The 57,671-nt window shown below is 42.4% G+C and carries 44 protein-coding genes (1 of these 44 running past the window's edge); 30 read left to right on the top strand and 14 right to left on the bottom strand.

All coding sequences use genetic code 11. The annotated features are described in order from the left end of the window. Nucleotides 1-739, bottom strand: the start of a protein-coding gene (locus QOL74_RS00220) for a sensor histidine kinase (RefSeq protein WP_283407413.1). 947 nt of this gene lie to the left of the window's left edge; only the first 739 of its 1,686 coding nucleotides appear in the window; its start codon is at nt 737-739; its stop codon lies beyond the left edge, outside the window. A gap of 503 nt (nt 740-1,242) precedes the next feature. Further along, a complete protein-coding gene (locus QOL74_RS00215; protein WP_283407412.1) occupies nt 1,243-1,656 on the bottom strand; it encodes a bacteriohemerythrin in 414 nt (137 codons plus the stop codon). A 168-nt stretch (nt 1,657-1,824) separates the two neighbouring features. Between QOL74_RS00215 and QOL74_RS00210 the strand changes: the two genes are divergently transcribed. From QOL74_RS00210 to QOL74_RS00180, 7 genes are all read left to right on the top strand, one after another. Then, nucleotides 1,825-3,585 carry a 2-oxoacid:acceptor oxidoreductase subunit alpha gene (locus tag QOL74_RS00210; protein WP_283407411.1) on the top strand — a complete coding sequence of 587 codons (1,761 nt, stop codon included), beginning with the start codon at nt 1,825-1,827 and terminating at the stop codon, nt 3,583-3,585. Further along, nucleotides 3,576-4,442 carry a 2-oxoacid:ferredoxin oxidoreductase subunit beta gene (locus QOL74_RS00205; protein WP_283407410.1) on the top strand — a complete coding sequence of 289 codons (867 nt, stop codon included), beginning with the start codon at nt 3,576-3,578 and terminating at the stop codon, nt 4,440-4,442. The genes QOL74_RS00210 and QOL74_RS00205 overlap by 10 nt, the downstream gene beginning before the upstream one ends. Before the next feature lie 87 nt (nt 4,443-4,529). Beyond that, nucleotides 4,530-6,254 (top strand): glycosyl hydrolase family 18 protein, encoded by a 1,725-nt coding sequence (locus tag QOL74_RS00200; protein ID WP_283407409.1) that lies wholly within the window; start codon nt 4,530-4,532, stop codon nt 6,252-6,254. A gap of 38 nt (nt 6,255-6,292) precedes the next feature. Further along, nucleotides 6,293-6,679 carry an FMN-binding protein gene (locus tag QOL74_RS00195; RefSeq protein WP_283407408.1) on the top strand — a complete coding sequence of 129 codons (387 nt, stop codon included), beginning with the start codon at nt 6,293-6,295 and terminating at the stop codon, nt 6,677-6,679. Between the two features lie 10 nt (nt 6,680-6,689). Continuing rightward, a complete protein-coding gene (locus tag QOL74_RS00190; RefSeq protein WP_283407407.1) occupies nt 6,690-7,751 on the top strand; it encodes a sodium:calcium antiporter in 1,062 nt (353 codons plus the stop codon). A gap of 48 nt (nt 7,752-7,799) precedes the next feature. Next, nucleotides 7,800-9,383, top strand: coding sequence for an NAD(P)H-hydrate dehydratase (locus QOL74_RS00185; RefSeq protein WP_283407406.1), 1,584 nt, complete (start codon nt 7,800-7,802; stop codon nt 9,381-9,383). Continuing rightward, nucleotides 9,364-10,404: a serine hydrolase domain-containing protein gene (locus QOL74_RS00180; RefSeq protein WP_283407405.1), complete on the top strand. Its 1,041-nt coding sequence runs from the start codon at nt 9,364-9,366 to the stop codon at nt 10,402-10,404. Before QOL74_RS00185 ends, QOL74_RS00180 begins: the two co-directional genes overlap by 20 nt. Nucleotides 10,405-10,476: 72 nt before the next feature. Here the strand turns inward: QOL74_RS00180 and QOL74_RS00175 are convergent, their stop codons facing one another. The 4 genes from QOL74_RS00175 to QOL74_RS00160 are packed head-to-tail and all read right to left on the bottom strand — an operon-like array spanning nt 10,477 to nt 12,876. Continuing rightward, nucleotides 10,477-10,809 (bottom strand): 4a-hydroxytetrahydrobiopterin dehydratase, encoded by a 333-nt coding sequence (locus QOL74_RS00175; protein ID WP_283407404.1) that lies wholly within the window; start codon nt 10,807-10,809, stop codon nt 10,477-10,479. A 48-nt stretch (nt 10,810-10,857) separates the two neighbouring features. Then, nucleotides 10,858-11,364 carry a ferritin-like domain-containing protein gene (locus QOL74_RS00170; RefSeq protein WP_283407403.1) on the bottom strand — a complete coding sequence of 169 codons (507 nt, stop codon included), beginning with the start codon at nt 11,362-11,364 and terminating at the stop codon, nt 10,858-10,860. A gap of 41 nt (nt 11,365-11,405) precedes the next feature. After that, nucleotides 11,406-11,855 carry a hypothetical protein gene (locus QOL74_RS00165; RefSeq protein ID WP_283407402.1) on the bottom strand — a complete coding sequence of 150 codons (450 nt, stop codon included), beginning with the start codon at nt 11,853-11,855 and terminating at the stop codon, nt 11,406-11,408. A 25-nt stretch (nt 11,856-11,880) separates the two neighbouring features. After that, a complete protein-coding gene (locus QOL74_RS00160; protein WP_283407401.1) occupies nt 11,881-12,876 on the bottom strand; it encodes a dihydroorotate dehydrogenase-like protein in 996 nt (331 codons plus the stop codon). A gap of 186 nt (nt 12,877-13,062) precedes the next feature. Between QOL74_RS00160 and QOL74_RS00155 the strand changes: the two genes are divergently transcribed. From QOL74_RS00155 to QOL74_RS00120, 8 genes are all read left to right on the top strand, one after another. After that, nucleotides 13,063-14,037: a DnaJ C-terminal domain-containing protein gene (locus QOL74_RS00155; RefSeq protein ID WP_283407400.1), complete on the top strand. Its 975-nt coding sequence runs from the start codon at nt 13,063-13,065 to the stop codon at nt 14,035-14,037. A gap of 65 nt (nt 14,038-14,102) precedes the next feature. Then, nucleotides 14,103-16,709 carry an ATP-dependent chaperone ClpB gene (clpB, locus tag QOL74_RS00150; protein WP_283407399.1) on the top strand — a complete coding sequence of 869 codons (2,607 nt, stop codon included), beginning with the start codon at nt 14,103-14,105 and terminating at the stop codon, nt 16,707-16,709. A gap of 138 nt (nt 16,710-16,847) precedes the next feature. Further along, on the top strand, nt 16,848-17,687 hold the full coding sequence (amrS, locus tag QOL74_RS00145) for an AmmeMemoRadiSam system radical SAM enzyme (protein ID WP_283407398.1): 840 nt from the start codon (nt 16,848-16,850) through the stop codon (nt 17,685-17,687). Between the two features lie 44 nt (nt 17,688-17,731). Continuing rightward, nucleotides 17,732-19,087 (top strand): AmmeMemoRadiSam system protein A, encoded by a 1,356-nt coding sequence (amrA, locus tag QOL74_RS00140; protein WP_283407397.1) that lies wholly within the window; start codon nt 17,732-17,734, stop codon nt 19,085-19,087. Nucleotides 19,088-19,104: 17 nt separating this feature from the next. Beyond that, the gene (locus QOL74_RS00135; RefSeq protein ID WP_283407396.1) at nt 19,105-19,851 is read left to right on the top strand and encodes an undecaprenyl phosphate translocase family protein; all 747 of its coding nucleotides are present in this window, start codon (nt 19,105-19,107) and stop codon (nt 19,849-19,851) included. A gap of 16 nt (nt 19,852-19,867) precedes the next feature. Beyond that, nucleotides 19,868-21,232, top strand: coding sequence for a deoxyribodipyrimidine photo-lyase (gene phrB, locus QOL74_RS00130; protein ID WP_283407395.1), 1,365 nt, complete (start codon nt 19,868-19,870; stop codon nt 21,230-21,232). 13 nt (nt 21,233-21,245) lie between these two features. After that, nucleotides 21,246-23,186, top strand: a complete 1,941-nt coding sequence (locus QOL74_RS00125; protein WP_283407394.1) for a PAS domain S-box protein — start codon at nt 21,246-21,248, stop codon at nt 23,184-23,186. Beyond that, the gene (locus QOL74_RS00120; protein WP_283407393.1) at nt 23,183-24,448 is read left to right on the top strand and encodes a GGDEF domain-containing response regulator; all 1,266 of its coding nucleotides are present in this window, start codon (nt 23,183-23,185) and stop codon (nt 24,446-24,448) included. The genes QOL74_RS00125 and QOL74_RS00120 overlap by 4 nt, the downstream gene beginning before the upstream one ends. On the opposite strand, the gene QOL74_RS00115 is transcribed toward QOL74_RS00120, so the two are convergent. Beyond that, complete coding sequence (locus QOL74_RS00115; RefSeq protein ID WP_283407392.1) at nt 24,449-25,402, bottom strand: OmpA family protein; 954 nt, start codon at nt 25,400-25,402, stop codon at nt 24,449-24,451. A 42-nt stretch (nt 25,403-25,444) separates the two neighbouring features. Next, complete coding sequence (locus tag QOL74_RS00110; protein ID WP_283407391.1) at nt 25,445-26,395, bottom strand: MotA/TolQ/ExbB proton channel family protein; 951 nt, start codon at nt 26,393-26,395, stop codon at nt 25,445-25,447. Nucleotides 26,396-26,656: 261 nt separating this feature from the next. On the opposite strand from QOL74_RS00110, the gene QOL74_RS00105 reads away from it, so the two are divergent. From QOL74_RS00105 to QOL74_RS00090, 4 genes are all read left to right on the top strand, one after another. Next, complete coding sequence (locus QOL74_RS00105) at nt 26,657-27,391, top strand: SIR2 family NAD-dependent protein deacylase (protein WP_283407390.1); 735 nt, start codon at nt 26,657-26,659, stop codon at nt 27,389-27,391. Continuing rightward, nucleotides 27,388-29,139 (top strand): single-stranded-DNA-specific exonuclease RecJ, encoded by a 1,752-nt coding sequence (gene recJ, locus QOL74_RS00100; protein WP_283407389.1) that lies wholly within the window; start codon nt 27,388-27,390, stop codon nt 29,137-29,139. Before QOL74_RS00105 ends, recJ begins: the two co-directional genes overlap by 4 nt. A 201-nt stretch (nt 29,140-29,340) precedes the next feature. Beyond that, the gene (locus QOL74_RS00095) at nt 29,341-30,498 is read left to right on the top strand and encodes an amidohydrolase (RefSeq protein WP_283407907.1); all 1,158 of its coding nucleotides are present in this window, start codon (nt 29,341-29,343) and stop codon (nt 30,496-30,498) included. 114 nt (nt 30,499-30,612) lie between these two features. Further along, nucleotides 30,613-33,543, top strand: coding sequence for an insulinase family protein (locus QOL74_RS00090; protein WP_283407388.1), 2,931 nt, complete (start codon nt 30,613-30,615; stop codon nt 33,541-33,543). Here the strand turns inward: QOL74_RS00090 and QOL74_RS00085 are convergent. Genes QOL74_RS00085 through QOL74_RS00075 form a run of 3 tightly spaced genes read right to left on the bottom strand, consistent with a single transcriptional unit; the run spans nt 33,494 to nt 40,805 of the window. Beyond that, entirely contained in the window at nt 33,494-34,603 is a 1,110-nt protein-coding gene (locus tag QOL74_RS00085) for a flavodoxin family protein (protein WP_283407387.1), read from the bottom strand. The two genes, QOL74_RS00090 and QOL74_RS00085, sit on opposite strands and share 50 nt — an antisense overlap. Next, nucleotides 34,597-35,868, bottom strand: a complete 1,272-nt coding sequence (locus tag QOL74_RS00080) for a Rossmann-fold NAD(P)-binding domain-containing protein (RefSeq protein ID WP_283407386.1) — start codon at nt 35,866-35,868, stop codon at nt 34,597-34,599. The genes QOL74_RS00085 and QOL74_RS00080 overlap by 7 nt, the downstream gene beginning before the upstream one ends. Nucleotides 35,869-35,900: 32 nt before the next feature. After that, nucleotides 35,901-40,805 (bottom strand): nucleotidyl transferase family protein, encoded by a 4,905-nt coding sequence (locus tag QOL74_RS00075; RefSeq protein WP_283407385.1) that lies wholly within the window; start codon nt 40,803-40,805, stop codon nt 35,901-35,903. A 347-nt stretch (nt 40,806-41,152) separates the two neighbouring features. On the opposite strand from QOL74_RS00075, the gene QOL74_RS00070 reads away from it, so the two are divergent. The 7 genes from QOL74_RS00070 to argS all read left to right on the top strand — a co-directional run bounded on the left by QOL74_RS00070 (nt 41,153) and on the right by argS (nt 51,441). Next, nucleotides 41,153-42,823 carry a sigma-54 interaction domain-containing protein gene (locus QOL74_RS00070; RefSeq protein WP_283407384.1) on the top strand — a complete coding sequence of 557 codons (1,671 nt, stop codon included), beginning with the start codon at nt 41,153-41,155 and terminating at the stop codon, nt 42,821-42,823. A 360-nt stretch (nt 42,824-43,183) separates the two neighbouring features. Then, nucleotides 43,184-44,578, top strand: coding sequence for an aldehyde dehydrogenase family protein (locus tag QOL74_RS00065; protein WP_283407383.1), 1,395 nt, complete (start codon nt 43,184-43,186; stop codon nt 44,576-44,578). Nucleotides 44,579-44,592: 14 nt separating this feature from the next. After that, on the top strand, nt 44,593-45,918 hold the full coding sequence (locus QOL74_RS00060) for an aminotransferase class III-fold pyridoxal phosphate-dependent enzyme (RefSeq protein WP_283407382.1): 1,326 nt from the start codon (nt 44,593-44,595) through the stop codon (nt 45,916-45,918). A gap of 181 nt (nt 45,919-46,099) precedes the next feature. Beyond that, nucleotides 46,100-48,490: an endonuclease MutS2 gene (locus tag QOL74_RS00055; protein WP_283407381.1), complete on the top strand. Its 2,391-nt coding sequence runs from the start codon at nt 46,100-46,102 to the stop codon at nt 48,488-48,490. 164 nt (nt 48,491-48,654) lie between these two features. Continuing rightward, complete coding sequence (locus QOL74_RS00050; protein ID WP_346771700.1) at nt 48,655-48,990, top strand: 2-thiouracil desulfurase family protein; 336 nt, start codon at nt 48,655-48,657, stop codon at nt 48,988-48,990. Nucleotides 48,991-49,044: 54 nt separating this feature from the next. Continuing rightward, nucleotides 49,045-49,662: a GerMN domain-containing protein gene (locus QOL74_RS00045; RefSeq protein WP_283407380.1), complete on the top strand. Its 618-nt coding sequence runs from the start codon at nt 49,045-49,047 to the stop codon at nt 49,660-49,662. 69 nt (nt 49,663-49,731) lie between these two features. Next, nucleotides 49,732-51,441 carry an arginine--tRNA ligase gene (gene argS / locus QOL74_RS00040; protein WP_283407379.1) on the top strand — a complete coding sequence of 570 codons (1,710 nt, stop codon included), beginning with the start codon at nt 49,732-49,734 and terminating at the stop codon, nt 51,439-51,441. Nucleotides 51,442-51,524: 83 nt separating this feature from the next. Here argS and QOL74_RS00035 read toward each other — a convergent pair whose 3' ends face one another. Both QOL74_RS00035 and QOL74_RS00030 read right to left on the bottom strand, forming a co-directional pair. Next, the gene (locus QOL74_RS00035; RefSeq protein ID WP_283407378.1) at nt 51,525-51,719 is read right to left on the bottom strand and encodes a hypothetical protein; all 195 of its coding nucleotides are present in this window, start codon (nt 51,717-51,719) and stop codon (nt 51,525-51,527) included. Nucleotides 51,720-51,885: 166 nt separating this feature from the next. Further along, entirely contained in the window at nt 51,886-52,479 is a 594-nt protein-coding gene (locus QOL74_RS00030) for a zinc dependent phospholipase C family protein (protein WP_283407377.1), read from the bottom strand. A 247-nt stretch (nt 52,480-52,726) separates the two neighbouring features. Between QOL74_RS00030 and QOL74_RS00025 the strand changes: the two genes are divergently transcribed. From QOL74_RS00025 to QOL74_RS00010, 4 genes are all read left to right on the top strand, one after another. Beyond that, a complete protein-coding gene (locus tag QOL74_RS00025; RefSeq protein WP_283407376.1) occupies nt 52,727-54,538 on the top strand; it encodes a B12-binding domain-containing radical SAM protein in 1,812 nt (603 codons plus the stop codon). Continuing rightward, entirely contained in the window at nt 54,535-55,020 is a 486-nt protein-coding gene (locus QOL74_RS00020; protein ID WP_283407375.1) for a GNAT family N-acetyltransferase, read from the top strand. The genes QOL74_RS00025 and QOL74_RS00020 overlap by 4 nt, the downstream gene beginning before the upstream one ends. Before the next feature lie 96 nt (nt 55,021-55,116). Next, nucleotides 55,117-56,235, top strand: coding sequence for a tetratricopeptide repeat protein (locus QOL74_RS00015; protein WP_283407374.1), 1,119 nt, complete (start codon nt 55,117-55,119; stop codon nt 56,233-56,235). Nucleotides 56,236-56,339: 104 nt separating this feature from the next. Beyond that, nucleotides 56,340-57,251 carry a bifunctional enoyl-CoA hydratase/phosphate acetyltransferase gene (locus tag QOL74_RS00010; protein WP_283407373.1) on the top strand — a complete coding sequence of 304 codons (912 nt, stop codon included), beginning with the start codon at nt 56,340-56,342 and terminating at the stop codon, nt 57,249-57,251. A 104-nt stretch (nt 57,252-57,355) separates the two neighbouring features. Here the strand turns inward: QOL74_RS00010 and QOL74_RS00005 are convergent. Beyond that, nucleotides 57,356-57,671 (bottom strand): hypothetical protein (locus tag QOL74_RS00005; protein ID WP_283407372.1); only part of this gene is annotated, 316 nt, incomplete at its 5' end.

The raw sequence follows: 57,671 nt of genomic DNA, 5'->3' as shown, positions 1-57,671 counted from the left end.
TCACAGGGCGCGTGATGCGCCGAGTGGCCTTTAATGAGACAAAGGTTACCAAAATCAAAATAGCCGTAAGAAACAAGACCGAATGCATGACATCATTCATAAGTTCCTTTTGAAAGAGATCTCTTTTTTCGGCAATTAGATATTCGATGTCGTCAACATAGGCTCCGGTACCAATGACCCAGTTGAAAGGCTCGAAGTAACCGGCATAACTTCGCTTGGGGAGAGGTTCCTCTCCGCCAAGACGGGGAAAATAGTATTCTTCATAGCCATTGCCATGTATTGCAGTTTCAATCATATCCCGCACGATAAACCGGCCGCTTTGGTCTTGAAAATCCAATCGGTAGCGGCCTTCGGAGGGACTTCCATAAAGCACCACATTAACACCTTCTGTGGTATCAACCCAAAAATAGCCATCATATTGGTTAGAGGCATCCGCATAGCGCATTTCGCGGATTAAATCTGCGGCCAGTTGTTGCCCCTCAGGGCTGGTCAGTTCGCCACTGATTATTTTGCGGTTAATCTCTTCAAGCATGGTAATCACAGTTGTGACTTGTGCTTTCGTTTGCTTATCAACTTCCTGGTACAGAGACTTTTCAAGTTCAATTAAAGCTCTTTCATTAAGATCAATACTGCGATAAATAGAGGCGCCACTGATAAGCAATAAAGAAAAAAATGAAATTGTGAGGGTGACAACCAGCAATTGCTTAGAAAAGCTGTTTAATCGGAGGTAACTTGACATGACCATCACTCCTTGACTGTTGCTTCCGATGCACTTATTATAGCTGATATAATCGAGTGATGCCATTCTGTTCAGTATATTAGAACGATTGAGTGGTTTTGGAAAGGACTGGTTAATAGTGAAAATAGTACTTACTGACAAACTGATTAAGTTCCTTAAGAAGCGCAGGGTTAATGTGCTGACCGTTCAACTTCCAAAAGCAAGTGGTTGTTGAGGTGTTCCCAATACATCATCGGTGATGATGTCAGAACCAAATGAAAAAGCAAATTATGTCATAATGGATACAGAAAGCGGCGTTCAAGTGTACCTTCACCAGGGGCTGGTGGGAAAGAAACCGGAGATGGTTCTTACGGTCAGTCATTTTCTGTTTTTCCATTCCATATACGAACTGCAGTCACGTTGATGACAGCCGCAGGAAAATGATGCAGAAATCTGAAATTCGCTGTTGAATAAGTGGTATCTCGGAAGCGTATTAAAGAAGCTCTCATTGCAATTTATGAAACTTAGTAGATACCCTTGTCATTTAGATATGCGCCATACTGGCTATCGACTTCCATTATGTGCTTTTGAATCCAGTCGGCCAAAAATGTAAGCAACTCCATGGATACTTCAGCCTGGTTTTGGTCTACGTCTTGATCAAGCATTTCCTGTACTTTGGCAAGAAATCGTTTATGTTGCATTCGATGTGACATCAGTTTCGGATAGCCGTATTGTTCCATGAGTGATTCTTCAGCATGAAAGTGGTGAACTGTGTAATCCTTTAACGCATTCAGAGCTGCAACAATCTCATCGTAATGATCGGCATTCTGATCACTTTTTATGATGTCAAGAAGCGTGTTGGCCAATAAGAATAACTGGCGGTGCTGTTCATCAAACCTTGCAATTTTACAGCTGAAAACTTCGTCCCATCGAAACATATAAATACCTCCTAAGATTGTCTGGTCTGCATGATCTGCAAACACTGCTTGATGATTGATATACTTATCTACTTATTGTACGCTTTCTCTGTAAAAAAACAAGCCTGTAATGATTAAGATAGAGATAATCCGTTTGAGTTGCTGCCCATTGGCTATGAATAATACGTGATGAAAATGGAAGGAGGAAATGGATTGAGTTGGAGAAGAACCATCCTAATTGGCGGTGTTCAAGGTGAGGGGGTTGCCAGTACAGGCATTAACCTTATGAGAGCACTTGCAGGTCTCGGGTATCACGTTTATGGAGAGCGTAAGTTCTCTTCACGCATTAAAGGTGGTAATACCCATATGATCATTACCATTGGCGATGATCATGTGACATGTGTGGAGTCTGTCATCGATATAATACTTGCTTTTGATGAAGAGTCGATCAGCTTTAATCAAATCAAACTGAGGGATAATGGCATTATTCTGATGGATGAAACATTGACTCCAGAAGCATCTTTAACGCAGAATATTAACACTGTTGCACTTCCGCTGACACTGATGGCCAAAAAACATGGATCGTTACTGATGAAAAATACAAGCGCCATCGGATATCTGGGAAAATTGTTGGGTATTCAGCGTCAAGTACTGGAGTCATCAATTGCAAAAACATATCTTTCCAAAGGCGATGAAGTCATACAACAAAACCTCCAGGTACTGTTAGCTGCTTATGATGATCCATGCCCGGAACTGGAAAAAATAGATCCGTTGCCAGATGCGCCACACAGGCAGGAAAGTATGATGATTCTCATGGGGAATGATGCGATCGCCTTGGGTGCACTGATGGCAGGTTGTCGTTTTATGGCAGCCTATCCCATCACACCGGCCTCAGATGTAATGGAGACGATGAGCAGGGTGTTTCCAGATGAAGGGGGATTAATGGTTCAGACGGAGGATGAAGTAGCTGCAATCACCATGTGTATTGGTGCGGGCTATGCTGGTGTGCGAAGCATGACGGCCACTTCAGGGCCCGGTCTGACGTTGATGATGGAAGGACTTGGTCTGGCCGGCATGACTGAAACACCAATTGTTGTGGTTGATGCTCAAAGAGGAGGACCAAGCACTGGTCTTCCCACGCGAACAGAGCAAAGTGATTTCAGTGCACTCTATCATGCTGGTCATGGAGAATTCCCCTTGATTCTTTTAACACCTTCCACAATCGAAGAGTGTTACGAACTTACCAAAGAAGCATTTAATCTGGCAGACATTTTTCAATGCCCGGTAGTCGTCATGACTGATTTGAATTTAAGCTTATCTCCCCAAACGATTCCGGCTTTCGATTACGTCCCGGCGGCCATTAACCGCGGTGTACTTATGTCGTTAGAAGATGAGCTGTCAGCTGCCAAGATAACCGAACCATTTGCCAGATATGCCTTGACTGAAAATGGCCTTTCTCCCCGAAGTTTTCCTGGAATGCCTGGTGGTATTCATCAGGTTACCGGTCTTGAACATAACAAGTGGGGAAGACCTTCCGACCAGCCTGCTAATCGTCAGAAAATGATGGATAAACGCCTGCGGAAACTGGAACCTCTTAAAGATCAGTCTGCAGTTCATTTGGAACAACGTGATGGAAAGATGTTATGCCTGACCTGCGGATCTTCATGGGGTGTGTTGCAGCAAGCGGTAAAAGACACCTACTTATCTGTTGATATTGGCCGAATCTCTCGTATACGTCCGTTACCGAAACGGCAGCTCCAACAATTATTGGCAAATTACGAAAAGATCATTGTGATGGAGCAAAACCAGCAAGGACAATTGGCTTTGATTTTGCGTCAGGAGCTGAATCATCAGAATAACATTGTCAGCATGACGCGCTATGATGGTGAATCATTTCAAGTTCAAGAAGTGCGCCATTTACTGGAAGGATGGTGTTCAGAATGGAAATGAAAGACTATAGTAATGGAATTAAGCCGAACTGGTGCCCTGGGTGTGGCGACTTTTCAGTTCTTCGGGCGATTCAACTGGCTGCAGCCAGTTTGGAAATCCCTCAAGAGCGGATGGTCGTTGTCAGTGGTATCGGATGTTCAGGACGTTTATCTGGCTATATGAATACCTATGGGTTTCACAGTGTTCATGGTCGCAGCCTGCCACTTGCTCAAGGCATTAAACTGGCAAATCGAGAGTTGACAGTTTTGGCAGCGGGGGGCGACGGTGATGGCTTTGCCATTGGAGCCGGACACACATTACATGCCATTCGCCGTAATGTTGATTTGACATATGTGGTGATGAATAATCAGGTATACGGACTTACGAAAGGGCATGTATCTCCTGTGAGTCTGCCAGGACTCAAAACGAAAACAACTCCCGCGGGGTCAGTGGATCAACCAATACAACCAGGATTATTGGCTGTGGGTGCGGGTGTCACTTATTATGCACAAGGGTTTTCGGCACAGCAAGAAGAACTGGTATCGCTGATCGCTGAAGCTATTAAACATAAAGGATTCTCGCTGGTACAGGTATTCAGTCCCTGTATCACTTACAACAAAACAAACACATATAGCTGGTTTCGTGAGAACTTAACGAACGTATCAGAAGTACCGGCGCATCAAACAGATAATGTGGATTCAGCACTTCGAATACTGAGGGAGACAGATGGACTGATAACAGGGTTAATCTATCATCAACCAGATCAACCCACTTTTGAAGACAGGCACGGATTAAACCAACATGATCCGCTGACAAGTAAAATGACAGAATCAACAGAAGAACAGTTTTCGCGCTGGACTAAACGATTTTTCATTTAATTGAACTGCTTAAATCACGGTTGTACCCCTTTTATTTTTATGAGAAAATAGACCATGCAGCACCATCCTGGAAAGGGGCAGGCGATCATGAAAAAATTGGGGATTTTTTTCTTGTTGCTGGCAATGGCAGCCAGTGCATTTTATGGATATATGCATTTTTGGCCTTCAAGTGAAACTGCACTGTATAATGCCACAGGTATCCCGCAGGTGTATTATGAGGGGCATCAACTTGACTTGTCAGAACCTTACCGGATGGTGGGAAATGAAGTGTTGGTGTCACTTGAGTTGGCAGAAATCATGACGAATGTTCATTATTACTGGGATAGAACTGAAGAGACACTGGTGGCAACCACATACGATTATGTGTATCGTTTTCAGCCGGGGCGCGATTTTTTGATGGAAAATGGACGGCCTGTTGATCTTCCAATTCCGATGACTGTCGAAGGAAATGTTCCTTATCTACCGGTAGCATTTTTGAACAACCATCTTTCGATGGAATGGCAGTTACGCCAAGAAGATCAGGTGCTTGTCATTGAAGAAAAAAGACCATGTCGAATGTGGGCGGAGGTGATCACAGAGGCTCCTGTGATGCGGCAGGCTCCCGCAGTTAAAGCTCCGATGTTTGAAGAAACTCTCGTACCAGGAGACCGTTTAATGGTTTATGAAACCTACGAAAAATGGTTGAAGGTAAGAAATGAAGCAGGCCTTATCGGATACATTCAAAAGAAAGATGTTAGGCGTTATGAAGAATGTGCTGAAATATCAACACGCTCATTAGCCAATCGCTCCCCGCGGCAAGATACAAAAGGCAAAATAAGTCTGGTGTGGGAGCATGTTCATCAAGTCAATCCCAGTACTGCCGGACTGGTACCTTTGCCAGGGGTAGATGTTGTGTCACCAACATGGTATGAAATTGCAGATGAGTCAGGTGCTGTTTCAAGCAATATAAGCCAGGCTTATCTGAACTGGGCATTAACACACGGTTATGAAGTATGGCCGCTGGTTTCAAATGGGTTTAACCCGGATCGTACCAGTGCATTTTTAGCAAGTACATCCATTCGTGAAACTATTATTGATCAATTGCTGGAATCGGTGTTGCAACATGGCATGCATGGATTAAACATTGATTTTGAAAATGTCTATTTAGATGATCGTGACCACGTCACACAGTTTGTCAGAGAGTTAACCCCTTTGTTTCGAGAAGCCGGATTGGTAGTCTCTATGGATGTTACCATTCGCTCAACCAGTGAAATGTGGTCCATGTTTTATGACAGGGAAGCCTTGGGTGAAATAGTAGATTATATAGTTGTGATGACATATGATCAACACTGGGGATCAAGTCCTGTTGCTGGTTCAGTGGCTCAATATCAATGGGTGGAAAATGGTATCAAAGGGATTTTGGAACAGGTGCCTGCCGAAAAGGTATTATTGGGTTTGCCCTTTTATACGAGAATGTGGGAAGAAAAGGAAGTCGATGGTCAAATCACGGTATCTTCTCAGGCTTTGTCAATGAATCAGGTTCAGCAGATCATTACTGGCCGAAATCTTGAAGTTGTGTGGGAGGAAGAAAGCGGCCAGTACTATACAGAGTACACTGAAGGAGGCAGCCGATTTAGAATCTGGGTTGAAGATGCACGCTCCATCGATTTAAAATCTTCACTCGTTCACCGGCATCAACTGGCCGGGACTGCTTCGTGGCGTCGGGGATTTGAGTCTCAGGAAATTTGGGGAGTGTTGGCCCATAATTTAAAGGAAATGGACGATTATGTGGCATGGGCCCATGCACGACAAGAATGGGATCGTATCTTTTAGTGAAGCATTGATTGAATGGTTTTTCAGGAGGTGAAATTGTGAAAGGCTGGATTAAAATACTACTCATTTTAGCAGTACTGGCAGCAGTTATTCTTCCCTTTGTCAACCGGGGGATTCGATATTACCAGTATCAACAACAAATAGAAGCAATATCAATACAGGACATTGATCTTTCAAAACTGAAAGATGGGGTCTATGCAGGTACATATGATGTAGGGTTGATTCATGCAGAAGTGACTGTGGTGATCATCGATGAAGCTATCCATGATATACAACTCATTCATGAACATGATCGTGGTCAACGTGCTGAAAGAATCATTAATGATGTTTTACATGCTCAAAGTCTTAAAGTAGACATGGTAACAGGAGCTACTGACAGCAGTCGGGTTATTTTGAAAGCCATAGAAGTGGCTTTATCGGAATAGGGGAGACTTAATGGAATATATTTGGTTTATGGTAAGTGCAATACTGGTTATTTTGGCAGGAAACCGCCTTTCTGCCCATGGTGACTCCCTGGCGGCGCACACAAAGCTCGGGCATGGCTTAGTGGGTGGTATTCTAATAGCGAGTGTCACCAGTCTGCCAGAACTAGCCAGCAGCATTTCAGCAGCCATGATTGGCGCTCCAGATATTGCTTTTGGTAATGTGTATGGCAGCAATGCCTTTAACCTGATGATACTTGCCATCGTTGATTTGTTTCAAGGAAAAGGCAGTTTACTTCAAATTGTCAGAGATAGTCATATTCTAACGGCAATGTTTGGTATATTGCTTACAGGAATCAGCATGCTTGCCATATGGATCACACCTTATGAAGTTTTTAATATCACCATTGGATGGGTAAGCGGTTATAGCATTTTGATAATGCTTCTTTATCTTTTCTCTGCGTTTTTAATGGTTCGCTATGAAGAAAAGACAAGAGTGCGATTACCTGAAGAACCAAAGATCGAGACAGAAAAAGACCAGGATCTGGAGCTTCCTGACTTCACTTCTGATAAACATCAGGCTGTTCAAGGGAAAAATGCTTTTAAAAAAGCGGTGAAAGGCTTTATTTTCTCGGGGATTGTCATTGTGGCAGCAGGAATATTATTATCTGTCAATGCAGATGTTATTGCAAGAAATACAGGATTAGGGCAAACTTTTGTGGGCACCTTGCTGGTGGCAGGAGCAACCTCTCTGCCAGAATTGGTGGCTGCCATTGCAGCCATCCGCATCGGGGCCTATGACATGGCAGTGGGAAATGTTTTGGGGAGCAATATCTTTAATATTCTTATTTTAGTTGTGACAGATATGGCATATATGTCTGGATCCGTGTATCAAGTTGTCAGTATGCAACACATTTTAACTGCTGGTACTGCGATGATTTTGAGCAGTATTGCAGTAATCGGACTCTTTTATCGCTCCAAGCGAACAATCCTTACCTTGGGATGGGATACAGTCGCAATTCTGATCGGATATGTTACCATGATGTTTGCGCTGTTCAAGATATCTGTAAAATAATTGAACTGAGCAAGCGCTACAATGCCAGTGATTGCGGAGGTGATTGCCATGAAAATACTGACGAGTCAACAAATGAAACAAGTTGATGATACGGCCATCAGAGAATATATGATGCCCAGCGTACTGCTCATGGAGAGGGCAGCAATGGCAATAGCGGTTGCAGGTAAAAAAATGTTGACATTTGAAGGACTTTCAGGCGTGCTCATATGTTGTGGGCCAGGCAACAATGGCGGTGATGGATTGGCTGCAGCCCGACACTTTCATGAGATGGGTATTCCTGTTCGAATCTTATTGTTGGCAGCTCCAGAAACGTTTACTCATGATACCCTGGCAAACTATCACATGGCCTTGAAGTGGGGATTGGAGACTGAGTTCTATGAGGATCGAAAGGATCAGTTGGAAGCGCTGGAAAACTGGCAGTCGGGCCAGTTTTTAATTGTTGATGCCATTTTGGGCACTGGCTTATCCCGTCAGGTTTCAGGGAGGGCCTATAACCTCATTCAATGGATCAATCGGCACCCCTCACCTGTTCTTGCGGTGGATATTCCCTCGGGGATACATGGAGATACGGGGAAGGTGATGGCAATAGCAGTAGATGCCACTAAAACCGTTTCTTTTGGATTGCCGAAAGTGGGAAATGTGTGTTTTCCGGGAGCTGAGTACAATGGCAGTCTTTCAGTGGCAGATATAGGGTTGCCGCCCGAGCTGCTGATAAAAGCACCCTGTGTTGCCCGTCGTCTTTCAGTGGCAGACATTATAGATTTATTACCGGACAGACCCCGAAACGCACATAAAGGAACTTTTGGCAGCCTGCTTGTCATCGCTGGCAGCACCGGCTATACTGGCGCTGCTATCATGGCTGTTCGTGGAGCACTTCTCAGTGGTACTGGACTTATTAATATTGCGGTGAAGGAATCTCTGAATCACATTTTTGAACAGACGTTGTGGGAGGCCATCACAACTCCACTGAAAGAAGGGGAGGACGGTGGGTTTTCCGCTGAAGGGATCAAACGGATGCATGAGCAAAAATCCAGGTCTCAAGCAGTGGTTGCAGGACCTGGCTGGGGAAGCGGCAAAGGGTGGTCTGAAGTGCTTGAAGGTCTGTTGTCACAGGCAGATTGTCCAATGGTGCTGGATGCAGATGCACTTAATTTACTGGTGGGCCGTCTGCATTGGCTAAAAGAGTTAAAATCGCCGGTGATCATCACGCCGCACCCTGGTGAAATGGCACGGTTGACAGGTATGAGTATTGAAGCTGTCAATAATAACCGGTTGAAGACTGCCCTGGAAGCCGCAAAACAATGGGGCGTTCATGTGGTTTTAAAAGGAGCGGGTACCATCATTGCCTCACCCGACGGCAAAGCTGTGATCAACTCAACGGGAAATGAAGGAATGGCAAAAGCAGGAAGTGGAGATGTGCTTGCCGGGATAGTGGGTTCTTTACTGGCACAGGGAATGCAAGCTTTTCAGGCAGCGGCAGTGGCCTGCTGGATTCATGGAAAAGCTGGTGATGTGGCGGCAGATGTCATTGGAAAGCGCTCAATAACTGCAGTTGATATCATAAACGCTTTACCGGAGGTCTATCGCCGGCTGGAGACGAGGGAGGGATTCAATGAAAACCATGCAGGATAACATCGTCAAAGAGATAGACCAGATGATCAAAGATCAGATGTATTATCGCGATATTCCTGGCCTGTCTATTGGAATTGTATTGAATCACGAACTAAAACTGCAAAAAGGTTACGGCTGGGCTGATTATGCATTGAACAAAGAAATGTCGGCGGATGCAATATTTCATATGGCATCGATATCCAAGCTTTTTACTGCAACTGCGGTCATGCAGCTTGTGGAGCAAAGAGTGCTGGATCTCAACAAACCCTTCATCAGGTATCTTCCAGATTTCAAACCAGAACAGCCCATGGTAAACGAAATTACACTGAAGCAAATGTTGAGTCACACTTCAGGCATGCCCGATTGCGATGATTACGAATGGGAACTTGCCCGAGAGGATGAAGCTGCTCTCCATGAATATGTGATGAGTCAGACTGATATTTCCTTGGTGTCACAACCAGGCGAGCGCTTTAATTACAGCAATATCGCCTATGAAATACTTGGTGATATTGTCAGGTACCAGTCAGGCATCTCATTTGATGATTATTGCTGGCAATACCTATTGAATCCACTGGAGATGAAATCCAGTCACTTTATCATGAAAATGGTGGATCAGCAACGCCTGGTAAGTCCGCATATCAAGGATGACGATAACAAGATCAGGGTGAGCCCTGTTTTTCCTTACAACAGGGCTCATGGGCCCAGTTCTACTCTTTACTCCACAGTTGAAGAGCTGAGCCGATTCGCTTGTTCCATGATGACTTTATGGCAGCGCAAACACTCACCAGTGCTGAAATACAATACATTAATGACAATGTTAACACCTGAGGCGAAAATAAAAGAAGAGGAACAGATTGGTCTGGGATGGTTTATTAGTCAGTATGATCAGCAAACATTCTATGGGCATGAAGGTAATGATATTGGCTTTCGCACCACTTTTGCGATGATTCCATCGAAAGGGTTGGCGATTATAGTGCTGGCAAATCTGCAAACAGCGTCAACCCGTAAAATCATGAGAGGAATCTATGATATTATCTCTTAAAACAATGCCTCTGATTATGAGCAAAGTGACAACCGCTCATTATCAGAGGCATTCGCTATTAGTGGAAAGCTTTTAAGAAAGCATGCGGTCAATTTTAGCTGCAAAAACGAAATCCGCATCGCTTAAACCATCAATCTTATGTGTATAAAGAGTCAGAACCACCTTGCCCCATGACAATGCGATATTGGGATGATGACCTTCGTCTTCAGCCAGCTGGCCGATTTTATTGGTGAAATCCAAAGCCTGCTGAAAGTTTTTAAACGTAAAGGCTCGTTCCAAATGATGATTATTTACCAGAATCCATTGAGAGTCAAGCTGTTCGAGAAAAGTTTTCAGCTCATCACCGGCAAGGGGAGGAGTCCCTAAGCTGCAAGGTAAACATTTGAGGTCAGCAAGTTCAGGCACCAGCTAACACCTCCTTTAGATATACCAACGACTGGGTGTCTTATGTGATTAGAATGGAGAAAATCCTTGTTCAAACCAATTCGCTTCCATAGCCTTTCGGTACTCGTTGTAAAACACTCTTCGATGTTCATTCTCCCATTCAAAAAGCGCTTGGAGTGTCTGTTTTCCAACTTCGTCAGACACCTGATCCATGGCCTTTTTATAGAACTCAGCAAAATCATTTTCAATAAGATAGGCCATTCTCAAGACAGATAAGTCTGATAAACTGTGCTTGGTATCACCTGGCGCGATTTTTTCGCGTTGGCTTCTATTCTCGAAAAGACCGGGATCCATATCAGCGGTAAGGCTTTCGATAGGCAACCAAGTGCCATCCTTGTCAAGTTGTTGATACTGTTTCTCAAGAATTTCGTAATGTTCTCTTTCTGTTTCGGCTAATACTTCAAACCATTTTTTGGCTTCGGGATGATCCACCTGATCCGCAAAGCTTTCGTAGAACTTCTGCCCCTGTTTTTCCATGTTCATTGCAAAGGCTATGATTTCTTTTGAATTCTTCATAAACAGACCTCCTGTCAGTATCGAACAAATTGATGTTTAAATCATTGCACTGTGATCCGGTCAAGAAAAACGCCGTTGGACTCTAATCCCATGTCTTCTGTCAAAATTGATTGAATAGAAGCCTGCATTTGATCTAACATCAATGGCTCCAGTAAGGCATCAGGAGAATAACGATTCATCTCACTGGATATCAGAGAACGGATCTGCGCATCATTGGCTTCGGAGGCTTGAAGGTGGCGTCGTTGATTAAAAGACAACACGAATGTCATTTTCACATAAGCAGCCCTTCCGCCGCTGTCGGGAGCAGTTTGTGTCAAGATGGTGATGGGCTGGCTGTAATATTTAACTGATGGGTCACTGCCCGTGATAGATCGGTCATTAGTGGATGCTCCTGTTAAAAAAACAATAATGCCAGCCATAAGTATTATCAGGAGCGCGATCACCAGCACCACTATCGATTCTTGTTTTCTTTTAAGATGATCAGATCCCATAGGTTTATCTTCCCTTTAGAGTACTTTAAAAGAGGGTACCTTTTTTCAACAACATTTCGATATATTGAACACGTTCGTAAGCCCATGGATCCTGTTGCTTTTTCTTACTCATTTTACCACGAAAATCGTTAATAGTTTGATAACCCTTCAACTCCATCCACTTTTCAAGACCAGCCACCATCTCCTGAACATAAGGAATACCATTTTTATACAGTGTGCTAACAATTTGGACAGAAGATGCGCCTGCAAGAAGTGCCTCAATGACGTCCTCATCATCGAGCACACCTTTACTCATTGTGACAGGACACTTAATTCGATCACTAAGAAGTGCTGTCCAGCGAAGAGAAAGCAAATGATCGCCTGGTTGACTGAAGGAAAAAGTCGCAGATTCTTGTTCTGATATAATATCAATTTCAGGCTGAAAGAAGCGATTAAATAATGTTACTCCATCTGCTCCGGCCTCTTCCAGAGCGGTGACGAAATTTGTCAGATGTGTGTAGTAAGGGCTGAGTTTGACGCCTACTGGAATGGAAACAGCGTCCTTGACAGCTTTAAGAGCATTGAGTTGACCAGTTTCCAACTCTTCAGCAGAGACTTCACTGTGTACTGGGAGAGAGTAGAAGTTAAGTTCCAAACCGTCTACACCAGTGGCGGCAATATCCTTTGCATACTGCACCCATCCTTCAGTTGTAACCGCATTAAGACTGGCAATTACAGGAACGCTGACACTTTTTTTTATTTTTTCGATCATCATTAAATGTTCTTTATCTCCGGCGTGTTCCAAGTGTGGGTAATGAGTTAGCATTTCGGCATGCAAATCATTATAACGTTCAAGCGATTCATCCAACTGGAATTTTTCAAGTTGGATGGCTTCCTCAAATAAGGACTTGATGACGATGGCAGCAATACCTGCGTTTTCCAGTTCTTTCACCTTTTCTGACCGAGCGGTCAACGAGCAGGCCCCAGCTACCAGGGGATTTTTGAGGGGAATGCCATACAAATTGCTTTGAAGCTGACTCATTAATATCCCTCCTAATGGATGATTCTTGTTTCGCGGAAAAACATGTCATATCTGAATACTACCTCAAAATTAAAACGTTAAACAGGCGATGGATTATCTATTGATTTCACTGAAAAAAATGGTATAATAAAACAAAAGGTCAAAGATAGTCAAATGATATCTCGGCTTAATAAGGAGGTGGGTCAATTGCAATATAAAGATTATTATAAAACTCTTCAGGTTCAAGAAACAGCAGATCAGAATACGATCAAACAAGCATATCGTAGTTTGGCTAAAAAATACCATCCGGATGGGCATCATGGAGATCAACTCATGGCAAATAAATTCAAGGAAATAAATGAAGCCTATGAAGTGTTGGGAAACTCTGAGAAAAGGCAAAAATATGATTATATTAGAAACCAATCCTCCGGAACACATGGGACGGCATTTGATCCATCTCAGTTCGGATATCAGTTTTCAAAAAAACGAAAAAAGCAAAACGATGGAAATGATTCAGGATTTAGTGATTTTTTTGATGCGTTTTTTGGCAGTGAGATGAATGGCGGATATCGTTTCGATAGTTTCTATTCGTCAGCACCGTTTCAATCCTATAGGACAGCGGATGGAAATAATACAAAACAATTTGCTGGTGCTGCAACAGATACGACAGCAGTCCTTCAGCTGACATTGGCCGAAGCCTTTCATGGCGTCAAAAAGAATATTATTCTTCGCAATGGGGCAGATGAAAAAACGTTGCAGGTTAAGGTTCCTGCCGGGGTTCTATCTGGAGAAAAACTGAAGCTTGAGGGAGAGGGAGGTCACGCTGAGGAGTCTCTTCAACAGGGCGATCTGTACCTGCAGATTGAAATAAAGGAAAATGATGCCGAAAAGCTCGATGGATTAAATATAATTCAAAAACTTCCGGTAACCGTTTGGGAGGCTGCGCTAGGCGGCAGTATAAAAATCAATACACTTTCTGGTCCTCTGCGTTTTACGCTCCCTCCATCCACTTCAAGTGGGAAAACATTTCGGGTAAAGGGAAAAGGATTCAAAAACCGCAAAGGGGAGACAGGAGATTTATTGCTGGCAGTGGAAATCAAATTACCTACGACTTTTTCTTTAAAAGAAAAAGATCACTTTGCTGCACTGAAAGATCTTTCGACATTTAACCCCCGCTCGTAGAAGGTGAACGACGAAACTCAGCGAACTAACCATTTGAAATCATTAAACCCGGAGGAGGTTTTACGATGCAAGTTGAAAAATTGACACAAAAATCCAGAGAAGCTCTTGGTCTTGCTCAGGAGATTGCATTGCGGCATGCTCATCCGCAAATCGATGGTGAACATTTGCATATGGCTCTGTTAACCCAGGAACATGGTTTGATTGTTACTATTCTGAAAGAAATGAATATCAACTGCCACCAACTAATTGGCGAACTTCAGCAAGAGCTTGATAAGCTGCCTTCAGTTCATGGGGGCGATGCACAGCTCTATGCGTCTCGCAGATTAAACACGCTACTTGTTAAGGCCCAGGACCAGGCCCGCAGATATCAGGATGAATATGTGGCGGTGGAGCACTTGTATCTGGCTCTTCTTGATGAAACAGATACACCGTCTGCCCAAATGATTTCTCGGGCTGGCATTACCAGAGATGGTTTTCTTAAAGGATTGCAAAATATGCGGGGAGGTCAACGCGTCACAAGTGAAAATCCTGAAGAAAACTATCAGGCGCTGGAAAAATATGGTCGCGACTTAAATGAACTGGCTCGACGGGGAAAACTCGACCCGGTTATTGGACGCGATGGAGAAATTCGAAGAGTGATACGCATCCTATCGCGGCGAACAAAAAATAATCCTGTGTTAATTGGCGAACCAGGGGTGGGGAAAACAGCCATTGCAGAAGGTCTAGCTCAACGAATTGTCAAGGGGGATGTACCGGAAGGTCTGAAGAATAGGACGATTTTTTCCCTTGATTTAGGTGCTCTTATTGCAGGAGCCAAATATAGAGGTGAGTTTGAGGAGCGGCTGAAGGCTGTATTAAAAGAAATTTCTGAATCAGATGGACGCATCATTCTTTTTGTTGATGAAATCCATAACATTGTTGGTGCCGGCAAAGCAGAAGGAGCAATGGACGCTGGCAATATTCTAAAGCCAATGCTGGCCCGGGGAGAGCTCCATTGTATAGGAGCAACAACATTGGACGAATATCGACAGCACATCGAAAAAGATGCTGCACTGGAAAGAAGATTTCAAAAGGTATTGGTTGATCCACCGACTGTAGAAGATACAATTTCCATTCTGAGAGGATTAAAAGAACGATTTGAAATACACCACGGTGTGCGCATCACCGACCAGGCCATTGTTGCCTGCGCCTTGCTTTCAGACCGATATATTTCAGACAGGTTTCTTCCGGATAAAGCCATTGACTTAATGGATGAGGCGGCTGCCATGATTAGAACAGAAATCGACAGCATGCCTTCTGAGCTGGATGAGTTACAGCGGCGCACCATGCAGCTGGAAATAGAACGGGAGGCGTTACTAAAAGAAAAAGACACAAACTCCCGTGAACGGTTAAGGGAACTGGAAACAGAGATCGTACAAGTGAAAGAGCAGGGTGAGCAGTTGGATCTTCGATGGAAACAGGAAAAAGAAGTGCTGCAGCAGGAAAAGCAGTTAAAGGAAATAATAGAAGCAACCCGAATGGCTGTCGAAGCAGCTGAACGGAAATATGATCTGGAAACACTTGCTCGACTTAAATACGGCGAACTGCCTGAGCTCGAGAAAAAATTGGAAGCACAGCAGCTAAAATTGGAACATTACGATAATCAGAGGATGATTAAAGAAGAAGTAACAGCAGAAGAAATCAGTCAGATCGTTTCCCGCTGGACAGGAATTCCTGTGACGCGTTTGATGGAAAGTGAACGGGAGAAAATATTATCTCTGGATCAAGTACTGCACCAAAGAGTGATAGGCCAGAATGAGGCTGTGGAAGCAGTCAGAGATGCAGTGATTCGGGCACGAGCCGGTTTAAAAGATCCCAAACGGCCCATTGGCTCATTTTTATTTCTTGGTCCTACAGGTGTGGGGAAAACTGAATTAGCCAAAGCCCTTGCAGCTGCACTTTTTGATACTGAAAATAATTTAATTCGAATCGACATGAGTGAGTACATGGAAAAATTTGCAGTCTCTAGACTGATTGGAGCTCCTCCTGGGTATGTAGGCTATGAAGAAGGTGGACAACTAACAGAAGCAGTGAGGCGCAAACCGTATAGTGTCATTCTTTTTGATGAAATTGAAAAAGCACATCCTGAAGTGTTTCATATGCTGTTACAGCTGTTGGATGACGGTCGATTGACTGATAGTCAGGGGCACACTGTAGATTTTAAAAATACGATTCTGATTATGACATCCAACATTGGAAGCCAGCTAATTCTTCGGGATTTGGAAATGAATGGCAATCTCACAGATGCCACTCGGGAAGCGATCCATCGAGAGCTGCAGCAATATTTTCGGCCAGAGCTGTTGAATCGTATCGACGAAACAGTTATCTTCAAAGCCCTTACCCAAAATGAAATTGATGCAATTATCGATATGTCAATGAATGAAATTGAGCACAGGCTGAAGGAACACCATTTAACGATTCATCTTGAAGACTCTGCCAGGAAACACATTATGGAGAATGCATATTCTCCCACATATGGTGCGCGCCCCATCAAACGATATATTCAGAAACAATTGGAGACGGGTATTGGACGTGCTCTGCTTGACGGAACAATTATTTACAAAGATCAGATATTGATTCGTGAAAAGGAAAATCGGCTGGTGATCGAAAGCAAAAGGGGATTGGAAGGATAGATACCTGCTTCAATCAGCAGATGATCAGCCCATCACGATTAAGTGGTGATCATTTGTGAGTATTTGCAACTCAATCACAATTCATCTGAATGAAAAGGCAGTGAAAGGGAATGAATATGGTAAAAGGGGAGGGTAAAAATGAAACCCGCCGAATTTTCCAGGTTTATTTCCGGGGATGTCATGTGCATGCTTTGCCCCCATCACTGCCGTTTAGTTCTGGGTGAAACAGGACTATGTCGTGTGAGGCGTCACGAACCTGAAGGGTTGGTGAGTCTGAGTTATGGCAAAATAAGCAGCATTCAAATTGATCCAATTGAAAAAAAGCCTCTTGCACATTTTATGAGTGGAACTGAAACTTATTCGATTGGTAGTTATGGATGTCAGCTTCGATGCCCATATTGTCAGAACTATCATTTAGCCGTGGAAATACCAAAGCTTTGGAAAATCACCCCGCAAACCGTCATTGAACAAGCTTTGCAGGCTGGAACTCCCAGTATCTCCTACACATATAACGAACCGCTTATCAACTACGAATTTGTCAAAGAAACTGCCACTCTTGCCAAAGAAGCAGGCTTATGCAACATACTTGTCACAAATGGGTATATTAATCCAGAACCGCTCAAGCTATTATTACCAACAATTGATGCTATGAACATAGACATCAAGTCTTTTCGGGATCGAACCTACCGGCAAATGTGTGGCGGCATGCTGAAACCAGTACTGGAGACAGTTAAAACGGCAAACAAAAGCTGCCATGTTGAAGTTACCACATTACTTGTAACGAAGATGCATACACTGGAGGAATTGGAAGAGCTCGTGGATTGGATTGCTCATATATCTACTGATATTCCACTGCATGTGAGCCGTTACTTTCCCCGCTATCGATGGCATGAGCCCCCGACAAATCTGAACTGGGTGTACCAGGTTGTTGAGATGGCAAAAAGAAAACTGACTCACGTCTATGCAGGCAATTGTTGATATAATTGTTGATAATGATTCGATGAGCTGAAAGGAGCATGGAGATGCCTCCAATTATTGGGACAGCCTTTTTACCACATCCTCCCATTATTATACCTGCCATTGGAAAAGGCGAAGAAATATTAGCACATAAAACTTTGAAAGGGATCGAGCAGATTGCAAGTATTATATCTGATTTGGAAATTGACACCATAGTTGTGCTGACACCTCATGGAACTACAAATCAACAGCCGGTCACTGTCAATGGAGGACAACCGCTCTCTGGAAACCTTGGCACTTTTGGTCATGCTGAGGTGGAGCTGCATTATCAGAACAATCTTGAACTAGTACAAGTGTTGGTATCCGCCCTTCAAAATGAAGGGTTTTATCTCGAAAAAACAATCATGCCACTCGATCACGGTGCAGTTGTACCGCTCTTTTTTATTGGACAGCAACCGGCAGTTAATATTTACAACATAAGGCTGATTCATATGGCAGTAAACAGCATCGACTATAATGAAGTGTTTTGCATGGGAAAAATAATGGGAGCGGTGCTCCATTCTCATGCTTTAAAGGTGCTGATTTTAGCAAGCGGCGATTTGTCACACAGACTCAAGGAAACAGGTCCTTATGGGTATCATCCGGCGGGGCCTGTTTTTGATCAGAAAGTGGCAGAATCATTTAAGAACAATCGGCTGGATGACTTATCGAGCATACCTGGTGATTTAATGCAACTGGCAGGACAGTGTGGACTTGGACCTTTTATCATGGCAACAGGTATGATGAATCACCTTGAAATTGAAACGACCCTTTTTTCCTATGAAGCTCCTTTTGGAGTTGGTTATTTGTGTGGAATGGCAGTAGTTAAAGCACAACTGGTACACCCTGCTGTTTGGCTTGCCACTGAAGCCGTCAAACACTGGCTGACAAAGAAAGTCAAGCTTGATATAAACCGGGCATTGAAGGCTGAAAAATCTTTGCAGAAGAGTGAGTTCTGGATGGAAGCAAGGCAACGTCAGGCTGGCGTTTTTGTATCGCTTCATCACGAGGGAATTCTGAGAGGATGCATTGGAACCATACAGGCGACTACCGGCTGCATTGGGGAAGAAATTATTATGAATGCTATTCAATCAGCCACATCGGATCCCCGGTTTTCTCCATTATCACTGGAAGAATTGGAGGGGTTGGAAGTAAAAGTGGATGTTCTGGGAGATATGGAACTGGTAACAGATGATATGGAGTTGAATGTACAAAAATATGGTATCATGGTAGAATCAGGCTATAAACGTGGCGTACTGCTACCAGCTCTTGAAGGAATCAACTCGGTTGAACAACAACTATCCATAGTGCTTGAAAAAGCGGGTATTCTTCAGGGAGAGTCTTATGTTTTGAAGCGCTTTATCGTGTCACGATATCAATAACACCACGGGGTGACGAAATGATTTCTTGGTTGAAAGGTGTGTTGCTTGGTTTTATCATGGTACTGCCTGGGATGAGTGGCGGTACCGTCTTTGTTATTTTTGGGATATACGAGCAACTTGTTCATGATTTGGTACATCTAAAGTTGAAGCCCTATCTGCCATTATTAGGTGGTGTTATCGCAGGGATTTTCATTAGTGGCTCACTGTTCTCTTACTTTTTTGAGATTTTCAGAAACGAAACAGCTGCTTTTTTGCTGGGTTGTTTGCTGGCCTCCATTCGGGCAGTACTGCGCTGTTGTCCTATTGTAACCGAGAGGCGCATCATCTCCATGGGGTTTGGAGTCATTGCCGGTTTTGCCCTTGGAGCAGATCCCATCGGGTATGCCACATCGGTTGAAGAAGTTGGAATTATCTACCTGTTTATTGCAGGCGCTTTGGCAAGTGCAACAATGGTTTTGCCTGGGCTTCCCGGAAGTTCAGTGCTCATTTTGATGGGCATTTATGATACTGTACTGATTTATTTGAGCGAGCTGATATGGGGACGATTGTTGGTATTTGGCGCTGGGAGCCTTGCGGGCATGTTTTTATTGGTCAATATGCTGGAAACTTTTTATGCCCGTCACCGTGCGATCATTTCATACTTTTTTGCCGGATTAATACTAGGGTCTTCCAGAGCTTTGATTCCAAATGAATTTAACTGGCTTATACTTCCTCTGTTTTTGTCGGGTTTTGTGAGCGTATGGGTTTGGAGTGGCAAATCTTGACAAGTGGGTGAGGTGGATGAAAGAACGAATTAGAGTACTGCAAGCGGATCAGGATATTAAGAAGAGCCGCCGTGGGCCGGTGGTTTTCTGGATGAGCAGAGATCAGAGGGCTGAAGATCATTGGGGACTCATTTATGCCCGTGGGCAGGCAGAAATTTTACGCACCTTCTTAGTAGTTGTTTTCTGTATAGCGCCAAACTATCTTCTGGCGAAACAGTCCCATTATCATTTTATGATTCAGGGGTTAAAAGAAGTAGCAGTTGATCTTGAGAACAAAGGGATTCCTTTCCATGTCATTCAGGGTAAGCCACAGGTTTGCATGCCGAAACTGATTTCCGAGTGGGATGCCTCCATGCTGGTGATGGATTTTAATCCTCTGAGGATTAAGCGAGACTGGGAAAATCAGATTACTGAAGCAGTTGATTGCGCAGTACATCAGGTTGACAGCCATAATATTGTCCCCTGCTGGAAAGCGTCAGATAAATTGGAATATGCGGCCTATACATTTCGACCACGCATCATGAAAAAACTAAAAGAGTACATGACGGACTATCCGCCGGTTGCTTCTCAAAAAGTATCTGGTGAGTGGTTTGTTAAACAGAACTGGGAGTGGATGATAGAAGCGAGGAACCCGGAAAAAAAGACATTTCATTTCCAATCAGGCAAAAAAGCGGCTTTCGCTCAATTAAAGCGATTTCTCGAGCGGGGTATTCATCAGTACGGTAAAGAAAGTAATCAGCCTTTGAGTGATGCAGTGTCGCGATTGTCTCCAAGTATTCATTTTGGGCAAATTTCCACTCAAAGAATTGCACTTGAAATTATCAAAAGTGAAGTTGAGGGCATTCATCAGGAGGCTTTTCTTGAACAGTTGATAGTCCGCCGGGAACTATCAGATAATTTCTGTTTTTATCAGCCTTTATACGACCAGCCAGCAGCTTTTCCCCGATGGGCCAGAGAAACACTCAGCCAACATGAAAATGATCAACGTGAGTATCTTTACACGAGAGAGGAACTGGAGTCGGCTGCTACTCATGATATGCTCTGGAATGCAGCACAACTTGAAATGAAATGGACCGGTTATCTCCATGGGTACTTGAGAATGTACTGGGCTAAAAAAATATTGGAATGGTCACCTGATGCAGCGACGGCTCAGCAAGTGGCGATATACTTGAATGATACCTACTTGTTGGACGGAAGAGACCCTAATGGCTACGCGGGTATTGCATGGAGCATTGGCGGAGTGCATGATCGTGCATGGGCAGAAAGATCAGTTTTTGGTAAAATTCGATATATGAACAGCCAGGGTTGTCGTCGGAAATTTGATATAGAGGCTTACATCACCGGTGTTTTGAAGGGAATAGAAGAAGCGAAAGTAAAGTAACGGGGGAATCATCATGAACCAGTTTGTTGAAAATGGTTTGTTGCGCCATATTCTATCAAATCTGAATGTATTGATATATTCTCGGGATGGGAATAATAACTGGTTCTATTTCAGCGATCAATGTGAACAATACACCGGTTATTCATCTGACATTTTCTTTCAAAATCATCATTCGTGGTTGGAATGCATTCTCTCTGAAGATCGGGTTCAGCTCACTCAACAATGGCAGGAACTTCACAACGGGGAGACGACAACAGTTGAATATCGGTTTCAGTGTGCAGACGGTACGGTGAAATGGTTTTCGGATTCAGCAAAAGCTGTTCTTGATGAAAACAAAAAAATAGTGCGGGTCGATGGCAGTATTAGGGACGTCACACGACATAAAGAAACAGAGACTGAACTGCATTTGGTCCGCTCGGCTGTTGAGAGTGCCAACAATGGAATGATCATCGTCGATGCTCGCAAAAAAGAAATGCCAATCATTTTTACCAATCGGGCATTTGAAGAATTGACAGGCTATGAACGTGACGAGGTTTGCGGGAAAAACTGCAGGTTGTTGCAGGGAAGTGACCGTCAGCAGGACGGAATAGAGAAAATCAGACGTGCAGTTCGCGATCAAAAAAAAGCGAATGTGGTGCTTCGAAATTATAAAAAAAATGGTGATCTTTTCTACAATCATATTTACATTTCTCCTGTTAAAAATATGCTGGGAGAAGTGACTCACTACATCGGGGTGCAGTATGATGTGACAGAAAAGCATCGCTTGCAGCAAAAATTGAAAACATATTATGAAAGAGAAAAGTATCTTCGAACAATCCTTGGTATTATCGCTGACTTAAATAAAATGATCGGGACAGCAAAAAATGAGTCATTTTTGTTCCATAATCTATGTCAAAAACTAATGGAAAATAAGCATTATCAGTATATTTGGGTTGGGCTGATGGGAAATGGAGAAATATCCAAATCCTATTCTTTGGGGCAACCCGCCATTTCTGTTGATAAAAAAAAGCAATATCACGAAAATATTCAAAGCATAATTATGACACAGCCTCATTTAACGACGCAACTTCACAGCCGGCATCGCAACCTTGGATATTGTCTGGTGATACCCATGAAGCAAATGGTGAAAAAAGAAAAGCTTATGGGTCAGCTGGTGATATATTCACATTATGATCATGGTTTTATGGAAGAAGAAGTGGCGATGATGGAAGACTTAATGATGACGGTCAGTAATGCCATAGAGTATCAAAAGATGGACCAGTTAATGTTTTATCATGCACGCCAGGCGGCATTGGGTGAATTAATCGGTAATATGGCCCATCAGTGGCGTCAACCAATTAACGAGCTGGGTCTGATTCTCCAGGATTTAAGAGAAGCCTATCATTATGAAGAATTAAATGAGGCATATGTGTGTCAGAGCACTGAATCGGGCATGGAACTATTACATCAAATGTCGGCCACCATTGACGATCTTCGGCGCTTTTTTACTGGCAGTCAGCGCAAAGAATCATTTTTACTGTCAGAAGTCATTCGTCAAAGCCTTGCGTTGGTACAGCCTCATCTAAACAAGTTATCAATAAAGGTGGAACTTCAGGAACTTGATGAGATTCGTCTATTTGGTTACTCAAGAGAATATGCACAAGTGGTGATCAATCTTTTGAACAACTCACGGGATGCATTGTTAAGACAGCAACCATCGCATCCACAGATTAGCATTTTTATAAAGAAAGAAGGATCTTTGGCTATAATGACTATTGAAGACAATGGCGGAGGAATTCCAGAAAACCTGATGGACCGTGTTTTTGAACAGTATTACACAACAAAAAAAGATTATCAGGGTGCTGGACTGGGTTTATATATCAGCCGCATGATAATTGAAAATGGGATGGGCGGCAAGATATCAGCCAAAAACATATCTGAAGGTGCATCCTTTAGAGTGGAGGTGCCGTTATGAAAGAGAAAAAATATGATCCTCTAAATATTTTGTTTGTTGAAGATGAAAAAGGAACAAGGGAACGTGTTACAGGATTGCTTCTCAGAAGGGCCAGTCATGTATTTGCGGCAGAAAGTGCACTGCAGGGATTCGATATTTTCCTTGAACATCAGCCACAGGTAGTGTTGACAGATTTGAATTTACCCGACATTTCCGGTCTTGAGTTGATTAACCGAATAAGGGAAATCAATACGAAAACCGCAGTTTTGATTATTACCGCTTACAATGAGACGGAGTACTTGCTAGAGGCTATTGAACTGGGAGTCTCTCATTTCCTCATTAAACCTCTTAGCATTGAGAAATTGGATCGTGCGCTGGAGAAGATTCACAAGGAATATATGATGGAACAGGAAATCGAAAGACAGCGTCATTATACACGAACCGTATTAGATTTTCAGGATAGTCTTGTGATGGTAACAGATGGCAAAGTCATCTTTGATGCAAATCAAAGATTTATGAATTTTTTTAAAATGAATGAACTTCCTGATCAAGGAAATATTTTGGAACGAGTTTTGAGGGAAATACCAGACGCGCCGGATTTTTCTCGATACAATGAAGAAGACTGGCAACGGGCCACAGAACTGGTGAAAAAAGTAGTTATTTTTGATCATGAAGAAGCAGAAAACAAATATTTCAACTTGAAAGTAGCGTTATTTCCAGGCATTGAAAACAAAAAAATTATTTCTTTAACGGATGTAACTGAGTTGGAACATGAACGACAGTATTATAAACGGTTAGCAATCATTGATCCGCTGACGCAGATATACAACCGCGTTCAATTCAACCGTTCATTGACAGAAGAGATTCAGAAGGCGCGTCGTTTTCACTCTCAGTTTGCCCTGGTGATGTTTGACATTGATCACTTTAAAAAAATAAATGACACTTATGGACATCAATTGGGAGATAAAATACTGGTGGAGTTAACAAATACAATTCGCGATAACATCCGTGAAGTTGATATCTTTGCCCGATTCGGAGGAGAAGAATTTATTATTCTTGCACCGGAAACAGATCTGGAGGGAGCAGCTACACTTGCTGAAAAGTTACGTAAGGCAGTGGAAGAGGCCGAATTTAGTCATGGCGAAAGACTAACCTGCAGCTTTGGAGTTTCATCAAACAAAAAAAATGATCAGCCTGACGACCTGATCAAACGGGTAGACGACAGGCTGTATCATGCTAAACATAGGGGTAGGAATCGGGTGTGTTCGTCAGTAAGCTGTTGATCAGGGCATAATGCGGCGAGAAAACACATCAAGAGAGTCTTCCAAATAGTCGTCGATAATGTTTCTGAGTTGATCATCCTTAAGAATGATGGCAATTTCAATTCGTCGGTTTCTGGCTCGACCTGTTTCAGTCTGGTTAGAGGCAATGGGACGAAATTCAGAATATCCACTGGCTGCAAAGTAATCTCCGTATTTTCGTTCAAGATTGGGATTATTGTCCATCATGTGTGTCACGACAGCGGTAGCTCTTTTGGTTGACAGATCCCGGTTATAGGCGGCACTTCCTGTGGAATCAGTGTGCCCTTGAATGCTGATGGCATCAATGTTTGCACGGGTGGCGGTGTCATCCAATACGCGTTCAAAGGCAGCAGCAAGCTGGTTGAGAAGTGCTCGTCCTTCAGGCTTTATTGCATAGGAGTTGTAAGCAAAAACCAACCCCTCATTAATGACAATATTACCGTTATCGGCAATTGTCACCAGCTCCTGACCGGCTTCATTGGTGCGGCCCAGTTCACTTTCGATACTGTCTTTTACCCGCTCAAGTACTTCCAGTCGCAACAATGCAATTCCGGTAAGCCGGGTACGAAGTTCACCCAGTTCCCGGTTGCTTTCTGCAATAATCTGGCGTTGTTCATCAATTTGCCGTTCAGAAAGAGTCAGTGCAATCTCTCCTTCTTCAACTTCAGCCTTCACTTCTTCAATTCGATCCATGAGGAGACGCAAGTTCTTTTCAGCCTGGCTGATTTCAGCATTTGCTTCTTCAAGCCGGCGTTGGGTATCAATCACCTGACGTTGAGCAAATTCCAGGTTTTTACCAGAAATAATGTTCTGAAGATAGGCCAAGAGCATGAGAAAAAAGAGCACCAACGCAATTGTGGAAATTAAATCGGTAAAAGAGGGCCAGAAATTTTCGGTTTCCATCCCGTTTTTAAAATTTCTGCGTCTGATCTTCATGGTAAACCGCCTTTCTAACATTTTTTGCATTTACATCAATGGCTAAACCGAACTGTCGCTGTTTCGGCGGGTCGTTTCTTTCAGTGTATCCGTCAGATCAGCAAAGCCAACATTCATACGGTCGATATTTGTTCGAAGGTGATGATTAAACTCCGAAAAATCCCGGGTATTCTCTCGGAAGTTTGAAAGAGAGCGATCAAATAATGCAATGCTTTTCAATAGCTGGTCAGAAGCATTGCCAATTTCTGCAGTCGCAGCTGTCAACGGCCCTTGGAAGCTCTCCACCACATATGCAAAACTCTTTTCCATATTGTGGGAAAAATCATCCAATGTGCTTTTCAGGGCCTGGTTTAACAATTCGTACTCACTGTCTACTTCTTTGGAAATTTGAAGAGCAACCACATTGTCAAGGTATTCTTCTACATCAACAAAGAGTTTTTCCCGAGCTGTCTCGATATGACTAAAGACAGAAAAGAGCGTCAGCAAAATGGCGCAGGCGATGGCAAAAAGAGAAGTCACAAAAGCAACAGACATGCCCCTCACTGAGTCAATCAAGCCACCAATGATGGAATCCATGCTGGTGAGCATTTCAGTGTGCTGGCCTGCACTCAATAATTCAACAAGATTGCCAATAGAGAGAGTCAGCCCGTAAAAAGTTCCCAGCAATCCTAAAATAATCATAAGAGAAACAGATGTTTTGACGAAGCGTTCTCCCAGGTTCAGTGAACGAAAATCATGGTTAAAGTGACGTTCAATGATGGCTTGGGTGTTCACTTCATGGTGATTTCCTTTGGCAGCAGTACAATAGCTATCAAGAATTCCCTGCAGTACGGGGTGACCGGCTCGGCCTTCCTTTAACTGTTGAAGACTTTCCCCCAGTTGTCGGTATTTGCTCCGAATCGTGATGGATATGACAAGCGAACTGAAAAAAACTGCTAAAATAAAAAGGATGATAATAATGGCGAATGGGTTCAATTGTGACAAAATATTCATTGAGGGATCCCTCCTGAAATAGTGATAAATGGTTGGTAAGCGAGCATCAAACAGATTTTCATTATAACATAAGGATAACACAATGGAATAGTTTTGAAAAACCTTTCACACGTTTGATTCATATGAGTGAATTTGAACGGGGAATTTCTATTGCAACTGAAAATATGATAAACTGTACCATGTTTCATGTTTTACAGAAACCATTAATAGCAAAATCAGCGCAATAAAATTTTGCGGCTGACATGGAAAGGAGCGGCGCCAATGAACCATGAGCATACACCTGTAGAACAGGCAGCAGCTTGGATCAAGGAATCGGCTTCGACGGTTGTTTTCACAGGAGCCGGCATGTCTACAGAAAGTGGTATTCCGGATTTTCGCTCAAAAAAAGGTTTGTGGACTAAAACTGATCCGATGGAGGTAGCTTCAACAGAAGCTATGAATGAACAATACGACCTTTTTCATGAATTTTATACACTGCGGTTTAAAACCCTTGAACGCTGTCATCCACATATGGGGCATGAAATACTGGCGGAATGGGAACGCAGAGGACTGGTTGATGCTATTGCCACTCAGAATGTGGATGGTTTTCATCAGCAGGCAGGCAGTCAAAAGGTATATGAGCTTCACGGTGCATTAAAAAAAGTGTGTTGCATTGACAATGGACATCAAGCCACACCTGATGATTTCATCATAGGAAACCGATGCGTGTGTGGCAGCAGGTTGCGTCCAGGCGTGGTTCTTTTTGGAGAGATGTTACCACAAGATGCATGGGAGAAGGCTATTGAAGTGATTCAGCAAGCAAGCGTTCTATTGGTCATCGGTACAAGTTTGCAGGTATCGCCTGTGAATCAGTTGCCTTTAATGACAGCCGGAAAGACTATTTTCATCAATCAGGAAATGGTGCCAGCCGCTTCGGGGTATGACCTTGTGATTAAGGGAAAAGCTGGCGATATGATCTGTCACTTAAACGATTTGCTTTGTGGAGGGAGTTCATGAAGGCGTGTTATGAAACAAAATGGATATCACCCAATCATCACGCACTTGGTGAACTGCCTGGTCGGTTTCATCCGGTGGTAGAAAAAATACTCGTGAATAGAGGTGTGAAAGAAACCGCTCAAATGGAAGAATTTTTGTCGGAGTGCCCACAACTCACTCATGATCCCTTTCAAATGAAAGGAATGGACAAAGCGGTTACGTTAATTATTGATGCCCTGAATAAAAAACAAAAAATTGTTTTTTATGGAGATTACGACGTTGATGGGATGACATCGGTTGCACTGTTGCTGGATTTTTTTTATCCAATGACATCCAACATTGAATTTTACATTCCTTTGCGAGAAGAAGAAGGGTATGGGCTAAACCGGGAAGCCTTGCTGGAGATAAAAGAAGACTATCAAGCTGATTTAGTGGTGACGGTGGATTGTGGTATTAGTGCGGTGGAAGAAACAGAATATGCCAAGAAAATAGGTCTGAAACTCATTATTACCGATCATCACATGCCGGGTGATCAGCTGCCAGATACGGTGGTTGTTAATCCGAAGCAGCCTGACTGTGATTACCCCTTCAAAGAACTCTCGGGCTGTGGAGTTGCCTTTAAGCTGGCGCAGGCGCTGCAGAAAAAATTACAGATACCCAAAACACGGCTGACAAACCTCCTTGATTTGGTTGCGTTGGCCACAGTATGTGATGTTGTGCCGCTTCGGGATGAAAACCGAACCATGGTAAAATATGGAATTCAAAAGATGCGTACCACACAGAGACCCGGCTTTCAAGCTCTGCTGGAAGTGTTGTCCATTCCAAAAGAGCAAGTCGGTGTACGTGAACTGGGATTTCGTATCGGACCACATTTCAATGCTTCTGGACGTATTGATGATGCCAGAATGGGAGTACAGTTGCTGGTTACGAGAAAGCGCCAAACTGCGTTGATGTTGGCAGAGCGGCTGCGGTGTTTAAATGATAAACGCAGAAAAATCCAGGAGATAGGACTTGATAGGTGTCACCAGCTGGTTGTCGAAAAGTTTCATGAGCATTCGTTTCTTGTGGTTGATAGCGAGGAACTCCATGAAGGGGTCATCGGAATTATTGCCGGCCGTCTGCGGGATGCTTATTATCGGCCAACGCTGGTTTTAACACCGGCTAAAGAAAAGGGAATATATACTGGAAGCGGAAGAAGTGTTGAAGGCTTTCATTTGTTCAATGAACTAAAGCCGGCATCCCATTTAATGGAACGCTTTGGAGGGCATGCCAATGCCTGTGGCCTAAAAATAAGGGAGGAAAATATCCATCAGCTGAGAGATTACCTGCAGCAAAGGGTATTAAAGGTTCAGGAGCAGATACCGGACTTATTGATGAAGAAAATTCATGTGGCAGATCATATCTTGCCAGAAGATCTTTCGGAAGAGTTTGTTGAAACTATAAAACGGTTGGAACCTTACGGTATGGGCAATGAAAAGCCATATTTTTTGATGAAACACATCCAGGTAGGCGTGAATAGTCACATTAAATTCATGGGAGAAGAAGGGCAACATCTTAAAATATCACAGTTCATGCAAGCAGGAGAAAAAGATGTTTCGAACATCGAAATCATTAGCTTTGGGATCTCAGATGAACATCGGAAGCTGTGTTCGCAGCCAGATGCACCATATGATCTGGTTTTCTTCCCGCAGGTAAATGAATTCAGGGGGAATCGACGTATTCAAATGTTGATGCTGGACGTGAAGCAAGCGGCAAAACACCCTGATTAAGCTTGAGATGATCGACATAAAACATGAAGGAGTGGATTCGACTTGAAAACACTAATTAGTAAGGCGCAGGTAATGACAATTTGGGATCAAACACTGGCACAAAAGTCAATTGGCATTATTGATGATATGATTGCTTTTGTCGGCGAAGTTCCTGAAGATTTTCAGGCAGATAGAGTCATTGAAGGGGCCGGGTATCTGGTGATGCCGGGGCTGGTCAACGCACACACACATAGTGCCATGTCACTGTTGCGAAACTATGCAGATGATATTCCGTTCTGGGAATGGCTGACAGAAAAAGTGTGGCCGGTTGAAAATCAAATGGGTGCTTCAGAGGTGTATTGGGGATCAATGCTGAGCATTGCTGAAATGATAAGATCAGGGGTGACTGCTTTTGCAGATATGTACTTTTTGTCGGAAGAAACCGCCAAAGCAGCAGCCCAAAGTGGGATTCGCGCCTCCATTGCCAAGGGCTTGGTAGGTTCTTCTGAAAATGATGCTGAACGCTTGTCTGATACAAGAATGTTGGTCAAAAACTGGCATCAGGCAGAAAATGGATTAATTACAGTCATGGCAGGACCCCATGCACCATACACCTGCGATGATGCATTTCTTCGAAAAGTAGCAAACCTGTGTGATGATTTACAAATTCCAGTTCACATCCATTTATCAGAGAGTGTGAAAGAAGTGGAAGAAAGCCTTTCAAAACACGGACGTACTCCAATTCAGCATATGGATGATTTGGGTATTTTCAGGCACCACACCTTGGCAGCTCATTGCGTGCACCTTCATCCTGCTGACTTTGAGATCCTCAATGAAAAACAGGTTAATGTTGTGCATAATCCAGCCAGCAATCTTAAACTGGGCAATGGGATTGCTCCTCTTTCTCAGCTCTTGGCGGCAGGTGTACCTGTATCCCTTGGTACTGATGGCTCTTCAAGCAACAACAATCTGAACCTGTTTGAAGAAATGAATCTGGCAGCATTGCTTGCAAAAGGTTCAACAAGCGAACCGACGGCGGCACCGGCTTGGACCGTATTAAAAATGGCTACTACCCAAGGAGCGCAGGCATTAAATCTACAGCAGAAAATTGGTGATTTAAAGCCGGGGATGAAGGCGGACATGATTTTAATAGATCTAAACAAACCACACTTGTATCCTCGTTTGAACCTGGAAGCTTCTATGGTTTATTCGGCCCAGGCTTCAGATGTCGATACAGTTATTATTAATGGTAAAATCATTATGGAAAAGAAGGAAATGAAAACGTTGGATCTTGAGCGCATCTACTTTGAAATCAATCAAATTACCGAATCTCTATTGGGGAAACCCATTGACCCAAGCCAGACCAATGCACCGTTATAGCGAATGCTTCGCTTCGGGATTGCATTTGTAAGAGTAATGGCTGCATGAATGATATGGCTGTTTTAAAAGACAGCTGTTACTGGGAATGAGTATAGATGAGGAGTTGTCACATCAATGAATTATTCTGAAGGACAAGAATTACATGGATTTCGTATTGTTGCAATCACGAAAGTGAATGAGGTGGAGGGGACTGCATATGAGATGGTGCATCAAAAAAGCGGTGCCCGTCTTTACTACCTTCAATCGGAAGATGATAATAAAGTCTTCTCCATTAGTTTTCGAACGCCGCCCGGGGACAGTACGGGCTTGCCTCATATTCTGGAACATTCAGTACTCTGTGGCTCTCGAAAATACCCATTGAAAGATCCCTTTGTCGAGTTGGCGAAAGGTTCGATGAATACCTTTTTGAATGCAATGACATTCTCCGATAAGACAATGTACCCTATTGCCAGTCGAAATGAGAAAGACTTCATGAACTTAATGGATGTCTATTTAGATGCTGTTTTCTTTCCAAATCTCCATGATCAGCCAGAAATTTTGCAACAGGAAGGTTGGCACTATGAAATAAAATCAAAAGAAGAACCTCTGACAATTAAAGGGGTTGTCTATAATGAAATGAAAGGGGCGTTTTCGTCTCCTGAGCAAATACTATTTCGCAAAATTCAGGAAACACTTTTTCCAGACACACCATATGGTTTTGAATCGGGTGGAGACCCTGAGATCATTCCCCAACTGACACAAGAGATGTTTACCCAGTTTCACCAAACCTATTATCACCCATCAAACTCATACCTGTATCTTTATGGGAATGGGCCAATTGAAAACCATCTGGCATTGATTAACGAAGAGTACCTCAGTCATTTTGATAGAATTTTTGTTGACTCTGCAATTCCCCTTCAACAGCCATTTGTTCCAGAAAAAAATCTGTTAATAGAATATCCGGTAGCTTCAGAAGAATCAGTGATAGAAAAAACATATCTGAGCATGAACTTCGTCACCGGGATTGCCACCGACTCGGAACATCAATTGGCAATGGAGATGTTGAATTATCTATTATTGGGAACTCCCGCTGCTCCGTTGAAGAAATCTCTTATTAAAGAGGGATTAGGTAAAGATGTATTTGGCTCATATGACAGCAGTATTCAACAGCCGGTCTTTAGCGTGATTATCAAAAACAGCGAAGCTGACAAATTGGAAAACTTTACCAAGTTGGTTCGAAAAACGTTACAGGAGCTCATTGACAATGGCATTGACAAAAAGTTGATTGAAGCCGTCATTAACATTCACGAGTTCAAGTTGAGAGAAGCCGATTATGGGCGCTATCCCAAAGGGCTTATCTATGGCATGAAAATAATGGAGAGCTGGCTGTATGATGAGGTGCCTTCCATTCACTTAGCTTACGAAGGTCCATTGCAACGCGTCAAAGAAGCGCTTACCACACCCTACTTTGAAAACTTGATTAGAGCCATGTTGTTGGAAAGCAAACATTACAGTACACTAATCTTGACACCAAGCCCGGGGATGAATGAAGCAAGGGAGACCATACTGTCAAATCAGTTGGAAGAAATGAAAAAGCAAATGTCATCGGAGATGTTGGATGATTTGATTCTGAAGAATCAGCAACTGGAAAAATGGCAGGAAACGGCGCATACTGAAGAGGAGTTGACGGTGATGCCTTTGCTGACCCGTGAGGATCTTCAGGCGGAACCGGAAGTAATTCCAACCAATGTCATTCCCGGATATTCATCAGAAGTACTTATTCACGATCTCTTTACGAATCGTATCCAATATGCAGGAATCTATTTTGATATGGCGCCGCTAAAACAGGAAGAGTTGCCGTATGTGGGCCTTCTTGCAGCCCTGCTTGGGCGAATCAGCACAGAAAACTATTCATACGAAGCACTGTCCAACGAACTCAACCTTCATACGGGCGGATTCTATTTCAAGCCGGATGTTTATCCAAATTATTCGGGTAAAGATGATGGTGTTCATCGTTTCATCATAAGAGGAAAATCATTGACTGAAAAGAATGAGTTGTTTTGGCATTTGCTTCAGGAAGTGTTGCTGCGCACACGTTGGGATGATCGTCAACGGATTCTGGAAGTGATACGGGAAATTAAATCCCGACTGGAGATGAACCTTCTTCACGAGGGACATTTAGTGGCATCAAAAAGAGCGCTGGCATACTTTTCTCCAGAAGCTGCTTTTCAGGAAGCCACCAGCGGCCTGCTGTTCTACCACTTTATAGCCTCCCTTGAAAGGGATTATAATGAGCAGATAGATGCTGTGATTGCAACAATACAGTCAGTTCTTAAGCGGATCTTGGTACAGAAGGGCAGCATGACCAGCTTTACAGGAGAAAAAAAGGATTTTGAAGCTTTTTCATATGAAATGGAAAAATTCTTTTCGCAACTGCCGAATTCATCGGAAACCGTTAAACCCTTGGCTTTAAAATGTGTCAACTATCAACGTGAAGGCCTCTATCTGTCAAGTAAGGTACAGTATGTTGCTCAGGCATCAAACTTTAAAAAATTTGGTCATGTTTACTCTGGAAGCATGCAAGTGCTTAAAACTATTTGCAGCCTGGATTACCTGTGGAAGCGAATAAGGGTTGCCGGCGGCGCATATGGTGCGATGACTGGCTTATTCCGAAATGGTGATGCTTACTTTGTTTCATACAGGGATCCGAATTTGGAGGAAACATTAAGAGTGTATCATGACCTGGCGGAATACCTTGAAAGATTTGATGCCAGTCATCGGGAAATGACAAAGTACATCATTGGAACGATGAGCCGGTTAGATGCCCCCTTAACCCCCTCGATGAAAGGGGAAAAGGCAGATGCCCGTTACCTGGCAGGTCTAACTGTGACAGATGAGCATCGCGAACGGCTGGAAATCATCGAAACTGGCGCAGACACCATTCGCAGCTACAGTCATTTGATACGGCAAATGATAGCCGAAAACCAATATTGTATCATCGGCAATGAGAATCGCATTAAAGGTGCGGCTCCCCTTTTTGACAGGATGGCTCAACTGATTGACTGATAAACAATGATTCTGTTATTTGAGCGGCGTAACTTGCCGCTCTTTTTTTTATATCGTTGGCTTCAAGAATGCTCCCCGGATCATAGGCAAGTGCGGTTAAACAAAATTTTGGCGGTAGTTGAAAACCTTTATTAATGCAGAGGGCATCAATAAGCTGCCTGGCGACGGCATCTGCGCCGGAGTTCCCTGATACGATAATTGAAAACAGTTGTTTTCCATTAAATGAATGCGTGCGATAGAGAGCAGTTAAACGATTGATAACAGCCATCAAATTGGCTGAAACGGCATCGTTATAGTTGGGGCACAGCCAAAGGAGGGCATCAGCCTGTTCAATAGCAGGTATTAGCTCCCGAATCATATCACCGCCATAAAAACAGCTTTTCTGGCGGCCAAAGTAAACACAAGTTTGGTATGGGCATCCGATGCAATCAATGATGGTGCCATTGGCCACATGAAATTCATCTATATCGACTTGGTTTAAATGCTCCTTAACCAAGTGCCATAGCATAAATGTGTTGGAAGTATTTCTTGAACTGGCATGAAGCACGGCGAGCTTTGGTCTGGGTGATGAACAATGGCTAAATGACATTAATCTTTCGACTGCATTTTGACTGAAGTCATGAAGCAACTGGATTTTCGCAATATTTGTCGTTTTTTCCCATTGGCTAAGATTTTCGAGGTTGGGGATCATTTCTACCAAAGGGTGACCAATAAAACGACATCCCCACTGATTTAGATTAAATATGAGCCAGGAGGAAAAGGTTTTTGTATGCCACTCATTAGGACTTTTTACCATTAGCATGGCCACCGAATGTTCCAGTATTGCTGACCAGTGACGCTTCATGGCATAAAGAATTGGTAATAAGTCGCCGTTACTGCCGATATCATCAAGTTCAACGGCAAGAATGATAGATAAAGCGGACGTGGTTTCCTTAAAAAATGTGGGCATGGGGACTACTTTTGAAGCTTCATCGATCACCAGATCGGGTGAATAAGGGATTAACTCATTAACCAATCCAATGAAGTTCTCCGTAGCCTTCGGTCGAATAAGCACTAACATTGAAATTGCTCCAATCGGGTATAAGTATCTTGCAGTCGTTGATAAAGTGCGTCTGGAAATGTGAGTGTCTCCCATTCCTGGCCATAAGCCAGCCAACGATTGCGGCACCCAAAATAGACACCACCGATGAAAACAGTACTGTAGTGCCACTCTCCCCGCAGGGTTGCCAACAGCGGCAGGCAACCGGACGAAAGTGCCGGAGCGACAAAAGGCTTAAAGCCAATTTCACGTATAACCAAATTGGCACTCAGTGTTTGACGAGTAAGCAGATCTGAGAGGGTTGGATCAAAGTGGGCAATACTATTGGCGACAATTAAGCCTTGACCATGTGGTCCAAAAACGCGGCCTTCCTGGCTAAAGTGTCTTGTGTCCGGATGTTGCTTTGCATAATAATGCGCCCGGGCGTTCATGACTCCCAGTCCAAAGCCTTTCACCTGTTCAGGCATTAATCCTTCACCATCGTAATTACCGTAGGCATCCTCATTACTTTTACGGTAAGCGGTGATACAAAGCTGATCAACCGGATCTGACACAACTGCAAAAATTCCCCGATATTTTGCGGCTCTTGCTTTGAGGGCATATTCCTCAATAATGATTCGATTTGCATCAAACTGAGCCATGCGAACATCCACGTTCTTGACATCAAGGCCAGGAACCTGACGGGCTATGCAGAAAATAAATAAATCACAGTTGAATAGTTGTGATTCGGTCAACGACAAAACAGGGGGGTAGTCAGGATAGTTCAAGTCTGCAATTTGGTTGATTTCATTAGTCCATCGTTGCAGTTTGCTTTCTGATAAGTCAAAAATGCCAATGGAATCAATATCATCTTTCCCCAGTAATCGAAGCCCGGTGAGCAATGTACTGCCCACATCTCCCAAGCCTGCTAAATGAACTCTCTTTTTTCGGGGAAATGAAAATGTGAGTCGCTCTTGCCAACGGGAATGAGCGGTATTCACGAGGAAAACCTGCTGATTTCTGATTTTTTGAACCAGCCACTCTGGAAGTTGACCAACAGATTCATTGACTGTATTTTCACTGTCCATATCTGTCTTTCGAGAAAGAAATGCCAAAGACTCCTGATCCAAAAAAAGATGATGAGGCTCATGTAATAAAGTACACACCTGACTGTTTGCGGCCGATCGGTTTATTAAGAAAAAGAGGGGTGACCGGTGGAGCGCTGTATCGGGATCTGCCTTTGGCAAATCAGAGAAGAACAGGAAAGATACGGCCACACCCTGAGACAATTGGTAAAAATATATCATTGAATCACCGCCTTTAGAAAATCGATAAACCATTAAGATGTGATTACCATTAACTCAAGTCTTTTCAGTAATTCGAGATCTTTTTTCAGATGCTCTGAAGCAGAGATGCTGAAATCATATTCCATATATGGCCCGTTGTCGGGATAACGCGGATAAATAAAGACCTCTCCAAGAAGTGCCAATGTCAGTTTTCGTTCATATAACTTTTGATATTCTTTTTCCAGAACGGTTAGAATTTCAATCGCGTTGAGAATGGATACTTCAGACATGTTATACAACTGACGGTTGGTGACTCCTTTGATAAAGGCAGGTGACGTATAGGGTAAAATCAAATTTATGGAAGGCAGCAGATTGCTTTTAGGGTATTCGCCTCTCCATAAATAATCACCTCCAATATAAGGGTAAAGAAGCGCTTCATTAAACCATAACCGTAGCTTGGGTATAAAATAGGCACTGTCAACAGCCCGGTTTTGAATTTCCATCAATTCTTTTCCCCTGCCCGACAAAATTCCCACAATGATTTTTTTAACCTCCAGTTTTTCCTCGTTGAGTAACGGATCCAGCGCACGAATTCGATAGCCTTTATTGAGCAAGTCATCCACAAGAATCACAGGACGATTAAATGACTTAATCATTCGGATTTGATGTTTGAGATCAAGGTAGTAAGGAAAGGAGCGAATGGTGAAGTGCTTCATGTCGGGATCAAACATTTTCTCGGTATGCAGTGATTTGGTGATTGTGTTGGGAACGATACTGCGATTCAACACATTGCCAAAAGGCACACACATCGATTCACCCATGCGCCTGGGTGATAATGGCACCGGTGGAATCTCATTTTCATGGCAGATTTTTTTGATGAGCGTTTCGTCAATAATGCTGCGATCAAAGGATAGTAATAAATGGCCGGGATAAAGTTCGGTGAGTACTTGTTGCATACGATGCCGCGTTCGATTAATCACATTTTGAACATGCTGATTGCTTTTGAAGGGTTCTTTGATGATTGTCATAATATCCAGATTCAGGGTGCATGGATTTGACATATCAACCGTATAAACAGGTTGCGCTGTTGGTGTGAAAGATAGTTCGGAAAAACCGTGAAGCTTGAGAATTTCATCGACTTCATCCGGCGTATGTTCATCTATTTTATTTTGATAAATCGCATAACCGTAGTCGTTTTTCAGGCAATAAGTGAGGGTTTCTGTCAGTATAACCTGATTTAGATTTTCAAAAGGATGATCCTTTACAGAAAAAATTCCGTCTATAAGGATAATGCGTCCACTGTAATGTTCGCGAATATGTTGAGAGATGTTGCGGTCTCTAAACTCCTGAAATATTTGTTCTGAGGGGATCCAATGAAGGGCTGCATAAGCCAGAATACGTCCATTTTGATTGACATCCCTGATTAGTATTAATCGACCATTGGGTTTTGAAAACACCTGTTCGATATTTTTGAATGAATAGGTGTAATTTTGATGGAATGTGGAAACGATATTGTTGATCAGCTCATAGGTGACATGATCGCGAATATCCACATCGAGTGAAATAGTCTGAATCATTGACTTATATTGGGGTTCATTTCGATACAGGTTTCTTTTGTAGATCAAGTGCTGCGCCAAGGGATCGATCATTCGGGAAATATCCCGGTTTTCATCAATATAGTTCCGAATTTGAGTAGAGCTGATTTCTTCATACTGTGTCGGTAGATTCAAGCGAACTGAAGGGTGATGAAGTGCTTCCAACACCTTGTTTAGGCGAGCGTGACTATCTGGCGAATAAGAAGCATTGCGCCTTTCAAAAACGATGTGGGGAAAGCTGAAAATATATTCGTTGGCAGGATCGCTGTACGCGGAGGCGTTAATGAGCACATCACTGCCTGCAACAAGGTGGACGCTGGAATTGGGGAAATTATTGTTCAAATGACGCAAGTCTTTGGGATTGGCCAGATTCACAGGCAGTTCTTCGGGATAGAGATAAATATCCAACTCATCAGCGATAGACATGTTGATAATATTTTTGCGGATTAAGTTTGGTTGTGTTCTTTTGGACCATGAAAACTCATCAACAGCTAAGTAGACTTCATAACCAAGGTTGCGAATGGCCTTTGTGATGGCTTTGTGTCCCAGTGTAAAGGGGTCAAAAGAGCCAGGGAAAAAAGCGACTCTTTCTGGCGTTGGAATTTCGATGGTTTTATGAAAAAAGGCATAATCAGAAATAAATCGGTACAGATGGTTTAATCCGGAAGAATTGGTAAGAAATAGAAGTTCATGATCTTCTGTCTCTTTGGAGAGCGTTAGTATTTTTTTGGCAGTCATCAGGAACAACTGATATTTTTCCGGCAATGAAAGTTTGTTGGAACCAAATACATCCTTGCCAAGAACGCTAAAAGAGATTTGCTGAATTTGAAGTTGGTGATGAACCAACCCATTAAGAAGGATCCCGAGCATCTTTTGAAGCCGATACTCATATCCTTCATCAGTTTCTTGAAAAAACTCCCGATAGCGGGGGTAGTTTTCGATGAAAATGCCAATGGTCTTCATCAGTAGTGAGTTAATTTCTGTATTGCTTTGTTTCAGTTTTTCATTTAGATCAGTAATCATTTCATCAAGTTCAACGGGCTGCAGATATATGATTATCTGACCGAGATAATCAGGAATGTACTTTGTATGCTGAGCACCGTCAATCTCAAGAGCACGAAGAAGCTCAATGGCTACGTCATTTCGTTGTTCGAGAGGCAGGTGTGGAAAGAGCTTCACCAATGATTCGCCAGCCTGAATTCGAACACTTTCAACAGAGCTGACTTTTAAGAGATTGCAATAATGCATAGCTGTGTATAGTTTGTTTAATGTAGGGTTCTGTTCCAAATATTCCTGCAATAACTCAACATGAATTCTCTTGGTAACCCAATTTGTTGCAGATTTAAGATTCGTCAGGTGGATATCCGGAACCTTATGGATATCCAGTTCATAAAACTCATGATACGGTGTAATCATCTTTTCTTCTGTGAACAATTTTTTAGCGAGTTTAAACATCAGATAGTTTTCTGCAGGCACCTGAGATTTATTGGGTTTATCAGTAAATAGGTGTCGAATTTTTTGGACAGCGTCGCTGTCGTCGGCAAAAAAATCGACCAGATAATAGATTGATTCGAGGATGGACATACGAAGGTCAACGTTTTCCAGATCTTCCAATCGATGATTGGAAAGAGAGAAGATAACGTAGTCAAAGAAGACGGCCAATGAAGGGTCGCCAGGAAACACAGGAATCCCTTTAATTGTATTTAACAAATGAATATCGGGCTGTTCGTGTATATTTTTTGATTCTTCAAAGAACTCCAGAAGAATTTCTTTATAGAGGCTGATAAATTTCTGCTCGCAACGGCTCAGAAGTTTTATAAGCATATGCTTAAGGCTATATCGAATCCAATAAGCATGAAGGTCGGTGATCTTATGGTCTGGATATAAAAAGAGTTTCATGTATTCCCGCAATAGGTCAAAACTGGTGATATCTGGCATAGGGAGTTTTACGTCTTCAGGCACTTCTTTGCGATAGTTTTCATCAAAGCAACTGATGATTTGACCAATCAGCTCAGCGCATTGTCTCCGAATGTCTTCTTCAGGATGTGTCAGTTTTTCATATAAAAATCTCAATGTAACAATTTTTTGCTTCTGGGTCAAATAAGCAGTGTATTCTTCAAACAGCCCGAGATATTCTCTGAAAATCTTGTCATTTTTCTCATTTCGAACAATTTCAATGATCTCGCTCAGAGAATCCTCATCACGAAACTTATAGAGCAAATGAATATTATGCTGAATAGCTAAATATTTCAAATTCTGGGTGATTTCATGACCCTGCATCAAAGAAAAATATTTTTTTCGACTTCTGGCAGAAATTCCAATGGGTTTTTCTGGGTCCACTTGGACACCAAGGTCAATCATATAGTCTTCGAAATCTTTTAACTTGGCATAGACACGGATGTAACGCTTTTCCTTTTCGGCATCAACATTATCAAGTTTGCTCAGAATGACAGAAAATGAGTCGGATAAGCTAAAATACGACATTTCATACTGATTCTTTTTGTTTTTAGAGTTCTTAACCCTGAAATCACTATAGATTAGAATTAATGACTCGAGAGGTAAGTTTTCCAGTTCCAGATCCCAAACTGAGTGGTTCAGGGCAATATGACCGATATTAAAGATGTCCCGCGATTTAAACCATAGTTCGGTGTAGTAATAATGGAGGTATGCAACACGCTTGTTTTCAAAGCTACGGCATCCATATTTTCCCAAATCATGACCGGCAGCAGCACCGGAAATCTTCCCTAAATCCACCGGGATACCAAATTCATGCAGTTGCTTAGCAATACGCATCGCTAAAAAATGGACGCCGCTAACATGGTCCATCGTGTTGTGCTGGGTAACTTCAAAATTTAATTTCATCATCTCGATAACATACTCATTTTTAAAGGCGCGAATAAACCTGCGATACTCACGCGAATATTCGTTTTGATTGTCATCGCTCTGAAATTCAAGCTGAAGGGGATAGCGGGCCTGAAAAGACGCACTGTCATGTTCTTGCTGAATGGACAATGTAGCACGCAAGGCTTCCAAATAAAACAGGCAGCCTGAGTCTAGTCGGGAATCCAGTTTGGTTTCAACTGCATCAGGGAAAGATTTGGATAAAGCAAATTGATAAATGTAATACAAGGGGTCTTCGGGGAAAGCTTCAGCCCACATTGTTTGGAGCATAGGTTCACATAATTTCTGCACATCGCGGCATGTGAAATGATTCTTCGAAATCATTGCTTCCAGTTTCCCTGAAAATGTCTCATTTTCCAAGAATGAAAAGATCAGATCAATTGATGAATCTGTTTGCTGAAGCAAGTCGGGTTGAGTCCAATGCTGTTTAATGAGCTGGTAAAAATCATGGCTGGTTTTCATCGTTGAAACCCCCTATTGATCGTCTCTATGATGGTGTTACAATATTTTAGAACTGTCACTGATTATTATACTTGATGGTAGCGGTTCTGGCGAATGAAATTCTGCTGTATCAGCGCGATTACTTATATACATTTATATCTCTTGGAGGATTCGGCGAAACATAAAGATTTGGCTATGACTGTAGAAAGGGATGTGTTGATATTTGAATATACCTGTATTTTGTGATACAATTTTGAATTGGAAACTATGATCTATTTGTGAATCAGCCAAATTGCAATCGGTTTAACTGGAAAATGACGTGCAACCAGTTTTTTAAGACATGCTGCAATAGATTGGGAGGAATGCGAATGGAATTTGTGAATCAATTATTAGACATGATTCCGGCGGGTATGGTGATTATTCGAGAAAACGGTGAGATCCTGTATCAAAACAAAAGAGCTTCTTTTTTTCTGGATTTATATCGCATAAAAATTGGAAACGAACAACAAATCGCCGCATTTATTGCAGACTTACAACAGAACCGACAGGAAAACTGGAAAGTGCTGGAAGATAATGATGTCCTTGTGCAGACTTATCTAATGGCAGAAGATCAGGATGGATGTATCTTTGGAGCTATGTTTTTTGATATTGAAAATATGGCAAACGTTATATCAAATGCAAGCACAGAAGAGTTTAAAATGATTTTTGATTCTGCCCAGGACGCTATTTTCATCGACAATAAAGACGGTGTCACCCAATGGATGAATAAAGCAGCCAGCCAACTGTATCAGGTATCGAAAGAGAATGTTATTGGCAAAAATATTGACGAACAGGAAAAATCAGGGCTGTTTTATCCATCTGTTGCCAAAATGGCTTTTACAAAAAAAGAAGAAGTAACCATTCTTCATAACAATCGACATGGAAAAAAACTAATGACAACAGGAACTCCCATTTTTGATAAACGGGGCAATATACAAAAAATTATTACCACATCCAGAGATATGACAGAACTCATATCCCTTAAAAACCAGCTTGAAGATGTTCATAACACGCTGGAAGAACTGAAAGAAGAACAACAGGAACGTATCGGTACATTGATTATCAAAAGTAAAAAAATGAAAGATGTTATACAACTCTCAAAACGTTTGGCACAAATCGATTCGACGGTTCTTATAACGGGAGAGTCGGGCGTCGGAAAGGGAGAAATTGCCAAATTCATTCATCTTTTCGGCGAAAATCAGGACAGGCCCTTTGTTAAAGTTAATTGTGGGGCAATTCCAGAATCCCTCTTGGAGTCAGAACTTTTTGGATATGAAGCAGGTGCTTTCACAGGTTCTAAAAAGCAAGGCAAGCCGGGTCTGTTTGAAGTTGCACAAAATGGTACTATTTTTCTTGATGAAATCTCAGAGTTGCCGCTTAACTTACAGGTTAAGTTACTGCACGCAATTCAAGATAAAGAAATTCAGCGTGTTGGAGGAATCAAACCAATACCCGTGAACGTTCGTATTATCACAGCCACAAATCAAGATTTAAATGAGATGGTGAGAATGCATCAGTTTCGTGAAGATTTGTATTATCGGCTAAATGTTGTCCCGATACATCTATCGCCGCTAAGAGAGAGAAAAGAAGATATTTTTCCATTGGTAACCTATTTTTTAAAAAAGTATAATGAGAAGTTTGCTGTTGAAAAACGCCTTGATTCGAACACAATTGATGTGCTTCTGCGTTATAGCTGGCCGGGAAATGTTCGGGAGCTGGAAAATATAATTGAAAGAATCGTTATTACAACAAAAGGACAGGAGATTTTGCCCGAGAATTTGCCGGGATTTATTTTGGGAGAAGACCATCGCCAAAAAGATATGAGACTTTCTGTGAAAAGCACACTGAAACAGACGGTGGAGGAAGTCGAAAAACAGGTGATTGCAGCGGCTGCTCAAAAACATAGAACAACCCGTGAAATTGCGAAAGTGCTGGATGTGAGTCAACCCACCATCGTTCGAAAAATGAACAAGTATCATATCAAATACCAAAGCAGTTAAGGTTCAACGTTGATTCACATTAGAATCACATGATTCAAAGACTGCTCAAAGAAGTAGACATTGACATTATTGAGATCATTTAAACATTTTCAAGCCCGTTACAATTGGACGAGTCATTAATGAATCGCAAGGAGGTGCTTGATGATGCCATTGCTGCAAACAACCGGACAAAAGAGTGATTTATCATAGGAACCACCATACTTTAACGAATAAACCTTATTTCGTTGCGGTTTCTGCTTGCCATCGCGAAATGTGGCACGGTACTTGCATATTAATCGCTATGATGGAACAAACATGGCTATTCATCATTTATTGTCCCGGCATTTGCCGGATCATAATTAAATTTTAGGAGGCGTTCAGATGGATCAAATGAATCAAGAAGCTGTTAAGTATGTTGCCGGGTTAATTGAACGAGCTCGAAAAGCTCAGGAAGCCATTGAGTATTATACGCAGGAGCAAGTGGATGAGTTGGTTGAGGCGCTTGTATGGAATATCGTAAAAGATGGACCTGCGCAGGAAATCTCCAAAATGGCGGTTGAAGAATCGCGCATGGGGAACTATGAAGGAAAATACAACAAATTAATGGCAAAAGCAAAAGGCGCTGTCCGCGATATGAAAGGCAAAAAATCTGTTGGTGTTATTGAAATTGATGAGGAAAAGCAAATCACAAAAATTGCAAAACCTATTGGAGTGATCGGGGCACTGATTCCATGCACAAATCCTGAAGCTACACCGACAGTTAAAGCAGCACATGCCATCAAAGGTCGCAATGCGATTGTTATGTCACCCCATCCCAGAACAAAAAAAACCAACACATACATTGTGGGTTTAATGAGAGAAACCTTGAAGCGTTTTGGAGCTCCTGAAGATCTGGTCATTGGCATTGAAGATCCGACACTGGAAATCAGCAACGAGTTAATGAAACAATGCGACCTGGTGGTTGCCACAGGTGGCGCTGGCTTGGTGCATGCTGCTTATTCTTCGGGAACACCTGCATATGGTGTGGGCGCTGGAAATGCTGTTGTAGTCATTGATGAAACTGCTGATATTAAAGATGCAGCAGAAAAAATCAGAATCAGTAAAACTTTTGATTTTGCAACCAGTTGTTCTGCAGAAAACTCACTCATTATTCAAAAAGATATCTATGATGAGTTTTTAGATGCATTGAGAAAAGAAGGTGGCTACGTCGTAAATCCTGAAGAAAAAGCAAAGCTTCAGGCGGCAATGTGGGTTGATGGCCATTTGAATCCTAAAATCATTGCTCAATCACCTCAGACCATTGCAGAAGTGGCCGACCTTTCAATTCCGGATGATGTTAAGTTTTATGTTGTGCCAGAAACTGGAATTGGAGCCGACTATCCTTTCTCAGGAGAAAAGCTGTCAGTGGTGACAACTGCTTTCAAGTATGATCAGTTTAGCGATGCTGTTGACCTTGTCAATACGATTACCAAGTTTCAGGGTATGGGTCACTCCTGCGGCATCCACTCATTTAATGAAGAACATATCATGGAACTTGCATTAAAAACGAAAGTCAGCCGCATGAACATCCGGCAAGGAATGGCGCCTGCCAATACAGGAAACTGGTTCAATGGAATGCCATTCACCACAAGTCTGGGTTGTGGAAGCTGGGGAGGTAACAGTGTTTCAGAAAATATCACATGGAAACACATGATTAATACAACTTGGGTGTCCAGACCATTTGCTCCTGTAGTTCCCACTGATGAAGAACTTTTTGGAAATGTGATGAACAAATAAAGGGAGGCGACAACATGCAAGATGCGGCAAAGGTCAAAAAAGATGACTTGGCGTACAACCTTCATTCCTGGAGTGCTCAAGGAGCATTAAACCCGCTGGTTGTTACCAAGGCAGAAGGCATTTATTTTTGGGATGCTGATGGTAAAAAGTACTTTGATATGTCATCACAATTGGTCAACATGAATATCGGACATGGTCACAAAAAAGTAATTCAAGCCATCAAAGATCAGGCAGATAAAATGGCATTCATGGGACCTGCATATGCCTTTGAAGCCAAGTCTGAAGCTGCCCGAAAAATTATTGAAGTTGCTCCTGACAACATGGGCAAGGTCTTCTTTACAAATGCAGGTGCAGAGGCAAATGAAAATGCCATCAAGATCGCCCGCATGTTCACAGGTCGGCACAAAATATTTTCCCGCTATCGCTCCTACCATGGAGCCACTTATGGGGCCGCTAACCTCACCGGAGAACCCCGCCGGTTTGCCAGCGAACCCGGTATTGCCGGTTTTGTGAAGTTCTTCGATCCTTATGTCTATCGGGCTCCATTCCCCTTCAAGGATGACGCCGATGCTACCAAATACTACATTGGACAACTTCGGGAGCAAATTTTATACGAAGGCCCTCAGCATGTTGCTGCCATCTTCCTGGAAACAGTTACAGGCAGCAATGGGATTATTATACCGCCAGAGGGTTACCTTAAAGGCGTAAGGGATCTTTGCGACGAATTTGGCATCGTAATGGTTTGCGACGAAGTCATGGCTGGCTGGGGTCGTACCGGTGAGTGGTTTGCGGTAAATCACTGGGATGTGAAACCTGATATTATTACTTTCGCCAAAGGATCCACCTGCGGATATCTGCCGTTGGGTGGCACCATTGTCAGTAAAGAAATTGCAGCTTATTTTGATGACAATGTGATGTACTGCGGTCTCACCTACAATGGTCACCCCATGGGTTGTGCAACAGCCTGCGCCACCATTGACGTTTATCGGGATGAAAAGCTTATTGAAAACTCCAAAAACCTGGGCAAGGTATTGGGGAGCCTGCTGGAAGATTTGAAAGCGAAACATCCATGCGTGGGTGATGTGCGCTATATCGGACTTTTCTCAGCGGTGGAACTGGTGAAAGATAAAGAAACAAAAGAGCCCATTGTCCCTTACGGTAAAGATCCTGAAAAAATCATGAAAAAAATCTTGGGGATGCTTCAAAATGAGGGTTTTGCAACTTACAGCCACGAAAATATTCTCATTGTTGCACCACCATTGTGCATCACTGAAGCTGAATTGCGGGAAGCACTGGCTATTCTCGATCGCGTGCTGGATTCCGCTGACAACATGATTTAAAGCTTTCAGTTTTACTGGGTCTCTTTCCTCATGATGGGGAGAGGCCCTTTTTTCAATGGGTGATGCTGCTGTTTCTTCTCGTGTGCCAGCCATCAACGCTGGCTTATGATGATGAACTGTGCTACAATAATGTCGGTAAATGGTGAGTGGCAATACAGACATGCAGGAAAGGACATTCATTATGAATCAACGAACATTGAGAGTGCTCGAGTATGATAAAATTATTGAAATGCTTGGACTGGAATGTCAGTCTCCGTTAGGACAGCAGCTTGCAGAATCAACTACCCCTGAAACAGAGCTGTTGCGGATTCGAGAATTGCAGCAAGAAACTAGTGAAGCCGAATCACTGATTATGCAGAAAGGCCCCATACCTTTATCGGGACTCCAGGATATCAGTGTGCTTTTACGCAGAGCTGATATAGGCGCTGCTCTTGACCCGGGACAACTACTTGTGGTGGCGCGGCAGCTGTCTTTGGCACGAAAATGTCGTTCACATATGCAGTCCATCGACCAGCGTGAAAAATTGTCCAGGATTCATAGTCTGGTATCTCAAGTTCAATCAGTTAAAGCACTTGAGGAACGAATCACATCATGCATTATAAGTGATTCTGAAGTTTCTGATCAAGCCAGTTTGCTATTGCGCCAAATCAGGAAACAAATACAGCAAAAAAATGAAGCGGTTAAATCAAAACTTAATCAAATGATACAGTCAGTCAAAACACAAAAATATTTGCAGGATCCTATCGTCACGATCCGACAGGGAAGATATGTCATTCCAGTTCGGCACGAGTATCGAAATATGGTGCCAGGACTGGTGCATGACCAGTCTTCCAGTGGAGCAACATTATTTATTGAACCGATGGCGGTTGTCGAATTAAACAATCAGCTAAAGGAACTCAAGCTTAAAGAAGAGCTGGAAGTTGAGCGAATTTTAATGGAGCTAACTGATGAAGTAGCTTCGCATGCATTGGCACTGAGCGATAATCAGGAAAAACTGCAGTTTCTGGACTACTGGATGGCAAAGGGACTCCTTTCAGTTAAAATGAAAGCCGTTGAACCTTCTGTGGTGGATAATCAAGTCATTCATCTTCGAAACGCACGTCATCCATTGATAGATCTAAAACAGGTGGTTCCAAACAACATCTTGATTGGTGAAAAGTATAATGCACTGGTTATTACAGGTCCGAACACAGGCGGTAAAACCGTAGCTTTAAAAACGGCAGGTTTGTTCATTCTTATGGCTCAGAGTGGTCTGCATTTACCAGCTGACTATGGAACGACTGTGGGAGTATTTCACGAAGTTTTTGCCGACATAGGAGACGAACAAAGCATCGAACAGAGTCTAAGCACTTTTTCTTCTCATATGACGAATATTGTTGAGATTCTGCAGCATTTTACAGGAAGATCACTTGTGTTATTGGATGAACTGGGAGCGGGCACTGACCCCGACGAAGGAGCGGCCCTTGCCATGGCCATTCTTGATCATCTAATACGTGCTTCTGCAACAGTGGTTGCGACCACTCACTATAGTGAACTTAAGCAATATGCATTAACAAATGAACGTGTTGAAAATGCTTGTGTAGAATTTGATATAGCCACACTGAGTCCGACTTACCGGCTATTAATCGGTATACCGGGAAAATCCAATGCTTTTGAAATTTCTAAAAAACTTGGAATAAATGAACATATCGTTGAAAATGCAAGAAAATTATTGACGACAGAGAATGTTGCCTTTGAAGATGTGCTTCAAACCATTGAAACGAACCGTGTAGAAATAGAAAAAGAATTAAAGATGGCTTCTGATGCCCGCATTGATGCTGAAAAAATCTTAGGGCAAGCGAAGGCTCAAAAATTCAAACTGGAAGAACAGCGAGAGGCGATTCTGGCGGCAGCACGAAGAGAGGCACAACAGCTCCTCAAAAAAACAAAAGCAGAGGTTGATCAGACGATACTTGAACTGAGAAAAGCACAAGATGCAGCGCACCAACAGAGTCTGGGCCGCGAAACAGAAAAAATCAGAAATCGCATTCGGGAACAATTGGATGAGGTGCAGGGAGGAGAACCTGATTTCCTGCTATCAAATGAATCTGATGATAGAAGTCAAAGTCGTGAGAAGTCGTTTAAAAAAGGTGATGAAGTGCGAATCCCATCCCTAAACCAAACAGGAAGCATTATTTCTATTGATAGTAACAATGAAAATGCATTGGTTTTAATGGGAATGATGAAAATGACGCTCCCGATAAGCAATCTTGTGAAAGAAAACCGTAAACAGCAACACATTCAAAAAGGAGTCCAGAGAATCATAAAGAGTAAAGCAGAAACAAGCAAGGCGGATATTGATGTTCGTGGGACTGATTTGGAAGAAGCACTATATCTGGCTGATAAGTTTCTGGACGATGCGTATCTAAGCGGGAGAGAACAAGTAACCATTATTCATGGTGTTGGAACGGGAGTATTGAAACGGGGCATTCAGACGATGTTGTCCGGTCATCGGTTGGTATCAAAATATCGTGATGGTCAATATGGTGAAGGTGGCGCTGGTGTAACGATTGCAACTTTCAAAAAGAGTTGATTGGTGGAAGCATTGGAAATGGAGGGGAATCATGATTGCAATCAGTGCATGCCTAATGGGAATTCCCTGTCGCTATAATGCAACAGCGGCAAACTGCTCGGGGCTGCAATTTTTAAGCATAGATCATCCCCTTTTGGTATTTTGTCCGGAGGTGATGGGGGGGGCTGCCTATTCCCCGTGAACCGGCTGAAATTCAAAAAGGAACAGGTGCGGATGTATTGTCAGGTCAGGCATTGATTAAAAACTCAAAAGGCATTGATGTCACGCAGTTATATTTATCTGGTGCACAAAAGGTACTTGCCATGTTAGAAAGTCATAATGTTCAGGTGGTGATCCTGAAAGAGAACAGTCCAAGCTGCGGCTTGTGTTATATTCACGACGGAGAGTTTAGAGGTCGGTTGGTAGAGGGCAGCGGTGTCTGTGCACAACTTCTTAAAAATCATGATTTCAAGTTGTTCAATGAACATCAGATCGATGAAGTTTCCCACTTGGATGAGTAGTCTGCAAAAATGATTTGCTGAAACTGTCAAATAACAACTTAGTGAGGTGATTTTTTGATTTCTCTCCAAAGCAACTTATTGAAAAATAATATATTACTGGTTTTGTTGGGACTGGCATTGGTTTTTTCGACAGCGTGTCGCCGGGCATTGCCTGAAGAATCCCCTGCGGGACCTCCGCAGACAGTTGAGAATGATGTATCAGAAGAAGTTGAGCCAGATTCGATGGAAGAAGAGTCAGTAGACAGGGTATACTATGTTTTGTACTTAAAACATCGAGATCAACCTTTTATTTTTTCAGATACATACAGTATTCGCGAAGACGCACCGGAGTTGGAGAATAGTTCATTGGCTGCTTTTGTTGTTGAACAATTGATCAACCAACAGGGCGTTGGTGAGCTGGTTAATCCAATTCCCCCAGAAACACAACTTCTCTCCATTCTGCAGGATGGCCGATCAACAACAGTTAATCTTTCCAGTGATTTTTCTGATAATATGACGGGATCAATTGAAGATACGGAAGCAACCATTGCGATGGTGGTGAACTCACTTATCACGCTACCGGGTATTGACAGGGTGATATTGCAAATTGATGGTGAAATCCCTTCAGAAATAAACGGTTTGGCTATTCGTGGTGTATACGAGTTTGTGACGGATTATTATCCAGACAAATAATCCTCAAGAGAGCCTAAGGATTATCAGCTGGATTTAAGTTGGACTACTTGAATGGAAGGAGAAAAAACAATGAATCAATACAAAAAAATGGTGGCAGCGGCCATCGCTGCCCACGTGCCCGAGCTTGATATGCGTGAAATATCAACTATGATTGAAACTCCCCCCGAAGCGCATATGGGTGATTACGCATTCCCTTGTTTTCGGCTTGCAAAAACCATGCGCAAGTCTCCGCAGCTCATTGCTGAGGATATTTCCAATAAAATTATCTGCCCTGATATCTTTGAAAAATGCATGAATGAAGGAGCTTATGTTAATTTTTTCTTCAACAGAAAAAAACTGGCAGAAGAAATGATAGGCCAAGTATTGGCGGAGAAAGAATCTTTTGGAAGCTCTAAGGAAGGCAATGGGAAGATCATTTGCATAGACTATTCTGCTCCCAATATTGCCAAACCTTTTCATGTCGGACATTTGCGTTCGACAGTCATAGGCAATGCACTCTATAAAATATACTCTCATTTGGGATACACATGTATCGGAATTAATCATTTGGGTGATTGGGGAACACAGTTTGGAAAAGTGATTGTTGCGTATCGAAACTGGGGAGATGCAAAAGCCATTGAAAAAGAACCGATACAGTCGCTGCTGGATTTATATGTGAAGTTTCACGAAGAAGCAGAGAAAAATCCTTCGCTGGAAGATGAAGCCAGAGAATGGTTCACCAGAATGGAAAAAGGAGATGAAGAAGCGCTTTCTCTTTGGAAGTGGTTCAGCACTGAGACGATTAAAGAATTGGAGAAAATCTATGCCTTATTAGGCGTGAAGTTTGATTATTATACCGGTGAAAGTTTTTACAATGACAAAATGGAGCCGGTTCTTCGTGATTTAGCCGATAAAAATCTCCTGACGGAAAGTCAGGGTGCCACTATGATTGATCTAGAAGCCTTTGGAATGCCGCCATGTCTGGTCCAAAAAAGTGATGGCAGTACCTTATACGCAACGCGCGATATTACCGCTGCAATTTATCGAAAAAACACATATGATTTCTTCAAATGTCTTTATCTCACTGACTACTCACAAAAACTTCATTTTGCCCAGTGGTTCAAAGTAATTGAACTCATGGGATACGAATGGCATTTGGATCTGCTGCATCTGCCTTTTGGCCGCGTAACCCATGAAGGGAGAAGGATTCAAACACGGAAAGGAACCGTTGTTTTGTTGGAAGAAGTGCTCAACGGTGCGATTGATCGAGTCAAAGAAATTATTGAAGAGAAAAACCCGAATCTGGAGAATAAACTGGAAACGGCGGTAGCTGTGGGTGTTGGTGCCGTTATTTTCAATGACCTAAGTAATAACCGCATTAAAGATATCTCTTTCTCATGGGAAACCGCATTTAGTTTTGAAGGTGAAACTGGCCCTTACGTACAATATACACATGCACGTGCTTGCAGTGTTCTGAGAAAAGCCTCAGAAGCCGCTATCAGCCAAGCAAATCATATGGAAGGACAGTATTTAACTGACGACATCAGCTATGAAGTGATTCGGAAGATTGAACAATTCAGTGACAGCATTGCTGATGCTAAAAATAAAAATGAACCTTCTATCCTGACACGTCATGTCATTGATTTGGCACAAGCATTCAATCGATTTTATCATGATCATCCGGTATTGAACGCAGAGCCGGAACAGCGAAATGCCAGGTTGGCACTGGTAGCAGCAGTGAAAGAAACACTGAGTACGGGACTATCCCTGCTTGGTATTCAGGCTCCAGAAAAAATGTAGAATCAGTAAAGAAAACCACAAAAAAACCGGAACCATTTATCGGGAATAATCCGATGGTTCCGGTTTTGTGTATTGCTCCGGTACTAGCTTTGCATTAAAGACAATAATTCTGCCTCTGTGACATCTGACAACGCTGTTAATTGTTGGATTAAATCGTCTTTTAAATCAATAAAGGCCTGAATATGCATGTGTTCACCGGTATATTCCAGGGCCTGCAGAATCATTAAAAAGTCTTTCTTGGAAATGTTTTCGATAGAAATATGGTTAAAATTTTCCATGGGAAGCCTCTCTTTCTTCAAGGTTTTACTGAAACTATTTTATCCCAACCAGTTCGCAGATGCAACCCTAAATCAAATCAACCAACAAGGCGGAATAATGCCTATCATATGTGAGTGCACAATAAAAGCGGGCACATGATACCCGCTTTCACATATGTTGAGGCCGTTATGCGGTTGCGTGAAGGGCTTCAGTGCGGCACATGGACTGTTGCACAACCATAAGCCCAACAGAGCGTGAAGCATGAACAGAACTGTTCAAATCATTCAAGTAACTCTCGCTTCTTGATTGGTAAACACTATGAAGATCATCAAGATAACCTGTGACTTGATCAAATTGCGAAAAATCAATCCACTGGTTACTTCGAATAGCTTTAGGAATATGAATTGTGTGCTTAAACATTTGGTGAAGTTTAGCTTCATATTGACAGTGATTAATGAAATGGTGTTGATAAGTCTTACGGTCGTTGTGAGGAACGCAGAAGTAATCAGCAATGTAATGTGTTACGATACCAATCTTTTGTGACAAGATGGCGATGGCTGCCTTGTTGTCGGGGGTGTGCTTCTGCGACAGCGCAGTAATTTCTTGGCAGATAGTTGGAAAAGACTGCTGTTTAAAGTGTTTAAGCTTAGGCAAACCTGAATACAAATCAGGTTTAATGCTTCCATAGATCAATTGAGTTTTATTCAGCTTTATACGATGGTGCCTAAAAACATCGTCATAGATGAGACTAGCAATGATTGCATGACTTTGGGGAAACAAATAACGGCCACCTTTCCTGTATAATCAACTGCCTTCCATTATAAACAATGTGGAATCAAATCGCAATAGGTTTACATAAAATATTTGCCTGATTCTTTAATTTAGGTGTGCGCGTGGATGATAATGGGCGTACTTAAGCTCTTATAATGGATAATATTTGTTTTGAAGGCTGGCCATGCTATAATATAAGACATGAGGTGCAAAACAATAAACAAAAAGGGACGTACCTACGGGAGGCAGTTGATCGTTGAATATTACTTTGACAGCTATAAATGCTCGATATGTTCATACAAATCTGGCGGTTCGATACCTCAATACCCGATTGAAAAATTCTTTTGAAGTTTCTGTTGTCGAGTATACAATCAATCATGATTATCAGGAAATTCTTCGGGAACTTTATCTGTCAGGAGCGGATGTTGTTGCCTTTTCTTGTTATATCTGGAATATAGAAATTGTCATTAAGATAGTGAACTCTTTAAAAAAGATTAAACCAGAGATGCAGATTATTCTGGGAGGACCTGAGGTTACATATGATGCGCAGCAAATCATGAAATCCTGTGATGCAATTGACTTTATTATTACAGGAGAAGGTGTTGAAGAGATTTTTGAACTGGCAGATGCGTTGGCGAATGATAAAGATTATACGAACATTCCAGGAATTAACTATCGAATACGCGGCCGAGTACATTCAAATCCTCATGAACAGTGTTCGACCTCTGCATTACTGGAACTATCGGCCTACGAGTATGAGCCAAATATGGAGCATGATAAAATCTATTATTGCGAAACATCACGAGGGTGCCCGTTTTCATGTCAATTTTGCCTGTCAGGAAACGATTCAGGGGTTGTTTTTTTTCCATTGGAGAAGGTTTTTAAGGAACTCAACATTTTCCTCGAGGCACAAGTGAAGCAGGTGAAGCTGGTTGATCGCACTTTTAATGCGGATCCTAATAGAGCAATGAAATTATGGCAATTTTTGAAAGAACATGATAATGGCGTTACGAATTTTCATTTTGAAATCAGTTCGAGATTATTGACCGAAGAGATGTTGGTGTTTCTTGAAACTGTTCCACCGGGATTGTTTCAATTTGAAATTGGCATTCAAACCACCTGCAAGCAAAGCCTCAAAGCAATCGGAAGATCACAGGAACAAGAACGAGAATTCAGTGTGATTCAGCGGCTCATCCGATCAAGCAACATTCATATACACGTTGATTTAATAGCCGGACTACCATATGAAGATTTTTTTCGGTTTCGCGAGTCTTTTGACCAAGTGTTTCACCTCCAGGCCGATATGTTGCAGCTGGGGTTCCTCAAGCTTATTAAAGGATCTGGCCTGCGGAATAAGATTTTAGATTATGGCTATGTCTATCAAAGCCATCCGCCTTATGAGGTTCTCGAATCGCACGTCGTCAGCTATGGTGAAATCATTCAACTTAAGCAAGTGGAAGAAGTTTTGGAACGTTATTGGAATCATGGACATTACCGCGAAACAATACGGTTAACACTGGATATTTCAAAGAAATCACCATTTTCTTATTTCGGTGGGCTGGCACTCGAATGGAAAAAAGCGGGTGGGTGGCATCGTCAAATCGGTCAGGCCGAACAATTTGATATACTACGTCGGTATTTGCACCAAACCATTGATGATGATTACAAGTTTATTGATCACGCACTTCTTTACGACTGTGCGCTTGCGGGATACCGCGGGAAATTGCCTGATGAAATACATGAAACGATGGCGCCAATTAACAAAGAACTGATACATGAACTTCTTCATCATGTTTGCTTTCGTGAGAAGTATTTTCCAGATATGAAACAGATGCCTTCAAAAAAATACTTACCTTTTGTTAAATTGTTCAGTCTCCCTGCACATCTGATAATAGAAAACGGCCATCTAAAAATTGCTGTCTATGATAATTCTACGATGGTGGAAACAAAAAAAGACTGGTTAATGATATATCCACGCAACAGAACATCCAGAAACCAGCACATACCAGTTGTTAATGTGGAAGAAGAACTGGAGGTTTGTGGAGTCTGGAAGGAGGGAACGATTTGAAAATCCAGTATCATCAGTCCTCGCTTCAGGATGCACCTGATATGTTTACACTATTTCAGCAATTAAAACAAGAACAACAAGAAGTTTCCTTCACTGATGCAACAAATACTGAAGATATCATCACATGGATGAACACAGAAGGGAATTACTTCTACGTCGCTCGCACAAATCAGCAAGTCATTGGTGTATTGCGCGCGACAAGAGGGACGTGTGAACAGCAGCATGCATGTCATGTGACGATAGCTGTCTCGTCGGACTATCGTCAGCAGGGTATTGCAAAATCACTTGTTTTATTCGGTCTCTCTGATCTGAAAACCGCGGGAGTGAAGATAGCAAGAGCATTGATTTTCAGTGATAACAAAGCATCTCTCAACACATTAATGGCAGCTGGATTCAGTATATCCGGATCCATTGTTAAACATCATTATCATCATCAGCGCAACACCTATATTGATGATGTTATTCTTTTTAAAGAATTATAGCGTGGCTGCAATCTGGTATGCATTTGATGTGAAACCAAACACTTGGAAACAGTAATAGATTAAAGAATTAAAAGCAAGAAAAGTAGGGAGGATGAAATGGGAATTATTGATGATTGGGCTCTCAAAACAACTGAACAGTTAACTTTTATACAATTAAGACCTGGGTTGGTGATGGGAAACGAACAATTTAAAGTTCCGCCAGAAGGACTCTACGTTCCGCTATTGACAGATGAGCTGGCGATACGTATTCAAATGAATGATGAAAATCAGATCATCAGTATTCCAGCGATCATTAGAGGTATGCTTCTGCTGTTGGGAGCCGACCCAACCTTTCAATATATTGAGACCTATCGGATGTTTCTAAGAGGATTTCAGGAAGATTTGAAAACAGTGGTCTTTGAGTCTGTAAAGCAATTAGAAAAACAGAAAAAACTTAATGAGGCAGCTGTTATTTTGAGAGGCTATTTAAGATGTGAAAACGTTGAGAAAAAAGCAGCGATGATGCTGGGTGGATGTTATGTACGCATTGCCGGTTCAGACCAAGAAGTAGAACCCCTTCTTGAAAAAGCACTAATGCATGAAGCTTATCAATTATTGGAAAAATGTTCTGAAGCGTGTCAACATGAAATGTTATTGCATTATTACCTCGGAATTTACTATTACTGGCAAAAATCATATATGAAAGCACAAGAAGCCTGGGAAACGGCGTTGTCGTTGACAACGATCTCAAAGCAGAAGAAGCACATCAACCAGAAGTTGAGTCAGATGGCGCCTTTAGTTACATACGAGAAGGGGTACAATTTTATATTGCAGGGACATTCGCATGAAGGAATTAAATTATTGAAAACATTAGAGACAATAAAAGATGACTGGTGGAACCTGTTTTTCTTCATAGCGCTTGGATACCGTCAGATTGGAGCGCTGGATGATGCAATCATGTATTATGGCAAAGTGATCAATATCCGGGGCTTTCACCAACAAACTGCCATTGAGCTTTCTGAGATTTTTTATGTCAAAGGTGAATTAGAAAAAGCAATACTCTGGATGGAAGAAACGCTTTTGCAGCATCCCGATCAACCAGATCTTATGTGTCGCATGGCTGTTTTGACCACGGAGGCTGGGCGTTATCCAGAAGCTCGCGAGTGGATTGAAAAAGCACGAAAAAATGGCGCTGACCCTCATCTTCTGGCCAAAGCTGAACTGCTTATTCCCTGATCATTTCGGTTTTTGCTTTGCTGGTTTAGACGATTATAACGAAGACACAAATTGTGGGCTATGTTATACTTATTGTAAAACGAATAAACAATTGAGGTGAAAGAATGATTCGTCATATGAAAAGCTTAATCGAGAATGCCGCTAAAGGGAAGAGAATGTCACTGGCTGTTGCTGCTGCGGAAGATAAGGATGTCCTGCTAGCTGTGAAAGCTGCCATAAAAAGTGATCTTATTTCAGCACAGCTTTTTGGGGATGAGACTGCTATCAGGCGTATTGCTGCCGAAATCGAGCTGGATCTTCAGCAAATATCAATTATTCCCTGTGATGATTTTTCCATATCAGCCAGAAAAGCAGTACAAGCAGTCAGTGATAGAAGGGCAGATTTTTTAATGAAAGGACTGCTTGACACATCAATTCTTTTAAAAGAAGTGCTGGATAAAGACTTTGGATTGCGCACGGACAGGCTGTTAAGTCATGTGATGATCTACGAACCTGCTGCATATCATAAGTTCCTTTTATTGACAGATGGCGGAATGAACATCACCCCTTCTCTTGATCAAAAACAAATGATTATTACGAATGCTGTTGAAGTTGCGAAAGCGCTTGAAATAAGCCCTGTCAAGGTTGCCTGCGTAACAGCAAAAGAAAAGGTGTCTGAAAAAATGACTGCTACTGTTGATGCAGCTGCGCTGAAAGAAATGCAGAAACAGGGAGTGTTCGGAGACGGCGTGGTGATTGAAGGGCCGATTGCATTGGACTTGGCTGTTTCCAAGGAAGCTTGCAGAATAAAGGGTTTTGAGAGTCCGGTTGGGGGCGATGCCGATATCCTGTTGGTACCCACCATTGAAGTGGGGAATGGAATTGGAAAGACATTGACTTATATGGCGCAAGCACCATCCGCAGGTATTATTATGGGTGCAAAAGTTCCAGTGGTCCTGGTGTCAAGGGCAGATTCTGCAGAGTCAAAACTCTATTCCATCGCACTGGGTAGTGTCATTGCAGCTAAAATGAGATAAATTTCCGTCCAAAGTAGTTGTATATGGATATTTTAAGTAAGAGGTGCGGGATATTACATCGGCACCTTTTCTTTTTGGCAAAGTGGATTGACGCCATCTGTCAATTATGCTATATTAGGTGTTGCCCTTTTGTTTAAGTGGTGATGTAAGCGATGGTTTGCCAGAAAAAACTTTACAAAATCTTCACAAAACGGTTGACAGGCAAGATGAAAGATGGTAAAGTATAAAAGTCGCACGGATCGAGACAACGCAAGGCGAGACAAGGGATGCGGCGAACACGTTCTTTGAAAACTGAACAGCAGGAAGAAGCGAAGAGAACCAAAAAAAGCCAGAATCTGAAAAGAGACTGGGTTTGGGAAAAAAATTCTAATAAGAGTTTGATCCTGGCTCAGGATGAACGCTGGCGGCGTGCCTAACACA

This window comes from Anoxynatronum buryatiense (assembly GCF_900182905.1).
Taxonomy (GTDB): domain Bacteria; phylum Bacillota; class Clostridia; order Peptostreptococcales; family Tindalliaceae; genus Anoxynatronum; species Anoxynatronum buryatiense.
Note: the sequence above shows the minus strand (reverse complement) of the source record. Positions and strands in the feature narration are given on the sequence as shown.

Coding starts and splice junctions, on each gene's coding strand:
- QOL74_RS00215 (WP_283407412.1), bottom strand. CDS start 1,656: ATGTTTCGATGGGACGAAGTTTTCAGCTGTAAAATTGCAAGGTTTGAT.
- QOL74_RS00210 (WP_283407411.1), top strand. CDS start 1,825: ATGAAAATGGAAGGAGGAAATGGATTGAGTTGGAGAAGAACCATCCTA.
- QOL74_RS00205 (WP_283407410.1), top strand. CDS start 3,576: ATGGAAATGAAAGACTATAGTAATGGAATTAAGCCGAACTGGTGCCCT.
- QOL74_RS00200 (WP_283407409.1), top strand. CDS start 4,530: ATGAAAAAATTGGGGATTTTTTTCTTGTTGCTGGCAATGGCAGCCAGT.
- QOL74_RS00190 (WP_283407407.1), top strand. CDS start 6,690: ATGGAATATATTTGGTTTATGGTAAGTGCAATACTGGTTATTTTGGCA.
- QOL74_RS00185 (WP_283407406.1), top strand. CDS start 7,800: ATGAAAATACTGACGAGTCAACAAATGAAACAAGTTGATGATACGGCC.
- QOL74_RS00180 (WP_283407405.1), top strand. CDS start 9,364: ATGAAAACCATGCAGGATAACATCGTCAAAGAGATAGACCAGATGATC.
- QOL74_RS00170 (WP_283407403.1), bottom strand. CDS start 11,364: ATGAAGAATTCAAAAGAAATCATAGCCTTTGCAATGAACATGGAAAAA.
- QOL74_RS00165 (WP_283407402.1), bottom strand. CDS start 11,855: ATGGGATCTGATCATCTTAAAAGAAAACAAGAATCGATAGTGGTGCTG.
- QOL74_RS00160 (WP_283407401.1), bottom strand. CDS start 12,876: ATGAGTCAGCTTCAAAGCAATTTGTATGGCATTCCCCTCAAAAATCCC.
- clpB (WP_283407399.1), top strand. CDS start 14,103: ATGCAAGTTGAAAAATTGACACAAAAATCCAGAGAAGCTCTTGGTCTT.
- amrS (WP_283407398.1), top strand. CDS start 16,848: ATGAAACCCGCCGAATTTTCCAGGTTTATTTCCGGGGATGTCATGTGC.
- amrA (WP_283407397.1), top strand. CDS start 17,732: ATGCCTCCAATTATTGGGACAGCCTTTTTACCACATCCTCCCATTATT.
- QOL74_RS00135 (WP_283407396.1), top strand. CDS start 19,105: ATGATTTCTTGGTTGAAAGGTGTGTTGCTTGGTTTTATCATGGTACTG.
- phrB (WP_283407395.1), top strand. CDS start 19,868: ATGAAAGAACGAATTAGAGTACTGCAAGCGGATCAGGATATTAAGAAG.
- QOL74_RS00125 (WP_283407394.1), top strand. CDS start 21,246: ATGAACCAGTTTGTTGAAAATGGTTTGTTGCGCCATATTCTATCAAAT.
- QOL74_RS00120 (WP_283407393.1), top strand. CDS start 23,183: ATGAAAGAGAAAAAATATGATCCTCTAAATATTTTGTTTGTTGAAGAT.
- QOL74_RS00115 (WP_283407392.1), bottom strand. CDS start 25,402: ATGAAGATCAGACGCAGAAATTTTAAAAACGGGATGGAAACCGAAAAT.
- QOL74_RS00110 (WP_283407391.1), bottom strand. CDS start 26,395: ATGAATATTTTGTCACAATTGAACCCATTCGCCATTATTATCATCCTT.
- QOL74_RS00105 (WP_283407390.1), top strand. CDS start 26,657: ATGAACCATGAGCATACACCTGTAGAACAGGCAGCAGCTTGGATCAAG.
- recJ (WP_283407389.1), top strand. CDS start 27,388: ATGAAGGCGTGTTATGAAACAAAATGGATATCACCCAATCATCACGCA.
- QOL74_RS00095 (WP_283407907.1), top strand. CDS start 29,341: ATGCCGGGGCTGGTCAACGCACACACACATAGTGCCATGTCACTGTTG.
- QOL74_RS00090 (WP_283407388.1), top strand. CDS start 30,613: ATGAATTATTCTGAAGGACAAGAATTACATGGATTTCGTATTGTTGCA.
- QOL74_RS00085 (WP_283407387.1), bottom strand. CDS start 34,603: ATGTTAGTGCTTATTCGACCGAAGGCTACGGAGAACTTCATTGGATTG.
- QOL74_RS00080 (WP_283407386.1), bottom strand. CDS start 35,868: ATGATATATTTTTACCAATTGTCTCAGGGTGTGGCCGTATCTTTCCTG.
- QOL74_RS00075 (WP_283407385.1), bottom strand. CDS start 40,805: ATGAAAACCAGCCATGATTTTTACCAGCTCATTAAACAGCATTGGACT.
- QOL74_RS00070 (WP_283407384.1), top strand. CDS start 41,153: ATGGAATTTGTGAATCAATTATTAGACATGATTCCGGCGGGTATGGTG.
- QOL74_RS00065 (WP_283407383.1), top strand. CDS start 43,184: ATGGATCAAATGAATCAAGAAGCTGTTAAGTATGTTGCCGGGTTAATT.
- QOL74_RS00060 (WP_283407382.1), top strand. CDS start 44,593: ATGCAAGATGCGGCAAAGGTCAAAAAAGATGACTTGGCGTACAACCTT.
- QOL74_RS00055 (WP_283407381.1), top strand. CDS start 46,100: ATGAATCAACGAACATTGAGAGTGCTCGAGTATGATAAAATTATTGAA.
- argS (WP_283407379.1), top strand. CDS start 49,732: ATGAATCAATACAAAAAAATGGTGGCAGCGGCCATCGCTGCCCACGTG.
- QOL74_RS00035 (WP_283407378.1), bottom strand. CDS start 51,719: ATGGAAAATTTTAACCATATTTCTATCGAAAACATTTCCAAGAAAGAC.
- QOL74_RS00015 (WP_283407374.1), top strand. CDS start 55,117: ATGGGAATTATTGATGATTGGGCTCTCAAAACAACTGAACAGTTAACT.
- QOL74_RS00010 (WP_283407373.1), top strand. CDS start 56,340: ATGATTCGTCATATGAAAAGCTTAATCGAGAATGCCGCTAAAGGGAAG.